Here is a 57,671-nt window from a genome sequence, read left to right as displayed (position 1 = left end):
ACCGAGGACACGCTCACCCGCAGACGGGCCGCGGCCTCGTCGCGGGTCACCGGACGGTGCGGACCGACCGCCGCCAGCGAGTCGAGTTCGGACAGCGCGAACCGGGCCTGACCGGCCAGTCGTCCGTCGGCGTCGCCGGACTCCGCCGCCAGCAGGGTGGCGATCACGTGGTCGTGCACCAGCGCGTCGAACCGGGCCCGCTCGACGTCACGCGCGGTGGCGGCGGCGGTCGCCGAGGTGACCCGCAGTGCGGTGGCGCGGGTCTGGTCGAGGGTTTGGCCGGTGCGCCGGATCATGGCGGCGGCGAACAGGAAGATCGAACTGTAGGCGACACCCCAGATGACCTCGGTGATCGTCGAGGCGCCCAACGCACCATGACGGCCGAGATTGGTGACGATCGTCGAGGCACAGATGCAGATCACCAGATGGATCACGCCGACCCACAGCGGGCGGACGAGCACGATGGCCAGACTGGGCAGTCCGCCGAAACTCATCAGCCAGGTCACCCGGTCCGCGCCGCTGGCCACCCCGTTCCAGGCGATCAACCACAGCGCGCAGGCACCGACGTAGCCCACCGAGGTGAGCACCGAGAGTGCGACGAGGACTCGTGGCCTGACCTCGGAAACGAAGCTGTAGGCGAAGATCGTGATGCCGGGGAGAAACGCGGCGACGGCGGCCACCGGGGTGAACCAGGCCGCGACGAACGTCGACGTCGGCGCGAACTCGACGGCGGAGACCAGCAGGTAGGCGAGGAATCCGCCGCCCACGAACCGGGCCATGAGTCGTTGAATGCGGGCTTCCCGGGGCCCCATCGCGGTCATGGGTCGGGCGGGTCGTCGCCGCGGCGCGGCATCGGCAGCCACCCGTCCTCGATGGCCCGTTTGTACAGGTCGATCTTGGTGCGGGTGGGGCGACCGGCGTCGGCATATTTCTGCCGGATCCGCTTGAGGTACTCGTTGACGGTCTCCGCGCTCACCCCGAGCGCGGCACCGACGCCGGCCGAGGTCTCACCCGAGGCGTACAACGCCAGCACCCGCTGCAGTTGCGGGCTGAGGTCGACCGCGGCGAGTTCGGGGTCGCCGTCGATCGCGGCGGCCCACTCGGTGGTGAGCACGGCCCGGCCCTGCCCGGCCGCACGCAGCGCCTCCCGGATCTCGTCCTCGGACGCCGATTTCAGGACCACGCCCAGGGCGCCGGCCCGGGCGGCCGACCGGAGCAACGCCGGATGCTCACCGGAGGTGTAGACCACCGCACCGATGCCCGCGTCGCGCAGCCGGTTGACGTTCTCCCGCGGGGTGGTGCCGTCGTCGAGACGCAGATCGAGCAGCACCAGATCGAGTTCGACGTCGGCGGCCAGCAGTTCGTCGACGGTGGCGGCGGCCCGCACGAGTTCGATGTCGGGTTCGGGCTCGAGGACACGTTCGATCCCCCAGATCGGGGATCGGTGATCGTCGACCATGCCGACCCGAAGAGTTCCGCCGGGCATTGTGACCCCCTTCCCGATCCCTGCGCTGCGTGACGTGTCGTATCACGAGAATCGGACATCGGCCCTCAGGCGTGGGTGTCCACCGCGGGTTTTTCATCCGAACGGGCGTACGCCGGGACGCCGAAAAAGGGGACACCGGGGCGGTCCGTCCGGCAAAATAGAACACGTTCTAGAAACCATACGGCGGGAGTTCGCATGTCCACCCCTACCCGGCATCAGGTCCTCGGCGAGACGGTCACGATGCCCGTCGAGATCCGGACCGCACGCTGTTTCGTCGGCGGATTCTCCGCCGACGTCACCGCCATGCAGCGGGCCATCGACGGTTCGGGCCCCGGAGATCGCCGACTCACCCCGCTGCGGATCCGCCGCGATCGCGGGATGTGCATGCTGGTGTTCGTCGAATACATCGACGGCGACCTCGGACCGTACAACGAGTTCGGGGTGTGTTTCCTGGTGAGCGATCCCGCCGCGCCCGCCCCGTCGCCCGTCGCCGCGCTGCGCTCGCTGTTCGCCGGGGACGCCCGGGCCCTCATCCATCACCTCCCCGTCGACGGCGACTTCACCCTGGCCGCCGGACGCGGCATCTGGGGTTTCCCCAAGACCCTCGCGGACTTCGACGTCGACCACGACTCGGCGACCCGCCACGGCCGCGTCAGCGCCGACGGGGCCCTGATCGCCGACCTCACCGTCAAACCGGGCCTGCCGATGCCGGGCTCGTCGGTGGAGGCGACCCTGCACGCCTACTCCCAGCTCGACGGCGTGCTGCGCAGCACGCCGTGGCGGCTGCGGTCGATCACCGGAACCCGCACCCGGGTCGGCGGCGCGCTCCTCGAGCTCGGCGATCATCCGATCGCCGACGAGCTGCGCACACTGAAGCTGTCCCGGCACGCACTGATGTCGACCTCGGTCCGCAGCCTCGCGATGACCTTCGACGACGCCGAGACCGTGTGACCCGACGGCGCTGTCCGGTGAGTACGTAGACTGGCTCGCAGTCCACCAGCCCCAGTCCAAGGCGGTAGCCCGTGAGCAACATGGAAACCCAGCCGGCGGAAGTCGAATGCCGGACCATCGGTGACGACGCCCGATCCCCGTCCGGTGCGCTGCGGGTGGAGGTGCTCACCGCCCGCGACGTCCCGCTCGGCGGCCCACGGGCGATGACCGTGCATCGCACCCTGCCCCAGCGTGACCGATCACTGATCGGCGCCTGGTGTTTCGCCGATCATTACGGGCCCGACGATGTCTCGAGCACCGGCGGGATGAACGTCCCACCGCACCCGCACACCGGATTGCAAACCGCGAGTTGGCTTTTCACCGGGGAGATCGAGCATCGCGACACCATGGGCAATCATGCGATGGTGCGGCCGGGCGAGCTGAACCTGATGACCGCCGGTCACGGGATCGCACACACCGAGGTCAGCACCCCCGACACCACGGTGCTGCACGGCGTGCAGTTGTGGATCGCGCTACCGGACGAGGCCCGGGACACCACAAGGGATTTCGCGCACTACGAACCACCGCTGGTGACCGTCGGCGAGGTCAGCGCGCTGGTCTTCCTGGGCGAGGTGATGGGTAGCAGTTCACCGGTGCGCACCTTCACCCCATTGCTCGGTGCCGAACTGCACATCCCACCGGGGGCACGGATCACCCTCGACGTGCGCCACGACTTCGAGCACGGCGTCCTCGTCGACTCCGGCGTCGTCGAGATCGCCGACTCGACCGCAGAACCGTTGCGGCGCACCGAACTCGGTTACATCGGCCTCGGCGCCGAGGCGATCACACTGGTCAATGTCGGCAATGAGACCGCCCGCATCGTGCTGCTCGGCGGCGAACCGCTCGACGAGGACATCATCATGTGGTGGAACTTCATCGGCCGCACCCACGACGACATCGTGGCGTTCCGCGAGCAGTGGATGGAACACTCCGAACGCTTCGGCCAGGTGCGGGGTTACGTCGGCGACGTCCAACATCTGCCCGCCCCGGCGCTGCCCGGAACACGGTTGCGCGCCCGGGAGAACACTCCCGGGCGCGCACGTGAGTGACCGATCCGCTCAGACCCCGTTGAGAAGTCGCGCGAAGTTCGCGATGCCCGACGCCTCGGCGGTGGTCGCCGCCGGAGATGCCTCGGTGCCGGTGGGCGCCGACCTCGTGGGCCGATCGCCGGTACCCAGCAGTGCCGCGAGTTCGCGGGCCGCACGATCGATCCGGTCGCCCAGTGTCGCGGTGTCACCGGACCCTCCGGCCCAATCCTGCGCTGCCGCATAGACTCCCGTCGGAATGACCACCATCCGCAGGTAACCGAACAGCGGACGCAGGGCGTGGTCGAGCACCATCGAATGCCGCGGACTGCCGCCGGTGGCCGCGATGAGTACCGGTTTTCCGTTCATCGCGTCGACGTCGACGAGGTCGAAGAAGGTCTTGAACAGACCGGAATACGACGCGTTGAACACCGGTGTGGCCACGATCAGGGCGTCGGCGTCCTGAACCGATGCGATGGCGTCGCGCGCGGCGCCGGTGGCGAAGCCTGGGGCCATCGACCGGCCCAGGTCGACCGCGAGATCGCGAAGGTCGATGATCTGCACATCGACCCGATCGTCGCCGAGCACCGCGGTGGTGGCGGCGGCGAGCCGGTCGACGAGCATCCTCGTCGACGACGGCTCGCTCAGGCCGGCGTTCACCGCGACCAGGCGGATCATGCGTTCACCGTCGTATCCTGTTCCGCTGCAACATCAGCGGCGTCTCGCGCGGCCACCAGCGATGCGTGGGTGGGCGCGTCGGGAACCTCGGCCGGCCGCCCCTCGGCGAAGCCCTTGCGCAGTTCCGGCAGCACCGCGCCGAGTTCGTCGAGCTGCTCGAGCACCGTCTTGAGCGGCAGACCGGCGTGGTCGACGAGGAACAGCTGACGCTGATAGTCGCCGAAGGTCTCGCGGAAGGACAGTGTGCGATCCACGAATTCGGCCGGGCTGCCCACGGTGAGCGGGGTTTCGCGGCTGAAATCCTCCAGCGACGGGCCGTGTCCGTAGACCGGCGCGTTGTCGAAGTAGGGCCGGAACTCGTTGATCGCGTCCTGAGAGTTCTTGCGGATGAAGAACTGTCCGCCGAGACCGACGATCGCCTGGTCGGCCTTGCCGTGTCCGTAGTGCTCGTAGCGCTCGCGGTAGAAGTTGATCAATCGCTGGAAGTGGTCCTTGGGCCAGAAGATGTTGTTGGCGAAGAAACCGTCACCGTAATAGGCGGCCTGCTCGGCGATCTCCGGGCTGCGGATCGATCCGTGCCACACGAAGGGCGCGACGTCGTCGAGGGGACGCGGCGTCGAGGTGAACGATTGCAGCGGCGTGCGGAACTTGCCCTCCCAGTCGACGACGTCCTCGGTCCAGAGCCGATGCAGCAGGTGATAGTTCTCGATCGCGAGGGGAATGCCCTGACGGATGTCCTGGCCGAACCACGGGTACACCGGGCCGGTGTTGCCGCGGCCGAGCATCAGGTCGACGCGGCCGTCGGCGAGATGTTGGAGCATCGCGAAGTCCTCGGCGATCTTCACCGGATCGTTCGTGGTGATCAGGGTCGTCGCGGTCGACAGTTGCAGGCGCTCGGTCTGCGCGGCGATGTAGGCCAGGGTGGTCGTGGGCGACGAGGAGAAGAACGGTCGGTTGTGGTGCTCACCGAGCGCGAAGACATCGAGACCGATGTCCTCGGCCTTGCGGGCGATCGCGACGATCGCCTTTATGCGCTCGTATTCGGTCGGTTCGACACCGGTCGTCGGATCGACGGTGATGTCGCTGACGCTGAAGAGTCCGAACTGCATGTCACGCCTCCTGGCTCTGAGATGTCCGGGTTGCCGGAGTGGTCACCCAGTCTAACCGGACCACGGTCCGATTAATTCCGAGTGTGGTTCTCCCGGCGAAAGGCGTGGGTTAGTGTGGGCTTACCCAAGAGGAGGAATCGATATGAAAGTTCGGAAGTCCCTGGCCGCAGCGCTGCTGGCCACCGCGACTCTGCTCGTCGCCGCAGGCTGTTCCGATGACACGTCGGACACCGTGAGCAGTGCCGCCAGCGACGCGTCGGCAGCGGTCGCATCGGCAGCGAGCGACGCCAAGCAGGCCGTCGTCGGGCTCAGCTCCGACGACGCACAGGTCATCCTGCGCAAGGCGGTCGACCCCGCGACGTCGTCGGAGGAGATCGAGGCCGTCGTCGACACCACCAACCCGGTGACCAAGGGCGCGCTGATCGCCTACGCCAAGGGCTCGAACATGGCCGGCTACACCCCCGAGGTCTACGCCGTCAAAGAGGTGAAGGCCGAGGGCGACAACAAGGCTGTCGCGACCGTCGCGGTGAAGAGTCCGCACGCTCCGCAGCCGATCGACATCACCTTGGCCTACACCAAGGTCGACGGCGACTGGAAGCTCAGCGGTGACGCCGTCACCCAGCTGACCTCCATGGGCGGCCAGCACGGCGGCTGATCGCCGACGATCCACGCACACGGAACTCGCCATTCCCGGGCATCCCGGATGGCGAGTTCCGTCGTTTTGCACGATGTCCGACGCGAGCGTTACGCGTCCGTGACGTTCGTCGGCTGCAGTGGAGTACGACAGAATGGACGTCGCGCCCCCTCCCTCTCGGCCCCGAGCCGCGAGGATGGAGAGCCGAGTCGTCGGGCACCAGGAGGATTCCCATGCGGGTGAGCGACCATCCCACACAGCCGATCGTGCCGTCGGTCACCGAGGAGATCCGGCGTTGGCCCGCGGGCGACCCCGGGACGCCGATCGTCGAGTACCAGGCGCCGGAGGTGTCATCCGGGGGCATCGCGCCGGAAGCGGCGGCCATGTCGCACGCGTCGGGACGGTTCTCCACCCCGCCGATGGTCCATCCCGCGATCACGCGGCGCGACGTCGAGGATCGTCCGATCCCGGCCGCCGTCCCCGAGATCTGGGAGTACGCGACCCCGTTGACGTCTCCGCGCCTGCCGGTCACGGCTTCGGTCATCGCGGGACCCATCACGACCCTGTCGTCACGACCACGCGAGAGCAGCGGCATGGCCACGGCCGCGCTGGTCACCGGCATCGTCTCGCTGCCCCTCGCACTGGTCGGAGTGGGAGCGATACTGGGGTTCATCGCCATGGTCCTGGGCACGACCGCCCTCGTCCGGATCGGCACCAGTCGCAACGCCGTCGCGGGGTCGACCCGCCACCGCGGCACAGGACGTGCGATCACCTCGCTGGTGCTCGGCACCGGCAGCATCGTCGTCGGCGCACCCATCCTGCTCGTCATCCTGGCGATCGCCGCCATCCTCTGATCGAGCCGGCCCGACAGGCCATGAACACGAACAGGCCCCACCGGGTGATCACACCCGGTGGGGCCTGTCGTTTGTCCGTGTCAGCTGACGGCGCGCAGGCGACCGCCACCGTTGCCGAGGTCGCGGCCCAACCAGCCCACGATCTCCGACATCACGCGGTTGCGTTCGGCGTGACCGTCGATGCGGGTCAACGAGGGCATGCAGTGCAGGAGGCTGGCGTGGAACGCGGCCTCTCGGGACAAGCCGTGACGTTCCGTCACCGACTCGTAGGAGGCGATGCTCTCGTCGAGCGCTCCGTACGTCACGGCGTCCTCGCCGAAACGCACTGCGGTCAGTCGGGGCGTGATCTCCGCCCGGCGCTGGATGTCTTCTACAAGTTCCATAATCATCGTCGCTCCCCCGAGCTCGATCCTTCGACCCTGGCCACTCTGCCTCCCAGTTGAACTGGCACCGGGTCCTTTTACATAGCTTGCCTTGCTAACGGACTTTTGGAAACCGGTGACGCTGATTCTGTGCCGAATACACAGAAAATTTCTGATCCTCGCCGTGCCTCCGATGTTACGTGCGTGACTCGTGTTAGAGGAGTGGCGTATGAGCTTGATGTGGAAGCGTTATCGCGGTGACATGTCCCCGCGACGTCATCCCTCGATCTCACCGCCACTCCCGGACTCATCCCGCCGACGACCCGCCCTCGGCGGATCCACCTGGTGCCGCGGCGTCAGCCGCCATCGCGTCGATCAGGCTCTTCGGACGCAGATCCGTCCAGTTCTTCTCCACATACTCCAGACACGCAGCCCGAGAATCCTCACCGAAGACCTTCGTCCATCCCGCCGGGATGTCAGCAAAAGTCGGCCACAGCGAATGCTGATTCTCATCGTTCACCAGGACGTAGAAACGTCCGTTCTCGTCGTCAAAGGGGTTGGTCATCCCTTCACTCCTCTCTCATCGTGAGTTCTCGTCATGCTGACCGGCCGGTCGCGAACGCAGCCGTCGGTCCAACTCCGGACCGATGATCTGCAGCGCCTCGGCATTGGCGAGGCCGAGGTGGTCGGCGTCCACGTCGACGTTCGTGACGGTGCCACCGACGTGGGGCTCCCACCCGCGGGCGACCGCGCTCGGGTCCTCCTTGTCCCTCGTGGCGGTGAACACCAGCAGCGAGCCGTCGTAGGGGGCGGGCCGGAACTGCTCGACGAGGGATTCGCCGATCGCAAAGCTGTCCATCACCCCCTGGACCTGCTCGGTGTCGAGCAGCTCCATCGAGGCGATCTGCTGCCGGATGATCTCCGCGACCTCTTCGGCGCTGTCCGCGTGGACACTGTCGTCGAGGTCGAACAGGTCGCGCCATCCGCCGAGGAAGTCCCCGACGTACTCCCCGCCCAGCTGCACGCCGACCGGTTCGTCGGCGCCGGTCTCGGCGGTCTGCGCCGGCACCGGCGACGAGTCCATCACCCCGAGGAACGCCACCTCCTCGCCGTCGGCGCGCAGCGCGGTCGCGATCGCATAGGCGACATAGCCTCCCAGCGACCACCCGAGCAGGTGATAGGGCCCATGGGGTGAGACCCGTCGGATCTCCTCCAGGTAGCGGGTGGCCATCTCCTCGACGCTGCGGGCACTCGGCTCGCCGGCGACGACGTGCGGGTCCTGCAGGCCGTACACGGGCCGGTCGGCGAGGTACGGCACGAAGCCGCCGTAGAACCACGCCAGACCGCCGGCCGGGTGGACACAGAACAGCGGTGGCTGTGAGCCCTGCGCGTTGAGCGTGATCAGCACCTCGCCGGAACCGCTGCCACCCCCTTCGATCCGGGCGGCCAGACCGCGGGGCGTGGGGTCGTTGAACAGCCAGGCCAACTCGAGGTCGTGGCCGCGCTCGCGCAATCCGGCCAGCACCCGCGTCGCCGACAGCGAGTTGCCGCCGAGATCGAAGAAGCTCTGTGTCACGCCGACCTGCTCGGCCTCCAGCACGTCGGCGAACACCGCGGCGACGGCCGCCTCGACCTCGGACGCCGGGGCGACATACTCGTCGACACCGGCGTCGATGATCGCCTCCGGCAACGCCCGCTTGTCGAGCTTGCCGACCGGCGTCAGCGGGAGCGAGTCCAGGACCATGATGCTCGACGGCACCATGTGCGCCGGCAGGCGCTGCCCGACGAAGTCGCGCAGCGCGCCGACGTCGAGGGTCTCCTCGGCGACCACGTACCCGGCCAGGGCCGTCGCCACCGATCCCCCGACCCCGATCACGACTGCCGACTCGACGGACGGATGGTCGGCCAGGACCGCCTCGATCTCCCCGAGCTCGATCCGCAGACCACGCAGTTTCACCTGATCGTCGGATCGGCCCGCATACTCCAGCACGAGTTCACCGTCGCGGTCCCGACGCCACCGCACCACGTCACCGGTCCGGTACATCCGCTCCCCGGCCGCCCCGAACGGGTTGACGACGAATCGTTCGGCGGTCAGGCCCGGACGATCGAGGTAGCCGCGCGACAACGCGCCGCCCACGGCGTACAGCTCGCCCGGCACACCCACCGGCACGGGTCGCAACCGTCCGTCGAGGACGAGGAGTTCGACGCCGGCCAACGGTCGGCCGAGACGGACCGGCTCACCCGCACGCATGGGGGCGCTGAGCGTGATGCCGATCGTCGTCTCGGTGGGGCCGTACAGGTTGTGGATCGGCACGTGCGGCGACCACGCGTCCACCAGGGACGGGGGCACCGCTTCGCCGCCGGCCATCAGGGCGGCCAGATCCGGCAAGGCGGCCGGATCGAGGGTCGACAGCACCGTCGGCGTGAGGAACGTGTGTGTGACCCGATGCTCCTGCATGAACTGTTGCAGCGCATGGCCTCCGACCGCATCGCTCGGACGGTAGGCGAGAGTGCCGCCGTTGACCGTCGCCAGCAGATACTCCAGGACCGACGCGTCGAAGCTCGGTGAGGCGAAGCCGAGGACGACCGGTGCGTCGGCCACCGAGAGGCGGGCCGTCTCCTGAGCTGCGAAGTTCGCCAGACCGGAGTGGGTCACCGAGACGCCCTTGGGCCGACCGGTCGATCCCGACGTGTAGATCACGTATGCCACGTTCTCCGGGCGGACCGTCCCCGCGGTCTCGCCGTCCGCGATGGGGCCGCCGGGCAGGCCGTCCACGGTCGCACCGATCTCGTCGTCGTCGAGGTGGATCCAGTCGAAGTCGCGGCCCGGCAGGTCCGACGTACGAACCGTCAGCCCCAGGATCGCCCCGGAGTCCTCGACCATGTTCGCGACGCGTTCGGCCGGATAGTCGGGGTCGATCGGCACGTATCCCGCGCCGGTCTTGGTGACGGCCCAGATCGCGGTGAGCAGGTCGACCGACCGGCCGATGGCCAGGGCGACCAGCGATTCGACGCCGATCCCTCGTCCGATCAGCCAGCGCGCCAGACGATTCGAGCGCTCGTCGAGGTCCCGATAGGTCAGCGAGGCGTCGTGGCCGTCAACGACGGCGACGCGATCCGGGTGGCGTGCCACCGCCGCACCGAACATGTCGGTGAGCAGCATCGGCCCGGTCCCCGGTCCGCCCGAGACCGACGTCAGACTCTCGACCTGTTCCCCACCGATCAACGGGATGTCGACGGTGAGTGTGTCCGGCGCGTCCGCGACGGTCCGCAGGATCTGCACCAGCGCGTCGATGAACACCTGGACCTGCGCGGCGTCGAATGCGTTCGGCAGATACTTCACCGTCAACGAGAGTCGTTCTCCCGCAATCGGTGACGTCGACATGTTCAGCGGATAGTGGGTGGCGTCGGAGCCCTCGAAATCGAGGATCTCCAGTCCACCCGTGAGTGACGCATCCGTGGTCGACAACGAATCGGTGTCCACCGGATACGACTCGTGCACGGTGAGGGTGTCGAACAGCGGCCCGACGATCCCGGAACCACCGGCGAGTCCGGACAGTTCGGCCAGCGAGAGGTGCTGATGATCGAGCACCGACACCTTCGTCTCCTGGACGCGTGCGAGCACCGTGGAGATCGGCGCCTCCGGGTCGACGTCGATCACCGCGGGCAGCGTGTTGATGAACAGACCCACCATCGATTCGACACCGTCGAGATCGGCCGGTCGACCGGACACGGTCTCGGCGAACGAGACGACTCGGTTGCCGGTGAGCCGCGACAACAACACGGCCCACGCGAACTGCAACACCGTCGCCACCGTCGCACCCTCGGCACGGGCCACGGCCTCGATGCGCGCCGTCAGATCGGCATCGAGGACGACCGAGAGATCCTGCGGCAGTGCGTCCGCCGTCGCCTCGGCACCCGGCGCGACGAGAGTCGGCGCCTCGATCGGCGCCAGGACCGCGCGCCACGCCTCGCGTCCGGCCGTGTCGTCGGCGGCCGCGAGATGTCGCAGGTAGTCCTCGAAATCACCGTCGCCGGAACCGATCTGGCCGGTGTAGGTGAGACCGGTCGCGTACAGCGCGAGCAGATCGGCGAGCACCAGCGGTCCGGACCATCCGTCGATGAGGATGTGGTGGTTGGTCACCACGAGATGCGCGGTGTCGCCGTGCCGTACGACGGCGAAGCGCATGAGCGGCGGACGTTCGAGGTCGAACGGCGTGCGCCGCTGCATGTCCGCGATCTCCTGCACCCGCGCCGCGATCGCCTCGTCGGTGCCGTCGGCGTCGAGCACCTCCCACGGGACCTGGACCGACGGCGGTACCACCGCCACCACCGCACCGGAAGCGGTCCGGACGAAGCCGGAGCGCAACGCGCGGTGATGCGCGAACAACGCCTGCGCCGCACCGTGCAGCCGATCGAGGTCGACGGTGCCCCCGAGTTCCAGGATCGACTGGACCACATAGACATCCACCGATGCGTCGGTGACGGTCGACGCCAGCTCCGATTCGAAGTGCAGACCCCTCTGCAACGGCGACAGCGGCCAGATGTCCGAGTTCCCGAAGCGTTCGGCGAGTGCGTCGAGGTCGGCCTGGGTGACCCCGGTTCCCGGGACATCCGATGGCGAGAGCCCGGGATCGCCGACGGTCGACAGGTGATCGACGATCGCCGCCAGCTCGCCGCGCCAGCGCGACGCGATGTCGGCGGCGTCGTCGTCGGAGAGCACCGACCGGACGAACAGGAAGTCCGCCGACAATTCGCGACTGTGCTGATCGGCCAGCGTTCCGACGTTCACGGTGAGTGTGTTCATCGCTGTCATCGCACCCGAGACCGTGGCCGGCAGAACGGGAGCCGACGGATCGGCCATGAACGGCACGACGATCTCCTCGCCGGACGAGCGGGTGCCGGCGCCGAAGAAGTTGAACCCGATCGACGGCAACGACGTACCGGCGAGTCGGGCATCGCCGCCGAAGCGCAGGAGCCCGAATCCGACGCCACGGTCCGGCTGACCCAGCCGCTCCTCCTTCGCGGCCTTCACCGCGCGCACCACGTCATCGGCCGGATCGAGGGCCGTCGGTGCGATGGTCGTGAACCAGCCCGCCGTCCGCGACAGGTCCGCGGAGTGCGGATCGTCGCCGCGCGCCACCACCTCCTCGTAGCGCCCGTGGCCCTCCATCAGGACCGTGACCGGCGCGTCGTCGGCGATGGCCCGATCACGCTGCCAGGACCGCACCGCTCGTGCGAGAGCCGCAACCAGCGCGTCGTTGACGTGGCCCGCGTAGGCGTCCGGCACCGTCGTCAGCAACGCCTCGGTGACGTCGGCGTCGATGCGCACCCGTACGGAACCGACCGTCGCGAACGTATCCCGTCGCGGATCGAACGGCACACCGAAATCGGTGGGCGCCCGGTTCACCCGGGTCTGCCACCAGGCCACCTCGTCGTCGCGTTCCGTCGCCTGCTGACCCAGCGCCGCATGCCACGCCCGCGCCGACGTCACCTCGCGCCGGACGGCCGGCTCCTGACCCGACGTCACCGCGCCCCACGCGGTGATGACGTCCTCGATCAGGATCGGCCACGACACCGCGTCGACGCCGAGGTGGTGGACGGCGAGCACCACACGTGCACCGTCACCGCCGACGACCAGCGCCGCGGAGACGATCACGCCGGTGGCCGGGTCCAGCCGGCCGAGCGCATCGGCATGGGCGGTGCGCAGGGTCTCGTCGAAGTCGGGGCTCCCGACGTCGGCGCCGGTGGTCACCTCGCCGACGACGCACCCCGCCCCGTCGCCGAGCGTGTACGCCCAGCCATCCGGCGTCGCGGTCAGCCGCGCGGAGAGGATCGGGTGCGCCCCGACGACGGCGCCGAGCACCGTCGTCAGTGTCGCCAGATCGAGCGCAGGCGGCGCCATCAACACCATCGACTGAGAGAAGTCCGCGAAATCCTCTGGCGCCGAGGACAGTTCGAGCATCCACGCGGCCACCGGCGGAATGGTCACGTCGTCGCCGGCCGGCTCAGGCAGCAGCGGCAGCCGGTCGGTTCCGGCCGACACCGCGATCGCCATCGCGCGAACTGTCTTGTGTTCGAAGATGTCTCGTGGCGACACCGCGAATCCGGCGGCCCGCGCCGCCGACGACAACTGGATCGCGAGGATCGAGTCGCCGCCGAGCGCGAAGAACGACTCGGTCACACTGACCCGGTCAAGGCCGAGGACTCCGGCGACGACCCGGGCGAGGGTCTCCTCGGTGGAGGTCTCGGGCGCGACATAGTCGTCACCACCGCCGTCGAGGTCGGGCAGCGGAAGTGCCCGACGGTCGAGCTTGCCGTTGGCCGTCAGCGGCAGGTGGTCGACCGACACGATCAGGCCGGGCACCATGTATCCGGGCACGGCACGGGCGGTCGCGTCCCGAACGACCTGGGCATCGATCTCGGCGCCGGCCTCGGCGACGACATAGCCGATGAGCTGCTCACCGCGGCCGGGCAGTTCGACCACGTTCGCCGCGGCGGCGGTGACACCGTTCACGCCGAGGAGCGCGGCCTCGATCTCGCCGTACTCGATCCGGAAGCCGCGCAACTGGACCTGGGAGTCGCCGCGGCCCAGGTACTCGATGTCGTCGCCGACACGGCGGGCGAGGTCACCCGTGCGGTACATCCGTGCACCGTTCGGGTCGAACGGATTCGCGACGAATCGGGTCGACGAGAGTCCGGCACGTCCCAGGTAGCCCTGCGCGAGCTGTCCACCCGTCACATACATCTCGCCGACAACGCCCGGCGGCACCGGATGCAGGCGGTCGTCGAGGATGTGGATCGCCAGCGAGTGCAGCGGACGGCCGATCAGGGAGGCCTCGCCGCCCGCGACGAGTGCGCGGTCGAGGGGGCGGTAGCTGACGTGCACGGTCGTCTCGGTGATCCCGTACATGTTGACCAGCTGCGCCGTGTCGTCGGGATGGTCGTCGAACCACCGACGTACCTGCTCGAAGCCCAGCGCCTCACCGCCGAACACGATGTAGCGCAACGGCAGTTCGACGGTCGAGCGTCGACGCGCGTCGATCAGCTGATAGAAGGCGGACGGTGTCTGGTTCAGGACCGTCACACCCTCGGCCGCCAACAGCTCCACGAAGGCGTCGGGATCGCGGGCGAGACCGCGATCGACGATGACCAGCCGGGCACCCGACAGGAACGGTCCCCACAGCTCCCACACCGAGAAGTCGAAGGCGTAGGAGTGGAACATCGTCCACACGTCGGTCTCGAGGAAGTCGAAATCCCCTGCCGCGGTGTCCATCAGTGTGATCACATCCCGATGGGTGATCTCCACACCCTTCGGCAGCCCGGTCGACCCGGACGTGTAGATCACATAGGCCCGTGACGACGGGCGCACTCCCGGTGTGGGCACTGCGGAACTCGCACCGGTCGTCGCCAGGTCGTCGACGTCGACGGCGACAACGGTCTCCGGCAACGAGCCGAAGAGTTCGTGACCCGCCGTCGCGGCATCGGTGATCACGACCCCGGCCGACGCGTCCGACACGATGAACGCCAGCCGATCCGCCGGATTCGTGGTGTCCAGAGGGAGGTAGCCCGCGCCGGCCTTGAGGACGGCGAGGATCGACACCGCGAGGTCCACCGACCGCGCGGTCGCGATGCCCACCAGGTCACCCGTACGGACGCCGTGCGCATACAGGGCCGCGGCCACCGCATCCGAGCGTACGTCGACGTCGCGGTAGGTCAGCGACGTCCCCTCGGCCGTGACCGCGGTGCGGTCGCCATGACGTGCGACGGTCGCGGAGAACAGATCGACCAGTGTGCGGTCGGTGTGCGCGGTCGCCGTCACCGGCGCGGGCAGCGCCGCCAGGTCGCTCGACTCCGTCGTGGAGAGCAACTCGACGTCGCCGACCGGTGTCGTCGGATCGGCCACGAGCGCGGCCAGTACCCGGACGAACCGCTGGGCCATCGCCGTGACCGTCGCCCCGTCGAACAGATCGGTGGCATAGACGATCTGGGCCGGCCATGCCTGCCCGTCGGTCCCGCCGGCGACGGCGAAGGTGAGGTCCACCTTCGCCGGAGTCTCGGGTGCCTCGACCGGCGTGATCGACAGCCCTCCGATGGTGGTCGTCGCACCCGACGCCGACTCCCCCAGCGCGGTCGAGAACTCGGGCAGCGTCGACTGATGGAACGTCAGCAGGATCTGGGTCAGCGGCGCGAACGCCTCCGAGCGCACCGGATCCAGATGTTCCACCAACGTCTCGAACGGGACATCGGCGTGGGCGAACGCGTCCAGATCGGTCACCCGCACCTGATCGAGCAACTCCGCGAACGACATTCCCAAGTCGACACCGGCGCGAAGCACCAGCGTGTTGACGAACATGCCCACGAGGGCATCCAGTTCGCGCCGTCCGCGACCCGCGATCGGTGTGCCGATCGCTATGTCGTCGGTGGCCGACAGTCGGGCGAGCAGCACCGACAGACCGGCGTGCACCACCATGAACGGGGTGACCCCGCGCGCGGCGGCGATGGCGGCGATCCCGTCGACGACGTCGGTGGGGATCTCGAACGCCACCTGATCGCCGCGCTGTGATGCGACGACCGGTCGCGGTCGATCGCTCGGCAGATCCAGCACATCCGGCAGGCCGCGCAGCGCCGACGACCAGTACGAGAGTTGCTGTCCCACTATCGAATCGGCGTCTGCCGCCGAACCCAGCACCCGGTGTTGCCAGAGCGCGAAGTCGGCGAACTGGACTTCGAGCGGCGTGAACGCCGGCTCGCTGCCGGCCGACCGCGAGGCGTAGGCGGTCATGAGGTCGGCGACGAGCGGGGCCATGGACTCGCCGTCCGCGGCGATGTGATGCGCGACGATCGCGACGACGAACTCACCGTCGGCGACCCGCCACAGGCGGGCGCGCACCGGCCACTGGTCGGTCACGTCGAATCCTGCGGTCACGGCCTCCTCGAGGCCGGCCGACGACTCGACCTCGGCCCAGTCCAGGGTCTCCGCGACCGCGGCGGCGGGGGCGATCACCTGGACCGGGACCCCGTCGACCGCCGGGAAGGTGGTGCGCAGGACCTCGTGGCGCACCACGACGTCGACGAGAGCGGCGCGCAGCGCGGCCACATCGAGGTCTCCGTCGAGACGCAGGAGCACCGGGACGTTGTAGGTGGAGGCCGACGGGTCGAACTGGTTGATGAACCACATCCGCAACTGCGCGAACGAGACCGGCGTCCGGTCCGGTCGCGGCACGACCGCCGTCACCGGTTCCAGGCCGGCTCCGCGGCCCGCCACCGCCGCTGCGAGAGCCCGCACCGACGGTGCCTCGAACACGTCGCGAACCGACACGTCCACACCGAACACGTCTCCCACGCGGGCGGCGACACGCGTCGCGGACAACGAGTTGCCGCCGACCTCGAAGAAGCTGTCGACGACACTGACCTGCTCCACGCCGAGGACCTCGCCGAACACCCGGGCGACAGACTCCTCGGCCTCGGTGTCCGGGGCCACGAACTCGGCGGCGATGTCGACGACCGGTTCCGGGAGCGCCTGCTTGTCCAGTTTGCCGACCGGGGTCAACGGAAGTGACTCCAGCACGGCGATACTCGCCGGCACCATGTGCGACGGCAACCGCTGCCCCACGAACGTCCGCAGGGTGCCGGGCTCGACGTCGTCCCGCAGGACGACGTAGCCGGCCAGCGCGGTGGCGACCGACCCGCCGACACCGACGACGACCGCCGACTCCACCGACGGATGCGAGGCCAGCACCGCCTCGATCTCACCCAGCTCGATGCGCAGACCGCGCAGCTTCACCTGATCGTCGCTGCGCCCCACGTACTCCAGGGACAGTTCACCGGTCGCGCCGCGACGCCACCGGACGACATCGCCCGTCCGGTACAGACGGGCACCGTTGTCGCCGAACGGATCCGCGACGAATCGCTCCGCCGTCAGGCCCGCGCGACGGACATAGCCGCGCGCGAGGGCGTCGCCGGTCACGTACAGTTCGCCGGCCACCCCGACCGGTACCACCTGAAGCCGTGAATCCAGGACCAACAGACCGACTCCCGGGATCGGCGCACCCAGCGTCGGCGGTGTGCCCGGACGCAGCGCTCCACTCATGGCGACGACGATGGACGTCTCGGTCGGGCCGTACATGTCGTGGAAGGCCACCCGCGCGCCCCACCGGTCGACCATCGACGGGGGGACGGCCTCACCGCCGGACGCGAGCACCTCGAGGGCGGGCAGTGATTCCGGTTCGAGGGTCGCCAGCACGGTGGGTGTGAGGAATGCGTGGGTGATGCGGGATTCGCGCAGGAACGCCGACAGCGGCTCGCCCCCGAGGGCGTCCTGCGGACGGTAGACCAGGGTGGCCCCGGCCCGCACCGCCATCAGCCATTCCAGCAGCGACGCATCGAAACTCGGTGATGCGAATCCGAGCACCCGCGACTCCTGCGAGACCGCGAACCGCTCGACCTCCGTCACGGCGAAGTTCTCCAGGCCGCGCCCGGTGACCTGGACACCCTTCGGTGTACCGGTCGACCCGGACGTGTAGATCACGTAGGCGACCGCATCGGGATACGGAACGCCGATCAGCTCGTCATCGAGGACGGGCGAGGCGTCGACACCGCTGAGATGCGACGTGAACCCGGCGGAGTCGACGACGGTCCAGTCCACCTCCGCACCGAACTCACGCCGGTGGGCCTGCGTCGTGAGGCCCACCCGGACACCCGAATCGGTGAGCATGTGCGCGATTCGCTCCGCCGGGTAGGCCGGATCGACGGGCAGATACCCGGCGCCCGTCTTCGCGACCGCCCAGATGGCGGTCAACAGCTCGGCGGACCGGCCGATGGCCAGCGCCACCAGCGATTCTGCCCCGACACCCTGCGAGATCAGCCACCGGGCGAGGCGGTTCGACCGCGCGTCGAGCTCGGCGTAGGTGAGAGCGACGCCGGACGCGTCGACGACGGCCGTCGCCTCGGCGTGACGATCCACGACCGCAGCGAACATGTCACGCAGCACACTCGGCGGTCGGCCGGGAACTCCACGGACAGGCGCGAGTTCGGCCGTGTCCTCCGACGTCAGCAGGTCGATGTCGCCGACCGCCACCGACGGGTCGGCCACCATCGACTCGACGACGCGCAGCCACGCCCGGACGAAGCCCTCCACGGTTGTCTCGTCGAACAGCGAACGGGCATAGACGAAGTCGACGGTCATCGGTCCGGCCTCGCTGCGGTCGGTCACCGCCACGGACAGTTCGAATTTGGCGACCTGGTCGGGTAGATCCAGCGGCTGCGCGACGAGGCCGGCGGCCTCGAGCTCCGCGGTCCCCGGATCGCCGTCCACATGGGTGAAGGCGATCTGCGCGAGCGGCGGGAACGCCGTCGACCGCGTGGGTGAGAGTTCGTCGATCAGCTCCTCGAACTGCACATCGGCATGAGCGAACGCCTCGAGATCCTCGCTGCGGACCCGGGCGAGGAGATCGGTCACCGACATCGACGGTTCCACCTGCGTACGCAGCACGAGGGTGTTGACGAACATACCGACCAGATCACCCAGCGCGGCATCGGTCCGACCGGCGATCGGGGTGCCGATGACGACATCCGTCGTCGATGCGAGTCGCGCGACCAGGATGGCCAGGGCGGCATGGGACGCCATGAACGGGGTGACGCCCTGCGTGCGGGCGAAGTCCTCCAGACGGCGGGCCACCGAGTCGTCGACCGGCGTCGACACCACCCCCGCGGGCGTCTCCATGACCGCCGGGCGCGGACGGTCCATCGGCAGGTCGGTCACCGACGGCAGCGACCGCAGGTGCTCCCGCCAGTATCCGAGCTGCGCCGCCATGCGGCTGGACGGATCGTCGGCCGAACCCAGCGTCGCCTGCTGCCAGAGTGCGTAGTCGGCGTACTGCACGCCGAGAGACGGGGCGGACGGCGCCGCCGCGTCGACACGGGTCATGTACGCGCTCAACAAGTCCCGAACGAACACGGCCGTCGATGATCCGTCGAACGCGATGTGATGCGCCGTCAGCACGACGTCAAAGACGTCGGCACCCGAACGACGGACCCGCCCGCGCAGCGGCAGGTCGACGGTCACGTCGAACCCACGGGACGCCGACGCAGCGAGTTCGGCCTCGTCGTCGACCACCTGCCAGTCCAGAACGCGACGGGCCTCGGCGACATCGAGGATGCGCTGGCTCGGTCCGTCGGCATCGAGCGGATAGACGGTGCGCAGCACCTCGTGACGGGCGACGACGTCACCCACCGCGCCGGCCAGGGCGTCGAGATCGAGGGAACCGGTCAGCTGCAACGCCATCGGGATGTTGTAGGCGGGTGAGGCCGGATCGAAGCGGTTGATGAACCACATCCGCGCCTGCGCCATCGACAGCGGCAGCCGGTCGGGCCGTTGCCCGGCGACCAGCGGCGCCACCGTCTGCCCACGGCCGGCCACCGCCGCGACGAGCTCTCGCACCGAGGGCGATTCGAACAGATCGCGCACCGACACGTCGACGCCGAGGGCCTCGGCGACCCGTGCCGCGACCCGCATCGCCGACAGCGAGTTGCCACCGATGTCGAAGAACGACTCGATGACGCTGACCTGCCCGAGCCCCAACACGTCGGCGATCACCGCCGCGACCGCGGACTCGTCGTCCGACGACGGCGCCACGTAATCGCCGATCTCGAACACCGGGGCCGGCAAAGCCTTCCGGTTGAGCTTGCCGGAGCTGTTCAGCTCGATGTCGTCGAGCAGCATCCACACCGACGGACGCATGTACTCCGGCAACGCGTCGGCGACGACCGCCTTGACGACGCCCTCATCGATCGACGCGGGAGCGACATACGCGACGAGATGCTGACCGCCGGTCGGCGAGTCGGCGACCGTGCAGGCCACGTGCACGACACCGGGGGCGGAGGCGATGACCGCCTCGATCTCGCCGAGTTCGATGCGCTGACCACGGAGTTTCACCTGGAAGTCCGTGCGGCCCAGGTAGTCGATCTCACCCCGGTGGTCCCACCGCACCAGGTCTCCGGTCCGATACAGGCGGTCGCCGTCGTCTCCGAACGGGTCCGCGACGAATCGTTCGGCCGTGAGGCCGGGGCGCGAGGCGTAGCCGCGGGCCAACTGCACGCCACCGAGGTAGAGCTCGCCGGGAACTCCCGGCGGCACCGGCCGCAAGCGAGCGTCCAGCACGTAGGTCGTGGTGTTCCACTCGGGTGTGCCGATGGTGACCTTGTCGGTACCTGTCACGTTGACGGAGGTCACATCGACCGTCGCCTCGGTCGGTCCGTACAGGTTGATGATCTGGGTGTGCGGCAACAGCTCGTGCGTACGCGCCGCCACCGGGGTCGGCAAGGCCTCGCCCGAGGTCAGCAGCCACCGCAACCGGTCGAGATGCGCCAGCTTCTCGGCCGGGACGACGTCGAGGAACACCGACAGCATCGACGGCACGAAGTGCACCGACGTCGCCCCCTCGGACGCCAGCAGGTCGGCGATGTAGTCGGGCTCCATGTGACCGCCGGCGCGGGCGATCACCATGGCCGCACCCGACATCAGCGGACCGAACAGTTCGGGCACCGACACATCGAAGGTGACCGGGGTCTTCAGCACCACGCGCTCGCCGACGCCCCACTCGAATTCGATGACGCACCAGCGCATCCGGTTGAGCAGCGACCGGTGCGTCACGGTGACGCCCTTCGGCCGTCCCGTCGATCCCGACGTGAACAGGGTGTAGGCGGCATCGTCGAGCCGCAGCGGCGTCCGGCGCGTCGCATCGGTCACCGGCGGCACCGACAGATCGGCGGTGGCGGTGGCATCGACCTCGATCACCGTGACGCCGTCAACGCCGGCGGCCACCGCGGCTCGGCCTGCGCCGATGAGCACCACGTCGACATCGGCGGTCTCGAGCATGTACTCGACGCGGTCGAGCGGGGTGTCCGGATCGATCGGGACGTACTGCGCACCGGCGGCGAGGACGGCATTGACCGCGAGGACCATCTCCACCGAGCGGTCCAGCGAGACAGCCACGGCCACACCGGGTCCCACACCAGCGGCGATCAGCTCGGTCGCCAGCGCGGACATGCGTGCGGCGAACTCGGCGTAGGACACCGCGCGGCCCTCGTACACGAGCGCGGCCTCGTCCGGCGTCCGGGCCGCCTGCGCGATGATCGCATCCGGGACCAGGTCATCCGGCACTTCGACGACGGCGCCGGTCGACCACCCGTCGACGACCCCCCGTTCGGCGTCGGAGATGAGGACGGCGTCCCCGACCGGATCGGCCGGGTTCGTCACCAGGTCGGACATGAGCGCGACGAAGCGCTCGGAGAGCGTCTCCACCGTGGACTCGTCGAACAGATCGGTGGCGTACACGATCGAGCACGCCCAGTCCTGGCCGGCGGGCGCGGAGCTGACCGTCACCGACAGATCGAGTTGCGCAGGGACCCACGACGGTTCGATCGACCGGACGGACAGGCCGGCGACCGCGATGTCGGCGTCCTCCGCGGATGCCGCCGGATCGAACGACAGCATGACCTGCGCCAGCGGTGCGAAACCCTCCGAACGGGTCGGATTGACCGCCTCGACCACCGTCTCGAACGGGACGTCCGCGTGCGCGAACGCATCGAGATCGGTCACCCGGACGCCGTCGAGCAGCTCGGCGAAACTGGTCGACGGCGCCACGCCCGTCCGCAGCACGAGGGTGTTGACGAACATGCCGACGAGCGGATCGAGCGCGGCGGATCCGCGCCCCGCGATCGGGGTGGCGATGGTGATGTCGTCGGTGGCCGAGAGACGTGCGAGGAGCACCGACAGTCCGGCGTGGACCACCATGAACGGGGTGACCCCGAACTGCTGTGCCACCGCGCCCACGCGCTCGCCCAGCTCCGCCGGCAGGGCGAACCGGACACGGGCACCCTGGTGCGACGCGACCGCCGGACGCTCCCGGTCGGCGGGGAGCTCGAGCACGTCCGGGACACCGGCGAGCTGTTGCCGCCAGTAGGACACCTGCCGGCCGAGCACGGACTCCGGCGCATCCGGCGAGCCGAGCGCGGTGTGCTGCCACAGGGCGTAGTCGGCGAATTGCACTGTCAGCGGCGCGAACTGCGGCTCATCGCCCGCCACGCGCGCCTGGTAGGCGGCCACCATGTCCGTGACGAGCGGCAACATGGACTCGCCGTCGGAGGCGATGTGATGCGCCACCACCGCGAGCAGGTGCTCACCCTCGGACTCGCCCAGCAGACGCACCCGCAGTGGCCACTGCGCCGTGACGTCGAATCCGGTCGTCAACGCCGATTCCAGATCGCCCGGCTCGGCGACGACCGCCCAGTCGATCCGGTCGGCGACCTCGTCGGCCGGGCTGATCACCTGCACCGGCACGCCGTTGACGGCGGGGAAGGTCGTGCGCAGCACCTCGTGCCGCACGACCGTGTCCACGACCGCCCGCCGCAGCGCGTCGACATCGAGCGGGCCGCTCAGTCGCAGCACGACGGGGATGTTGTAGGTCGCCGTCCCTGGCTCGAACCGGTTGATGAACCACATGCGGGTCTGCGCGAACGACAACGGGATCGGTGCCGGTCGCGGTGAGATCGCCACCAACGGTGGCAGTCCCGCCTCCCGTCCGACGACGATTTCCGCGAGCTCGCGGACGGTGGGAGCCCCGAAGATGTCCCGCACCGACACGTCGGCGCCGAACTCCTCGCCGACCCGCGCGGCCACGCGCATCGCCGACAGCGAGTTCCCGCCGATGTCGAAGAACGATTCCGTCACGCTGACACGTTCGACACCGAGCACGTCGGCGATCACCGTCGACACCCGCACCTGCGCGTCGGTCGACGGCGCGACGTACTCCGCTGTCTCGAACACCGGGGCGGGCAGCGCCCGCCGATCGAGCTTGCCGGCACTGTTGAGGGCGATGTCGTCGAGCAGCATCCACACCGACGGACGCATGTACTCCGGCAACGCCTCCGCGACGGCGACGCGCACGGCCTGCTCGTCGACCGTGGACGGCGACACGTACGCGACCAGATGCTGTCCCCCACCGGGGGTCTCGATCACGGTGCAGGCGGCATGCACGACACCGGGCGCCGAGGCGACGACCGACTCGATCTCACCCAGCTCGATCCGCTGACCGCGCAGCTTGACCTGGAAGTCGGTCCGCCCGAGGTACTCGATCCACCCGGAGGTGTCCCAGCGGACGAGGTCACCGGTCCGGTAGAGCCGCGACCCGTCGGGACCGTAGGGATCCGCGACGAACCGTTCGGCGGTCAGTCCAGGCCGCGAGGCGTAGCCGCGTGCCACCTGCACGCCACCCAGATAGAGCTCACCCGGCACTCCCGGCGGCACCAGCCGCAATCGGGCGTCGAGCACGAAGGTCGACGTGTTCCACACCGGGACACCGATCGGTACCACGTCGGTCGCCTCGGTCACATCGACGTAGGCCACCTCGACCGCGGCCTCTGTCGGCCCGAACAGGTTGACGATGGACGCTTGCGGCAACAGGTCGTGGGCGTGCGCGACCACCGACGGAGGCAACGCCTCACCGGAACAGAACAGCCAGCGCACCGAGTCCAGCGCCGAGATCTTCCCCGCCGGGACGACATCCAGGAACACCGAGAGCATCGACGGAACGAAATGCACCGACGTCGCACGTTCGGACGCCACGAGGTCGGCGATGTACATCGGGTCGGCGTGTCCGCCTGCGCGTGCGACGACGATCGTCGCACCGGCCATCACCGGCGCGAACAGCTCCGGCACCGAGACGTCGAAGGTGAACGGGGTCTTGAGCACCACCCGATCGCCCGACGACCACGGGTACTGATCGAGGCCCCACCACAGCCGGTTCGCCACCGACGAGTGCGACACCGTCACACCCTTCGGCCTCCCTGTCGAGCCGGACGTGAACAGGGTGTAGACGGCATCCTGCGGACGCAGCGGCGCGAGACGTTCCGCATCGGTCACCGGGCCGACCGACTCATCCACGTCACCCGAGGTGTCCACCTCGACGATCCGGACGGCCGTACCGAGATTCGCGACCGACGACGGCACGACATCCGAACGGACCAGCACAACACCGACATCCGCGGTCTCGACCATGTACTGCACTCGATCGGCCGGTACGGTCGGATCGATCGGCACGTACTGGCCGCCGGCGGCGACGACGGCGTGGATCGCGACGACCAGCTCGACCGAGCGATCCATCGCCACGCCCACGGCGACCCCCGGCGCGACCCCGGCCGCGATGAGTTCCCGTGCCACGGTGGCGATCCGCGCGCCGAACTCCCGGTAGGTCAGGGTGCGGCCCTCGAACCGCACCGCGGCATCGTCCGGTGTGCGGAGGACCTGTGCGGCAACGGCGTCCGGCACGGAACCGACGGGTACGGCGACCTCGTCGCCGACCGAGCGGTCGGCGATCACCGCACCGGCGGCGGCGGTGAGCAGCGGCACGTCGGCGACGAGGGTCTCCGGCGCCGATGCGGCGGCACGCAGGATCTCGACGACCGCGTCCGCGAAGACCCGGATCTGCTCGTCGGCGAACGCCTCCGGCAGGTATTTCAGCGTGATCGAGAGTTCGTCGCCCATCGGCGACGTGATCATGTTCAGCGGGTAGTGCGTCGAGTCGCTGACGATCGCCTCGGCGATGTCGAGACCACCGGTGAGCGCGGCGTCCGTCGTGGCGAGCGAGTCGGTGTCGACCGGATAGGACTCGTGCACGGTGAGCGTGTCGAAGAGACTCGGGACGTTCGTCAGCGCGATCAGGTCGGGCAGGCCCAGGTGCTGATGATCGAGGACCGACACCTTCGCCGCCTGGAGGGTACGTAGCACCTCCGCGACCGAGGACTTTGGGTCGACGTCCACCACGGCGGGCAGCGTGTTGATGAACAGGCCCACCATCGACTCGACACCCTCGAGGTCCGCCGGTCGCCCGGACACCGTCTCGCCGAAGGTGACGACACGATTGCCCGTCAGCCGCGACACCAGCACCGCCCACGCGAACTGCAGGACGGTCGCGACGGTCGCGCCCTCCGCACGGGCGAGCGAGTCGATCGCCGCGGTCAGCTCCGCGTCGACGACGACGGCATGGTTGCGCGGCAACGCATCCAACGTCGCCTCGACTCCCGGTGCCACCAGCGTCGGACCCTCCACGGGGGCGAGTACCTCACGCCACGCGGCGAGTCCGGCCGCGTCGTCGGCGGTCGCGATGTGCTGCAGGTAGTCCTCGAAATCGCCGCTTCCGGTGGCGATCTGAGCGGTGTAGGTGGCCCCGGACGCGTACAGCGCGAGCAGGTCGGCCAGGACGAGCGGGCCGGACCACCCGTCGAAGAGGATGTGGTGGTTGGTGATCACGACGCTCACACCGGCGTCGTCGCGCACCACGACCACGCGCAGCAGAGGGGGTGCGGCCAGGTCGAACGGCTCGACACGCTGTGCCGCGGTGATCTCCTCGACCCGCGTACGGCGCTCGTCGTCGGACACCGATCCCAGATCGACCGTGTGCCAGGGCACGTCGACGTCATCGCGGACCACGGCGACCACTGCACCGCTCTCGGTTTGCACGAAGCCCGACCGCAGCACCCGATGGTGTGCGACGAGCGCATCGACCGCCGACCTCAGGCGCGTCTCGTCGACGTCACCGCGCAGGCGCAGCACCGCCTGGCTCACGTAGACGTCGACGGCATCGGTGCCGGCGAGTGCGGACTGCAGGTACAGGCCGTTCTGCAGCGGGGACAGCGGCCAGATCGCCGCGCCCGGCGCCTCCTCGGCAATCCGGTCCAGATCCGCCTGTGTCACACCGGTTCCCGGGACATCGGACGGGGACGGTCCGACGACACCGTGCGCGACGACGTCGACGATCGCGGCCAGCTCGGCCGACCACCGGTCCGCGATGCCCTCGACGTCCTCGGCGGTGAGGATGCCCTCGGCGAAGAGGAAGTCCGCGGACAGTTCGCGGCCCGCGGCGCTCGGTCGGGTACCGACGTTGACGGTGAGGACGTTCATCGCCGCCATCGCGCCCGAGACGGTCGCCGGGAGGGCAGGGGCGTCCGGATCGACCATGAACGGCACGACGAGATCGTCGTCGGAGACCGCACGACCACCGGCGCCGAAGAAGTTGAATCCGATCGACGGCAGCGGCCGTCCGGACAACCGCTCGTCGCCGCCGAAGCGTAGCAGGCCGAAGCCGGCACCACGGTCCGGGCGGCCGAGCCGCTCCTCCTTCGCCGCCTTCACGGCGTGGACGGCGTCGTCGGACGGATCGAGGTTCATCGGTGCGATCGTGGTGAACCACCCGACGGTGCGCGACAGGTCCGCGCGGCGCGGATCCAGGCCGGACGCGACGAGTTCCTCGTATCGGCCGTGTCCCTCGAGGAGCACGCCGACCGGGGACTCGTCGGCGATCCCGTTCGCCCGTTGCCACGATCGCACGGCACGCGCCAGAGCGGCGAGCAACGCGTCGTCGACATGCCCGCCGAATGCCTCGGGGACGACGGTCACCAGGGCCTCGGTGATGTCGGCCCTGACCCGGTGCCGGACCGAGCCGAGTGTCGAGAAACGGTCGCGGACGCGGTCGAACGGTGTTCCGAAGCCGGTCGGCTCCGGCAGGCGCGCATCCCAGTAGGCGACCTCGCCGTCGCGATGTGTCGTCTGGTCGGCGATCGCGCCGTGCCATGCCTGCGCAGAGGTGACCTCCGGGCGCACCCGGGGTTCCTGCCCCGACTGCACCTGGCCCCACACCGTGATGACGTCCTCGATCAAGATCGGCCACGAGACGGCGTCCACGCCGAGGTGATGAACGGCGAGCACGACGCGTCCGGCATCGGTGCCACGGACGATCACCGCGGACACGAGCACACCGGCGGACGGATCGAGACGGGCCAGCGCATCCGCGTGCGCCGAGGCGACGGCCTCGGTGAACGCGACGGTCCCCGAGGTCGCGTCCGTCGAGACCTCACGGACCACCGGGCGCGATCCCACGCCGGCGGTCAGCACCCAGTGTCCGTCGACGTCGGCGATCCGGGCCGACAGCATCGGGTGGGCATCGACGACGACGCCGAGCACCGCGGCGAGGTCGTCCGTGGTCAGGCCGTCCGGCGCGATCAGCGCCACCGCCTGGGAGAAGTCGGCGAAATCGGCTGCCGTATGCGAGGATTCGAGCATCCACGACACCACCGGCGAGATCGCGACCTCGCCGGTACCGCCCGACGGGTCGTCGAGCAGCGGGAGCCGCTCGCCACCGGAGGAGACGGCCTGGGCCATGGCGCGCACGGTCTTGTGCTCGAAGATGTCGCGTGGTGTCAGCGACAATCCGACGGCGCGTGCGGCCGACGAGAGCTGGATCGAGCTGATCGAGTCCCCGCCGAGGGCGAAGAACGACTCGGTCACGCTGACCCGATCGACGCCGAGGACGCCCGCGACGATCTGGGCGAGGGTCAGCTCCGTCGACGACGTCGGATTGACGTGATCGGCTGTCTCCGTCTCGATCACCGGTGCGGGCAGCGCGCGGCGATCCAATTTGCCGGCCGGAGTCAACGGCAGGACGTCGAGGACCTGCAGACTGGCCGGGACCATGTGCGACGGCAGTCGCTCGGCGACGAAGTCGCGCAGCGCGGTGACGTCGGTCGAGGCGTCGGCCACCACATATCCGGCGAGCGCGGTGGCCACCGAGCCACCCACACCGATCACCACGGCCGACGACACCGCAGAATGCGATTCCAGTACAGCCTCGATCTCGCCGAGTTCGATGCGCAGTCCGCGCAGCTTGACCTGATCGTCGCTGCGCCCCACATACTCGAGGACGAGATCGCCGGATTCGGCGCGGCGCCAGCGCACGACGTCCCCGGTGCGATACATCCGGGCGCCCGGCTCGCCGTACGGGTCGGCGACGAACCGTTCCGACGTCAGACCGCGACGATCGAGATAGCCACGGGCCAGGGCGACCCCGGCCGCGTAGAGGTCTCCGGGCACGCCGACCGGGACCGGGTGCAGGCGCGCGTCGAGGACGAGCAGCCCCACTCCGTCGACCGGACCGCCGATGTGGACCCCGGTGCCGGGTGTCAGCGCGTGGCTCATCGCGACCGCCACCGAGGCCTCGGTGGGACCGTAGGCGTTGAAGAACCGCAGCGCGGGCGCCCACCGGTCGACGAGCGTCTGGGAGACGGCCTCGCCGCCCGAGATCAGCACGCGCACATCGGGAATCGACGACGGCTCCAGGGTGGCCAGCACTGTCGGGGTGAGGAAGACGTGGGTCAGTTCCTGTTCGCACACGAAGTCCGCGAGCATGTCCCCACCGAGCACGCCCTCCGGGCGGTAGACCAAGGCGGCGCCGCTGCCCGACGCCAGGAGCCACTCCAGGATCGAGGCGTCGAAACTCGGGGACGCGAAGCCCAGCACGCGCGCGTTCTCGTCGACGCCGAAGCGGTCGATCTCCGCGGCGGCGAAGTTGTGGATGCCGCGATAGGTCACCGACACGCCCTTGGGGGTGCCGGTCGACCCGGATGTGTAGATCACGTATGCGGTGGCGTCGAGATGCCGCGGGACGCGCAGGTCGTCCTCGCGCACTGCCGCGCCGTCGAAGCCCGCGAGGACGTCAGGCGAGGCCACGTCCTCCACCGCGCTCCAGGCCACCCCGGTCGGCAGCGCCGACACCCGTGACCGCGTGGTGAGGCCCACGCGCACACCGGAATCGGTGACCATGTGCTCGATGCGCTCGGATGGGTAGTCGGGATCGATCGGCAGATAGCCGGCGCCGGCCTTGGCGACCGCCCACATGGCGACGAGCAGGTCGACCGACCGTCCGATGGCCAGCGCGACCAGCGACTCGGTCCCGATGCCCTGCGAGATCAGCCATCGCGCAAGCTGATTGGACCGCACGTCCAGGTCGGCGTAGGACAGAACCGCTCCGGAGCCGTCCGAGACGGCGACGTGATCCGGATGGGCCGCGGCGACATCGGTGAACACATCGGCGAGCAGACGCGCAGCGGCGCCGGGCCGGCCCGACACCGGCAACAGGGCGGCCGCGTCCTCGTCGTCGAGGAGGTGCGCATCGCCGATCGGCCGGGCCGGCTCGGCCGTCAACTGGTCGAGCAACCGGACCAGCTGGGCCGCCATTTGCTCGGCGGTCGCCGCATCGAAGATGTCGGTGGCGAAGATGAGCGAACCCGACCAGCGGTCGCCCGCATCCGTGATACCGACCGTCAGGTCGACTTTCGCCGGGATCTCCTCGACGGCAACGGAACTCACATGGACACCGGCGACGTCCTCGGCCAGCACCCCGCCTCCGGAGAACTCGGCGAGCACCGACTGGTCGAAGGACAGCAACACCTGGGTGAGCGGCGCGAACGCCTCGGACCGCACGGGATCGAGATGCTCGACGACCGTCTCGAACGGCACGTCGGCGTGCGCGAAGGCCTCGAGGTCGGTGACACGCACCTGGTCCAGCAGGTCGTCGAACGTCATGTCCGGATCGACCCCGGTCCGCAGGACCAGGGTGTTGACGAACATGCCGACCAGCGGATCCAGCACGCGCTGACCTCGACCCGCGATAGGCGTGCCCACGGAGATGTCGTCGGTCGCCGACAGACGGGAGAGCAGGACGGACAGGCCGGCGTGCACCACCATGAACGGGGTGACGCCGCGCTCACGGGAGACCACGCCGATCCGGTCGACGACCCACGCCGGGATCTCGAAGGTGACCTCCGCACCGCGCTGGGAGGCGACTGCCGGCCGTGCACGGTCGGTGGGGAGTTCCAGGACGTCAGGGAGTCCGGCCAACTGCTTCGACCAGTACGCGAGCTGCCGGCCGACGATCGAGCCGGGCTCATCGGCGGATCCGAGCACCTGGTGCTGCCAGATGGCGAAGTCGGCGAACTGCACGTCCAGGGGCGCGAACTCGGGTTCGGCCCCGGCGACCCGTGCCGCGTAGGCCGTGACGATGTCGGCCACCAGCGGCGTCATCGACTCACCGTCGGCGGCGATGTGGTGGGCGACGAGACCGAACACGTACTCATCGGCACCGACCTGCCACAGGCGGGCGCGGACCGGCCACTCGACGGTGACGTCGAACCCGGCGGTGACGGCGGTGGCGAAATCGGACTCCGACGCGACTGTGTCCCAATCCAGTTGTTCAGCAACATCTTCCGTGGGAGACACGACCTGCACCGGGGAGCCGTCGACCGACGGGAACACTGTCCGCAGGACCTCATGCCGGACGACGACGTCGGCCAGCGCCGACCGCAGCGCCGCGACATCCACCGGACCGGCGAGGCGCAGCAGGACCGGGATGTTGTAGGTCGACGCGGCCGTGTCGAACTGATTGATGAACCACATGCGCATCTGCGCGAAGGACAGCGGAATCCGATCCGGACGGATCGGTACCGCGACGACCGGTGCGACACCGACACCGCGGCCACCGATGACCCCGGCCAGTCCGCGCACCGTCGGCGCGTCGAACACGTCGCGCACGGAGAGGTCGACGTTGAAGGTCTCCCCTGCGCGGCCGACGATCCGGGCCGCCGCCAGTGAGTTGCCACCGAGGTCGAAGACCGACTCGGCCACGCTGATCCGTTCGATCCCCAGGACGTCCGCGACGATCTCGGCGAGGATCTTCTCGGTCTCCGTGCTCGGGGCCACATACTCTGCGGCGCCGACGATCTCGGGGTCGGGCAGTCCGCGGCGGTCGAGTTTGCCGTTGACCGTCAACGGCAGTGCGTCGATCAGCATGACCACGTCGGGAACCATGTAGCCGGGCAGTGCGCCTGCCGCAGCGATGCGGACATCCGACGGACTGACGTCGGCGCCGTCGGCGAGGACGACGTAGCCCACGAGCAGTTCGTCGCCGCCGTCGCGCTGTTTCACCGCGGTGGCCGCGGCATCGACCCCGGGGGTGGCGAGCAGAGCGGTCTCGACCTCGCCGAGTTCGATGCGGAAGCCGCGCAATTTGACCTGCGCGTCGCCGCGGCCGAGGTATTCCAGACTTCCCTCGCGCGCGATCGCGAGATCGCCGCTGCGATACATCCGGCGGCCGTCACCGGCGAACGGATCCGCGACGAACCGGCCCGACGACAGCCCCGGGCGGCCCAGATACCCACGGGTGACCTGGGTTCCGCTCACGTAGATCTCACCCGGTACGCTATCCGGGACGGGGCGCAGGCGGTCGTCGAGAAGGTGGATCGTCAGGTCGGGCAGGCCGTGGCCGACGTCGGATCCCTTGGCGGAGGCCACGAAGTCGGGATCGAGGGCACGGAAGGTGGAGTGCACGGTGGTCTCGGTGATGCCGTACATGTTCACCAGCACCGGCCCGACCACGCCTTCGGCTTCGAGACGGTCCTCGTACCACCTCCGCACCTGGGCGAAGTCGAGTGCCTCACCGGCGAAGACCATGTAGCGGACGCTGCCCGCCAGTCGGTTCCGGGTGGCCGGACGGACCGCGGCGGCCAGCTGGTAGTAGGCCGACGGGGTCTGGGAGACGACGGTGGCCTGCTCCGCCGTGAGCAGTTCGGCGAACTCGTCGGGGCTGCGGGTCGTCAGGAAGTCGACGACGACGAGGCGGCCACCGAACAGCAGCGGTCCCCACATCTCGAACACCGACACGTCGAACGCATAGGAGTGGAACATCGTCCACACGTCATGCTCGGTGAACGCATAGTGCTGCTGGGCCGCCGCCATCAGTGCCACGACGCTACGATGCTCCACGACAACGCCTTTGGGACGTCCGGTGGACCCTGAGGTGAAGATCATGTAGGCGGCGCCGCGCGCGTCGATCGCGCTCGGCAGCGACACGGTGGCCCCGTCGGCGTCGGCGAGGAGTTCGGAGACCGTACGACGTTCGACATCGAGGAAGCCGAGCGCCTCGCGCCCGTCGTGGTCGGTGATGACAAGCACCGGATCGGCGTCGGAGACGACGAAGGAGAGGCGATCGGCGGGATGCGAGGTATCCAGCGGAAGGTAGGTGGCGCCGGCCTTGAGGATGCCGAGGATCGCGACCATCACGTCGACGGTGCGCGGGGTCGCCAGACCGACCACGCTGCCCGTGGTGACACCGGAGGCGAGGAGCCCGGAGGCCACGGCATCCGAGCGGTCGTCGAGCTCACGATAGGTCAGCGCACCGCCTGACAGGTCGGTGATCGCGACGCGATCGCCGAAGCGATGCACCGCCGACCGGAAGATGCCGGGCAGGGAACCCCAGTCGCTGGTGCCGGCGACGGCGTAGGCGCGTTCGCGGATGTCGTCGATCGCGGTCTGGATCGCCGCGGCGATACCTGCCGGATCGAGTCCGTCCTTGGGGATCAACGCGGTGACGATCGCGCTGACCGCCGCCTCGGTGTCCAGGCCGCGCGAGGCGAACACCGATGCGGTGGGCGCGACCCGACCGTTGAGTTCGGCGAACGTCACCGGCGAGGCGGTCCCGGTCAGCGCGACAGTCCCCGGTTCGAGCTGGGCCGCAATGGTGATCAGGTCTCGCGTCGGCGGACGCCGCCCCCATCCCATAGAAATGTCTACTGCGTCCAAGCCGATCTCCGTCACGTTCGCTCGCTGCCTTCCGACTCAACCGAATCCGTCGAATGTTCGTTCTGTGTCACCACGCTTCGGGCCCGATCCCGTAGCTCGCTGAGGAGACCGTCGAAGCCTTCCGGCCCGGCCTCGGCCAGACCCGGCACCAAAGTCATCAGCGCCATCGTCAGCGCCGAATCCGCGTCTGGTGCAGTGGGTCCCATTGCCTGCGCCATGATGTTGACGTCACCGAAGGTCAACGTCGCGGCGCCGCTGACCGCCATCGCGGTCGGGTCGGCCGCCGCCGCCTCCGACACGAGGTCGGCCAAGCTGACCTCGACCGCGTCGGATTCCGGCGCCGCGGACATGATCTCATCGGACAGCCGAATGCTGACATCGCCGACGACATGCTCGGGATCGGCGGCGACCGTCTCGAGCACCTGCAGATAGCGTGACGCCAGCCGCTCGATCGTGGTTCGCTCGAAAAGGTCTGTGGCGAAAAGGAACTGAGCTCGCATCGCTCCCCCACGCTCGTCCCGGTCGGGATCGTTGGGGAACAACGTGAGCTGCAGATCGACCTTCGCCGACGTCAGTTCCTCGTGCACCGGAGCCACGGTCAGCCGATCGAACTGCAGAGTCGGGAAGTCGACGTCCTGGAACGCCAGCATCACCTGGTAGATCGGGTTGTACGAGGTCGGTGGCTTCGGCAACGTGCGCGACACGATGTTGTCGAACGCCACGTCGGTGTGCGACATGTCGGCGAGATCGTCGTTGCGCACGCGTTCGAGCAGGTCGACGAACTGCTCACCCGGATTGACCCGGGTCCGCAGTGCCAGCGTATTAACGAACATGCCGACGACGTCGTCGAGGCTCTGCTCGCCGCGGCCCGCGAACGGCGTACCGATCACGAGGTCGTCGCGACCCGACATGCGGTTGAGCAGAACCGCGAATGCGGCGTGCACGACCATGAACAGTGTCGTGTGGTGTTGCCGGGCGACATTCTCGAGCAGCCCGACGAGTGCCGCGGGGATCTCGAAGTTCACCGCATCACCAGCGAAGCTCGGCGACTTCGGCCGCTGGTGATCCAACGGCAGTTCCAGTCGTTCCGGCACGCCCGCCAGCCGTTCGTCCCAGTAGGCGAGCTGACGCTCCCCCTCGGTGACGCCGTCGGCGTCGAGCACGGCCAGCCGCTCGGAGACCCAGAGGCTGAAGTCCGCGTACTGCACCGGCAGCGGTTTCCACGCGGGCTCGGCACCGTTGCTCCGCGCTGCGTACGCGGTCATCAGATCGCGCGCGAGCGGCGACATCGACGCCCCGTCGGCGCTGATGTGGTGCACCACGAAGACCAGGACGTGCTCGTCGGAGGCGATTCGTAACAGCACCGCCCGCACCGGAGGGCGGGTGGCGATGTCGAATCCGGCACCGGTGACCTCCGCGATCGCGGCCTCGAGAGAGGTTGTGACCTCGCGCAACTCGACGGTGAGATCGCTCTCGACGACGTCCGCGGGCATGATCACCTGGATCGGCTCGCCGTTGATCATCGGGTAGGTGGTGCGCAGGGACTCGTGCCGCCGGACGATGTCGGCGGTGGCCAGCTGCAGTGCGGCCACGTCGAGATCTCCGGTGAGACGCAACGCCATCGCCACGTTGTAGGCGGCCGAATCGGGGTCGGCGCGGTTGACCAGCCACAGCCCGCGCTGCATCTCCGAGACGTGCACCAGTTCGGCACGGCTGCGGGCCAGCAGCGGCGGCGCACTCTGACCCGTCGGGCCGCCGGCCAGCGCCTGCGCCAGGGTGGCCACGGTCGGCCGCTCGAACAGGAGCTTGACCGGGACCTGACGATCCAGCAGCGCCGACAGCCGCGACGTCACCTTGGTGGCCGACAGGGAGCTGCCGCCGAGGTCGAAGAAGTCGGCATCGGCGCTGACCCGGTCCTGCCCGAGCACCTGACCGAAGATCCCGGCGACGACCGCCTCCATCTGCGAACTCGGCGCCCGATAGGGCAGCGATGCGGTGAAGTCCACCGGCGGAAGGGATTTCCGGTCGATCTTGCCGGACGTGGTGAGGCGGAATTCCTTCACGACGACCAGCGCGTGGGGAACCATGTAGCCCGGCAGATGCGTGGCGGCCTGCTCGAGGATGCGCTTGGGCTCGGCCGGGGCGCCGTCGACGAGTTTCGCGTAGGCGACGAGCACGTCCTCGCCGCCCGGGCCGGGAACGCCGAGGCTCACGACCTCGGTGACCAGCGGGTGATGCAGGATCGCGGCGTCGACCTCTCCCGGCTCGATCCGCAGTCCGCGGATCTTCAACTGGAAGTCGGTTCGGCCGACGTACCGCAGATTGCCGGTGGCCGTGCGCACCACGCGATCTCCGGTCCGGTACATCCGCTCACCGGCGCCGAACGGGTTGGCCACGAAACGTGTTGCGGTCAGATCGCTTCGGCGGTGATAGGCACGTGCGAGCTGGATGCCCGACAGGTACAGCTCACCCGGGACGCCCTCGGGGACCGGGCGCAGCGTCTGGTCGAGGACGAGCGCGCCGACTCCCGGGACGGCGCGGCCGACGGTGACCTCGTCGCCCTCGTGCATGGGTCCAGCAGCGGTGGCCCAGATCGTGACCTCGGTGGGTCCGTACAGGTTGAAGAACGCGCGCCCCGCACGTGCCCAGCGTCGCATCAGGTCCGGCGGGCAGGCCTCGCCGACGCTGATGACGCGTCCCAGGCTGGGGACCGCGGCGGGCTCGAGGGTGCCCAGCGCCGACGGCGTCATGACCGCGTGGGTCACCCGGTGCCGGTCGATGAGCGACGCGAGTTCGTCGCCGCCGTACACACCGGCCGGGCTGATGACGAGTTCGCCGCCGGTGCCCAACGCCATGAGGATCTCGAAGATGGACGCGTCGAAACTCGGTGAGGCCACGTGCAATACGCGCGAGCGCTGGTCGAGACGCAGGATCTTCTTCTGGTTGGCGACCACGTTGGCCAGACCGACGTGGCTGACGGCGGCGGCCTTGGGTCGGCCCGTGGAGCCGGAGGTGTAGATGAGATAGGCGAGATCGTCGACACGCGGGACGCGACGGAGTTCGTCACTGTGCAGCCGAGCACCGCTGTGGCCGGCGAGCTGCAGTTCGACCGTCTCGTCGTCGACGGCCAGCCACTCCACGCCGGCCGGGGCCTGCGCGCGGACGGCCACCGACGTCAGACCCATCGACGCCCCGCTGTCCGCGAGGATCTCGGCCAGGCGCGCCGGCGGGTGACCGGGGTCGATGCTGACGAACGCGGCACCCGATTTCGCCACCGCGATCATCGACGTCACCGACAGGTGCGACCGCGGGATGCAGATGGCCACCACGTCGCCGGCACCGAGACCGCGCGACACCAGTTCTCGCGCAAGCTGATTCGAGTTGGCCTCCAGCGTGGACCAGGTGATCGTGGACGTGCCGCTGATCGCCACCGCCGCCGGGTTCGACTGCACCAGACCGTTGAACAGCAGATCGCGCAGGGTCTCCGGGATGACCCGGGACTCGGCCGGTGCGGTCAGCTCGGCGACGTCTCCGGTGCCGAGCAGGTCGATAGTGCCGACCGGTCGGTGAGGCGCGTCGATCATCGACTGCAACACGGTGATCAGCTGCGCGCCGACCCGCTCGATGGTGCGGTGATCGAACAGATCGGACGCGTAGGCGAGTTCGACCTCGTAGCCGGACGCCCCGACCTGATCGGTCACCGTGACCGACAGGTCGAACTTGGCTGCGGGCACACGGGTGTCGAGAAGCTCGGCCGAATCGACCCACTCGTCGAGGGCGGCCGCCTGACCCGGATGCATCGTCAGCGACACCTGGAACAGCGGGGTGTGCGCGGCCGAGCGTTCCGGGGAGACGGCCTCGACGACCCGCTCGAACGGGATCGATGCGTGCCGCATCGCGCGGGTCCGGGTGGTGTGGGCGCGGTCGAGCAGCTGTGCGGTCGTGTCGTCGGGGCGCAGCGCGGTCCGCAGCACCACCGTGTTGACGAACATGCCGACCAGGTCGACGGTCTCGGGCTCGTCGCGGCCCGCGACGGCGGTGCCGATCGCGACCTCGTCGACCTCGGCCCATCGGGTCAGCAGCACCGCGAACGCGGCGTGCAGCACGGAGAACGGTGTGACGTTGTGATCACGCGCCAGGGTGCGGATGGCCGCGGCCAGCTCGGCGTCGATGACGGTGTCGACATAGCCACCGGCACCGGTCGCCACGTGCGGGCGCGGCCGGTCGGTCGGCAGCGGCAGGAACCCGGGCAGGTCGGCGAGTTCGTCCTGCCAGAACGACAGGCCCTCGGCCGCCACCCCGGTCGGGTTGTCGGCGTCGCCGAGGAGTTGCTGCTGCCACATCGCGAAGTCCGCGTACTGCACGTCGAGCGGCGCGAGTCCGGCTTGCGCACCCTCGCGCCGCGCGGAGTACGCGGCGAACAGATCACGGATCAGCGGCATGAGTGAGAATCCGTCACCGGCGATGTGGTGGAGCACCACCATCACGACGACGCCGTCCCGGTCGGACAGGATGCGTGCGCGGAACGGGATGTCGTGGGCGAGATCGAATCCGCGGGCGGCCTCACCGGTGAGGACCTCGTCGAGACGATCGTCGACGGCGGCCACCTCGATGTCGAGGAATCGCAGTGCCTCGTCGGTCGTGAGAATCTCCTGGACCGGCTCACCCCCCTGCGACCCGAACCGGGTGCGCAGGCTCTCGTGCCGCTCCACCAGGTCCACCAGGGCTTGCTGCAGCGCGGTGACATCGACATCGCGACCGAGGCGCACCGCGCCCGGCATGTTGTAGGTCGCGGCACCGGGATCCATGCGATTCACGAACCAGAGTCGGGTCTGCGCGTGCGACAGCGGGATCGTCTCCGGGCGCGGGTGCACACGGGTCAGTGCGGGCCGGCCGTCGGTGCCGCCGGAGCGCGATCGTTCGGCGATCTCACCGACGTCGACCGAGGTGAACACGTCGGTCAGGTCCACCCGCACGTCGTGCTCCACCCGCGCACGCGAGACCAGGCGCGCCGCCATCAGCGAGTCGCCGCCGAGCTTGAAGATGTTGTCGCGCAGGCCGACCTGATCAACGCCGAGCATCTCACCGACCAGCATCGCGAGCGCCTGCTCGACCGGCGTGCGAGGAGCCTCATAACCGACCACCGGCCGCAACTCCGGTGCCGGCAGCTGCTTGCGATCCAGCTTGCCGGTCGCGTTGATCGGGAACTGCTCCAGCAGAACGGCGGCCGACGGAACCATGTGCGACGGAAGGTGCCGTCGGCACCAGGCCAGGGCGGCGGCCTCGCTGACGGAGTCGTCGTCGGAGCGCAGATAGGCGACCAGGACGGGACCCGGGCCGAGGTCGGTGCGGGCGACCACGGCGGTCGCGTCGACACCGGGCATGCCGTCGAGGACGGCCTCGATCTCGCCCGGCTCGATGCGTTGGCCGCGGATCTTCACCTGGAAGTCGGTGCGGCCGAGGTACTGGATCTGTCCGTCGGCGGCCCAGCGCACGAGGTCACCGGTGCGGTACATCCGGGCGCCCGGCCCGCCCGCCGGATTCGCGACGAACCGGTCCGAGCTCAGATCGGCACGGCCCACGTAGCCGTCGGCGAGCTGACAACCGGCGAGGTAGAGCTCACCGGCGACGCCGACAGGTACCGGCTGCAGCCGCGGGTCGAGGATGAGGACGTCGGTGTTCGCGACGGGACGACCGATCGGGACGGGACCGTCGCCCGGGACGACCCGGTATTCGGTCACGTCGATGGCGGCCTCGGTCGGCCCGTAGAGGTTGACCAGCTCCGCGGAGGACCCGCCGAGCACGCGGTCGGCCAGGAGCCGCGGCAGCGCCTCACCGGAGGTGAAGACGCGACGCACGGATGGCGGCAGCAGGGTCTGGTGGCCGTCGTTGATCAGTACCTCGGTGTACACGTCGAGCATCGACGGCACGAAGTGCGCGACGTTGACCTCCCATGAGGTGATCAGGTCGAGCAGGTACTCGGGATCGCGGTGACCGTCTGGCCGGGCGATCACCATCGCGGCGCCACGGGCCAACGGCCACAACAGTTCCCAGACGGAGACGTCGAAGGTGAACGGGGTCTTGTAGAGCACCCGGTCCCCCGCGGTCAGCGGATAGTTCTCCTGCATCCAGGCGAGACGGTTGAGCACCGCGCCGTGTGCGACCTGGACACCCTTGGGCGTACCGGTGGAGCCGGAGGTGAACAGGACGTAGGCCGCTTCCGGACCACCGCCGACGACGTCGTGCTCGCCGGGTTCGGCGTCGCCGCCGCGGACATCGAATCCGATGGACGCCAGCCGCGCCGCGTCGAGGACGGTCCGAGCCGACACGGTGTCGACGATCAGCGCGCGCCGCTCGTCGGGCTGCGCCGGGTCGACGGGGACATACGCCGCCCCGACGGTCAGGACGGCATAGATGGCCGCCAGTTGCGCCACACCGCGGTCGAGCGCGACCACCACGTGGTCGCCGCGGCCTGCCCCGGCGTCCACGAGGTGATCGGCCAGCGTGCGACGCAGCCGATCGAACTGCGCATACGTCCAGATCTGGTCCTCGAACACGACCGCCGTCGCGTCCGGGTGATCGCGCACCGTGCGCTCGAACGCCGCGAGCAGGTGGGTGTCGGTGACGGGCTCGGTCAGTGCCGGTCCCTCACCGAGGCGGACCAGGGCAGCGCTCTCGTCGGTACGCAGCAGGTCGACGGCGCCGACGAGCGCATCGAGGTCGGCGAACAGACGGTCGAGGAAGATCAGGAACCGCTCGAGATGGCCGCGGAGTTCGTCCTCGGAATAGAGATTCGGGTTGCCGTGGAAGTCGACGACAAGTCGCGCCCCGGGACTCGCCTGATAGACGTTGAGGCGCAGATCCTCGAGGATGCCGGACGTCAGGATCTGGTAATCGACACTCGCGCCGGACATCTCGATGGGCTTGTCGAAGAACATGAGGTTGACGATCGGACCGAATGACGCGGTGTTGGCGTCGTTCAGTCCGGCGTCGATGCGGATGTCCTCGAAGCGGTACCGCTGGTGTCGTAGCGCCCCGGTCAGCTCCAGGGTGACCTGATCGATGAGCGTGCGCATCGACAGATGCGAGATGTCGCGCGCGCGCACCGGCAGCATGTTGGCGAGCATGCCGCTCGCCCGCTTGATCTTGGCGGTTGCCCGGCCGGTGACGGGAAGGCTCAGGACCACGTCGTCGGTGCCGGCCATCCGGGCGAGGTAGGCGGAGAACCCCGCGGTGAGGAGAACAGCGGCCGAGGTGTTGAGGTCGGCGGCGACACGATCGAGTTCGCCCTGCTGCGCAGCGGTCAGCTCGGAGCCGGCGACGATGTTGCGCGGGGACAGCTCGGCGGCGACGGAGCTCTCGGCCAGGGTGACCCGCTCCGGCAGGTCACGGACCCGGTCGACCCAGTAGTCGCGGTCCGACACGCGGCGGGTGCCCTCGATGTATTTCTTGTCGTCCTCGACGAGTTCTGCCAACGACGCGCCCGGTTTTGCCGAATATTCTGTTCCGGCGACCGCGGCATTATATCGATTCACGACATCTTGAACCGCCATCAATCCCGCATATCCGTCGAGCGCAATATGATGCGCGCGCACATACCAGAAATGACGATCATCGGAAATCTGGAGAAGTGTGGAAACGACGAGTTTGTCGGTGCGCAGATCCATTTGCCGCTGATAATCGTCATTCATCCACTGCATCGCGGCGGCCGCCGGATCGGAATGACCACGGAAATCACGGTATTCGAGATCATTGTCGAGAGATTGGTCGACGACCTGCATCGGGATGCCGTTGACCTCGACGATCCTGGTGAACGCCGACTCCTGCGCACGCCCGTTGTCGACGACAGCGCGCCGGAACAGCTCGCGATCCAGTCGTCGATCCTGATCCCGGATATCGAGATATTGCGCAACGGTGACGGAATAGTCTGCCGACAGATTTTCCGCGAACCACATACCTCGCTGCGCAGCGGTGAGCTCCAGAGGTACGAGCTCGGACTCAGTGCCGTCGTGGAAGTTGTCGACTGACCCCATTGCCTCTCTCTTCCAGGTCATCGGCCAGCCCGATCAGGCATCGGCCGGTTCGACCGACACCGGAACCGTGTTGGGCTGTCTGTTCCGGGGGAAGGCTGTTCCCTCGCAACAGTGTGCGTCATTATCCACCTTTCACAACGAACTTCACCATGATTCGATTGAATGGCACAGCGTCCCCGTGACCTCACAAATCGCTGATCACGGACTGGCTCACGATAGGATTTCGATCTGGCCACCCGGTTCGTTACCGATCGGTCGGCCGAGTCCACCAAACGTATGAACATTGTGATCGCAGTCGTAATGATTTCGTGTCCTCCGACGACAGTCCTGCGAGGACATCGGCGATGATTTCGGTACCCTGGCCCACACGGACGCTCTCCCCCAGTCCGAGGTGTGACGCCAGTACGTCGCCGGTGCCCAGGTGCGCGTGTCTTGTTCGTCCGGCCGTGTGCTCCGGCAACCGAGGTGGCCCGAGAGGAGTAGTTGATGGCCGAGCAGTCCCGTGAGACGACCGCTGCACGCGATACGACTGCACCCGAGTCGGCTGCATACACGCCATCGTCGTCGGCCGCCTTCCACCCGGTGTCCACCACCGACCATCGTGCCGACACGCGGCCGTCACGACGACCTGCCCACGGTGAACCGGCCGACAGCATGCTGTCCGCCAGCGTTCCGGATGTGCTCACCTCCGGCGACCTTCCTGTCGATCCCTCGCGCTTTTCCGCCCGTCACTCCGAGGCCGCACCCGACCCCGCTCCTGACCGGATCGGCCCCGACGATGCCGGTGCCCGCGACCACAACAGAGATTCCACCGAGAAAGTGGGCGCCGACCGACCGGCGCGACCCCGCCATGCGGCCGTGCCGGGTGACGATGCACCCACAATTCCTCTGCCGACCGTACCCGAAGGGGCCCCGGCGTCGCCGACCAGCGTGGCCACCGGATGGCAGATCGTGTCCCCGGAGAACGGCAACGACGCAGGTCCGGACCCGCAGACCCTGATTCCGGACTCGAGGACACGCGCGGTGGGTGCGACGGCCCGCACGGACGCCGAGTCCGGTGCGAGGGCCGACTCGGACACCGTCGTCGACGACCGGTCCCCGGCCACCGGTGACGCGACCTCCACCGCGACCACCGACGACGCCACCGACGACGCGGCGCTCCCCGATCGCGCCGAGGATGTGCCCGCCGACATGCCCGGCCCCGACGGATCCGGCCCCGAGTACGCGATCCAGGCCGTCGACCTGCAGAAACGGTTCGGTGAGCACGTCGCGGTCCACAGCGTGAGCTTCTCGGTCGAGAAGGGATCGATCCTGGCGCTGCTCGGCCCCAACGGCGCCGGCAAGACGACGACGGTCAACATGCTCTGTACGCTGCTCAAACCCGACGGCGGGACCGCGCTCGTCGCGGGTCACGACGTCGCCTCCGATGCAGCGGGGGTGCGTCGGTCCATCATGCTGACCGGGCAGTTCGCGGCACTGGACGAGGCGCTCAGCGGTCGGGACAATCTTATTCTGTTCGGACGGCTCATGGGGCTGTCGAAGTCATCGGCCCGGGCGCGTGCCGACGAGCTGCTGACGTCGTTCGACCTCACGGCTGCCGGGAAACGCAAGGTCGGCGAGTACTCCGGCGGCATGCGGAGGCGGATCGACATCGCATGCGGTCTGGTCACCCAGCCCGAGGTCGTGTTCCTCGACGAACCCACCACCGGCCTCGACCCGCGCAGCCGCCAGGACGTGTGGAACCTCGTCGAATCACTGCGCGATCAGGGCGTGACCACCCTGCTCACCACCCAGTACCTCGAAGAGGCCGACACGCTCTCCGACCACATCGTCGTGATCGATCGTGGCCGCGTGATCGCCTCCGGGACCGCCGACGAACTGAAGGCCGCGACCGGCGCCTCGCATTATGAGGTGACTCCGGCCGACCCGCACGACCTGCCACGTCTGACGACCTGCCTGGACGACCTGATCACCGACGGCCCCGCCGAGCACGCGGATACCGACGCCGCGACATCGGTGGCCGTGCCCGCCCCCGACGGTGCGGACACCCTCGTGGAGATCGTGCAGCGCACCACGACCGCGGGCATCCGCCTGTCGGACGTCGCGCTCCGGCGGCCCAGCCTCGACGAGGTCTTCCTCGCCCTGACCGATCCGTCCAAGGCCGACGCGTCGCGCACTGATAACACCACCGCCGCCGCGACCACAGCTGCCACCGGCGGGCCGGAATCCTCGACGTGACAACGCAATCCGTCTCCGTCGAACGTCCACGGACGCGCGCGTCGGTGCAGTGGTGGACCCTCACGAGCCGAGGCCTCGCCGCGATGATCCGCAACGGCGAGATCATCTTCGCGTTCGTCGCGCCGATCCTGCTCGCGATCTGTTTCTATCTCCCGTTGCGGGCGATCATGGACTCCGATCCGTCGATGGACTACGCGGCCTTCCTGATGCCGATCATCTCGTTGCAGTCGGTCAGCTTCGTCGCGTCGTCGGCGGCGATGCGCGCCGCCGTCGACACCACGAAGGGAATCAACACCCGCTTCCGCACCATGCCGATGCCCGCCGCGATACCCACACTCGCGCGACTCGGCACCAACGCGGTGCTTCTGGCGATCTCGGTCGTCTGCGCGGCGGCCACGTCGTTGGTGATGGGATGGCGCCCGGAGGGCAGCGTGCTCGACACTGTCGGGTTGTTCGCGGTCGTGATGGCCGTCGGCATTCTGATCGCCGTCCTCGCGGACGCGATCGGACTGCTGTCGAACAGCCCTGAGGCGACCAGCCAGGCACTGTCGCTGCCGATCCTGATCCTGGGCATGCTGTCGACCGGATTCGTGCCCGAGAGCCAGTTCCCCGACTGGATCCAACCGTTCGTCCGCAATCAGCCGATCTCACAGTTCGCGACGTCGATGCGGGCGCTCAGCGACGGCACCGCCACCCTCGAGGTGCTGACCCCGACCCTCTGGTGGTGTGTCGGTCTGGCAGTCGCCGGCGTCGTCCTCACCGGTATCGGCGTGCGGAGGATGATCCGATGACCAGCCTCACCGTGACCGGCACCGACCCGGCATCCGGCCCCGCCGAGGGGTCGGTGCGCGCCTGGGCGGCCCAGAGCGGGGTGCTCGCGTGGCGGCAGATCTCGGTGATGGTGCGCGACAAGGGCACCTTCATCCAGCTCATCATCGTGCCGATCCTGACCCTGATCATGTTCAAGGTCGTCCTCGGTGATGCCATCGGCAGCGCCACCGGCGAGGACAGCACGTATGGCACGGTTCCCCTGGTCATCCTCGTCAGCGCCATGTTCGGATCGGTGGCGGCCGGTATCCGGCTCAATCAGGAACGCAGCACCGGTCTCCTCGCGCGGCTCTACGTCCTGCCGATCAATCGGGCCGCCGACCTCACCTCGCGTCTGCTGAGCGAGGTCTTCCGGATCGTGGTGGTCACCGCATTGCTCATCGCGGTGGGGACGACGATCGGTTTCGACATCACCGGTGGTGTCGGTGCGGTCGCCGGGATCTTCGGCGTCTCGCTCATGTTCGGCGTCGCGTACGCGACCCTGGTCCTGGCGTTGGCGGTCAGCGCGCAGCCGTCGGCGCCCCTGGTCCCGCTGCTGTCACTCGTCTCGAGCGTGCTGATGTTCTTCAATTCCGGTTTCTCGCCGATCGACGCCTATCCGGAGTGGCTGCAACCGGTGGTGGAGAACCAGCCGATGACGCCGACCATCGAGGCGATGCGCGCCCTTGCGACCGGGGAACCCGCCGGTCACGACGTCATCAAGGTGGCGATCTGGACGATCGTGATCATCGGGGTGTGCATCTACCCGGCCCTGCGCGGCTACCGGAAGGCCGCGACCGCCCGCTGAGGCGCGTGACGCCTCTGGCGGACGCTCTCAGCCGACGATGCCGATCTGTTCGTAGCCGTCGTCGATGTCCCGGGCCAGCCATTCGACCACCTGTCCGGTGGCGCCGGCGACGGCGCCGGGCTCACCGAGCGTCCCGATGCGGGGCAGACAGTGCAGGATCGAGGCGACGACCGACGACCCGACCCCCAGTCCGTTGCGCTCGGCGACCGTGTCGTAACCGGTGAACGCCTCGGCGAGATCGCCGTAGGTGGCCGACTCCCCACCGAACCGGACCGCGGTGAGTCCGGGGGTGATCTCGGCACGACGCCGGACCTCCCGTTGGGTCGCGAGCAACCGCCCGCTCCCCCACGGCTCGCTTCTCCATAGCCCGTTGTCACCGACCATGTCAGTCCCGCTCTCGGCAGATCCATGGGAGCGGCGAGGCGCCTACCGGCGACGACCGAGGAAGAACCCTGCTGACTCCCTTTGCAGAAATCGTCCCAGATGTCGGGGCTGCTGTCACGGCAACGGGCCAGCAGAGATCAGGAATTCCTGATCTCTGCCGGCCCGTGCGGTCGTGATGTACCTCAGGCGTCGCCGGAGGCGGCCTTGTCGGCCTCCATGGCGTCGATCAGGCTCTTCGGACGCAGATCCGTCCAGTTCTTCTCCACATACTCCAGACACGCAGCCCGAGAATCCTCACCGAAGACCTTCGTCCATCCCGCCGGGATGTCAGCAAAAGTCGGCCACAGCGAATGCTGATTCTCGTCGTTCACCAGGACGTAGAAACGTCCGTTCTCGTCATCGAACGGGTTGGTCATGTGCTCGGTCGTTCCTCTCGCTCTTATCTCTGGTGGTGACGGTCGTGTGCCGCCACCGGCGTGGCCATGCCGGTCGTCGACCGGCCCATCCTCATCGGTCCCCCAACTGCCTGTCGAGCCACGGTCCGACGGTCTCCAGGACTACCGCGTCGGCCAGTCCCAGGTGGTGGGCGGCGACATCGATATTGGTGATCGTACCGGTCACGTGTCGACGCCAGGACGCGCGGACGCCCGCGGGGTCGGTCTTGTCCGCCGTGGCGGTCACCACCGACAGTGGGCCGTCGAACACATCGGGGCGGTAACCGGCCCCGATCCTGCCCGCCGCGTCGAAGCTGTCCATCACCCATTGGACCTGATCCTCGCGCAGCAGTCCCATCGCGGCGATCTGCTCCCGCACGATCGCCGCCACGTCCTCGGGGGTCGCCGCAGCGACGTCGTCGGAGAGGTCGAACAGGTCGCGCCACCCGCCGAGCAGGTCGTTGGCGAGGGCACCCGCCTGCTCTCCGGTCGCCTCGACGGATTCGACACCGCCCGCATCGTCGAGGGCAGGCGGCACACCGTCCGTCGACGCGGACGCGGCCGGCGCCACGGCGTCCATGATGCCGAGGAACGCGACCTCGTCGCCGTCGTGCTGGAGCATGACCGCCATGGCGTGGGCGATCTGGCCGCCGAGCGACCACCCGAGCAGGTGGTACGGCCCGTCGGGCTGGATCTGCCGGATCTCCTTGACGTAGCGCAGCGCGAGTTCCTCGATCGACTCGGCGGCGGGCTCCCCGGTGACCACGTGGGGATCCTGTACGCCGTAGATCGGCCGGTCCACGAGGTGCGGTGCGAGTCCGCCGTAGAACCAGGCCAGGCCACCGGCCGGATGTACGCAGAACAGCGGTGCGCGCGCGCCGTCGCGGCGCAGCGGCAGCACCACCTCCCCGACGACCGCACCCGCGTCGTCGCCGTCGATGCGGGCCGCGACCCCGCGGACCGTGGGATCGCTGAACAGCCAGGCGAGTTCGATCTCGACGGCCCGCTCGCGCAGCCGTGCCAGCACCCGGGTCGCCGACAGCGAGTTGCCGCCGACGTCGAAGAAGCTGTCCGTCGCGCCGACCCGCTCGAGTCCGAGGACCTCGGCGAAGGTGTCGGCGACGAGCCGTTCGGAGTTGCTCGGCGGCGAACCGCTAGACGAGGACATCATCATGTGGTGGAACTTCATCGGCCGCACCCACGACGACATCGTGGCGTTCCGCGAGCAGTGGATGGAACACTCTGAACGCTTCGGCCAGGTGCAGGGTTACGTCGGTGATGTGCAACATCTGCCCGCCCCGAGGCTGCCCGGAACACGGCTACGCGCCCGGGAGAACACTCCCGGGCGCGCACGTGGGTGACCGATCTGCTCAGGCCCCGTTGAGAAGTCGCGCGAAGTTTGCGATTCCCGACGCCTCGGCGGCGGTCGCCGCCGGTGACGCCTCGGTGTCGGTGGGCGCCGACCTCGCGGGCCGATCGCCGGTAGCCAGCAGCGCCGCGAGTTCGCGTGCCGCACGATCGATCCGATCGCCCAGTGTCGCGGTGTCACCGGAACCGCCGGCCCAATCCTCTTCTGCCGCATACACTCCCGTCGGAACGACCACCATCCGCAGGTAACCGAACAGCGGACGCATCGCGTGGTCGAGCACCATCGAATGCCGCGGGCTGCCGCCGGTCGCCGCGATCAGCACCGGTTTCCCGGTCATCGCGTCGACGTCGACGAGGTCGAAGAAGGTCTTGAACAGCCCCGAGTACGACGCGTTGAACACCGGTGTCGCCACGATCAGGGCGTCGGCGTCCTGAACCGATGCGATCGCGTCGCGCGCGGCGCCGGTAGCGAAGCCCGCGGCCATCGAGCGGCCCAGGTCCACCGCGAGATCACGAAGGTCGATGATCTTGACGTCGATCCGGCCCGCGCCGAGCACGGCGGTGGTGGCCGCGGTGAGCCGGTCGACGAGCATCCTCGTCGACGACGGCTCGCTCAGGCCGGCGTTCACCGCGACCAGGCGGATCATGCGTTCACCGTCGCATTCTGTTGCGCTGCAACATCAGCGGCGTCTCGCGCGGCCACCAGCGATGCATGGGTGGGTGCGTCGGGAACCTCGGCGGGCCGGCCCGCGGCGAAGCCCTCGCGCAGTTCCGGCAGCACCGCACCGAGTTCGTCGAGCTGCTCGAGCACGGTCTTGAGCGGCAGCCCGGCGTGGTCGACGAGGAACAGCTGACGCTGGTAGTCGCCGAAGCTCTCGCGGAAAGACAGTGTGCGATCCACGAATTCGGCCGGGCTACCCACGGTGAGCGGGGTTTCGCGGCTGAAATCCTCCAGCGACGGGCCGTGTCCGTACACCGGCGCGTTGTCAAAGTAGGGCCGGAACTCGTTGATCGCGTCCTGAGAGTTCTTGCGGATGAAGAACTGTCCGCCGAGACCAACAATCGCCTGGTTGGCCTTGCCGTGCCCGTAGTGCTCGTAGCGCTCGCGGTAGAAGTTGATCAATCGCTGGAAGTGGTCCTTGGGCCAGAAGATGTTGTTGGCGAAGAAACCGTCACCGTAGTAGGCGGCCTGCTCGGCGATCTCCGGGCTGCGGATCGATCCGTGCCAGACGAACGGCGCGACGTCGTCGAGCGGACGCGGCGTCGAGGTGAACGATTGCAGCGGCGTCCGGAACTTGCCCTCCCAGTCGACGACGTCCTCGGTCCAGAGCCGGTGTAGCAGGTGATAGTTCTCGATCGCGAGGGGAATGCCCTGACGGATGTCCTGGCCGAACCACGGGTACACCGGGCCGGTGTTACCGCGGCCGAGCATCAGGTCGACGCGGCCGTCGGCAAGATGCTGGAGCATCGCGAAGTCCTCGGCGATCTTCACCGGATCGTTCGTGGTGATCAGCGTGGTCGCCGTCGACAGGTTCAATGTCGAGGTCTGCGCGGCGATGTAGGCCAGCGTGGTGGTCGGCGAGGACGAGAAGAACGGTGGGTTGTGGTGCTCGCCGAGCGCGAACACGTCGAGGCCGATGTCCTCGGCCTTCTTGGCGATCTCGACGATGGCCTTGATGCGCTCGTGTTCGGTGGGCGCGACACCGGTGGTGGGGTCGACGGTGATGTCGCTGACGCTGAAGAGTCCGAACTGCATGTCCTACCTCCTGGAATGGTGGCGAATCGAGCTTCACCCAGACTAACCGGACTGCGGTCCGGATAATTCCGCGGACTTTCACCTCGGAGCGCCGAAGGTCCATAGGCGCCTCCACCTCGGTGGGTTAGTGTGTGCTTACCCGATCCTCGAATGGGAGTTACTCACATGAACCTTCGGAAGTCCGTCGCCGCGGCCGTGCTGGCCGGCGCCGCCGTCTTCACCGTCGCCGCATGCTCGAGCGACGACAGTTCATCATCCGCGACGTCGACGGCTGCGAGCAGCGTCGCGGAGAGCACCAGCGAATCCGCCGCACCCGCGCCGGCCGATCTCGACGCCGCACAGGCCCAGGTGATCCTGCGCAAGGCGCTCGATCCCAACACCTCCAGCGACGACCTCGACGCCGTGGTGGACGTGTCGAGCCCGGTGACCAAGCCCGCCCTGCAGGCCTACACCAAGGGCGCTTCCGCGGCCGGCTACGGACCCGAGGTCTACACCGTGAAGTCGGTGTCGGCCGACGGCACCGACAAGGCCGCGGCCACCGTCTCGGTCGCCAGCCCGCACGCCCCGCAGCCGGTCGACATCACCCTGGCGTTCGTCAAGGTCGACGGCACCTGGAAGCTGGCCGGATCCGCGGTCACCCAGCTCACCTCGATGATGGGCCAGCACGGCGGCTGATCGCCGGCGCACCTCGGCAACACCTGCGCCGCACCGGAGACCTTCCGGCGCGGCGCAGGTGTTTTTTCGTCGGTAGCATGGCCGCCATCAAACCCAGCAGTCCAGCAACACCGACAGGAGCGGCCGTGCGCACCGATCAGCCCACGCATCCGATCGCGCCGACCGCGACGGATCGGCACGTCCGGTGGCCGCAGCACAATGACGATGTCGCACCGATCGTGGAAGCCGCACCGATTGTGGAGGCCGCACCGGTACCAGTGATCGAGCCCGTCGCGCCGATCACCCGATTTCCGCTGCGCAGTCCGCGCGACGAGGGACCGCTACCGGCCGTGGGGGAGTATTGGACAGCCGAGTACTGGACGGCCGACGACTGGGCATCCACCCACATCCGGGGCGGCCATGAAGAGGTGCGCTATCCGCACACATCGGGGTGGGCCAATGCCGCACTGATCGGCGGCCTGGTGTCGGTACCGCTCGTGCTACTGCTGGGCATCGGCGGCGTCCTCGGTGTGCTCGCCGTCATCCTCGGGGTCGTCGGGGTGCGACAGGTCCGACGAGAACCCCTGGCGCGCGGCAACGGACGTGCAATCACCGGGATCGTGCTAGGTACCGGCAGCGCGGTGATCGGGATACCGATCCTGGCACTGGTCCTGACAATCGGTTCCCTGCTCTGAGGGACGGCCCGGATCAACCGACCGCGCGCAGATCCTGACCGGTCGCGGCGATATGACGGCTGAGCCACTGGACCACCTGATCGAGCGCACGCCCTTGGGCATCGGCATCGGTGATCTCGGCGAGCGCCGGAATGGAATGCAGGATCGCGGCGTAGAAGGCCGACTCCATCGACATGCCATGCCGGCGCATCACCTCGGCGTAGGTGTCGATCGCGCGGTCGAGGGCACCGTAGGTGACCATCTGGCCGGCGTATCGCACCGCCGGTAGTGACGGCGTCAGCTGGGCGCGCGACCGCACATCGTTCATCACGTCATACATGCGCTGCTCCCCCGCAGTTCTTCAGTTCCATGTCGACCAACCTCCCCGTCAATCGACGGCCAACCTGTCAGCCAAGGATCCACCGGCTCACAACCATTTGATAACCGGACGGGCCACATTGTGAGGAAGTACACACCCAATCGTGGCGATCCGTCCAGTAACCACGGTATAGCCGATACCCCTGTAATCCAATGAGACCACTGGGGCTGATGTGAAATGGTGACCGGGGCGTGACCCGATCAGCTGCCGTCGCGGGCAGCCTGGTCGGCCTCCATCGCGTCGATCAGACTCTGCGGGCGCAGATCCGTCCAGTTCTGCTCGACGTACTCCAGGCACGCCGCCCGGCTGTCCTCACCGAACACCTTGGTCCAGCCGGCCGGGATGTCGGCGAACGTGGGCCACAGCGAATGCTGGTTCTCGTCGTTCACCAGCACGAAGAAACGGCCGTTCTCGTCGTCAAAAGGATTGGTCATCGCCGGATGCCCTCTCTAGTTTTCTGTCGAATCGGCGGTCGCCGAATCGGTGATTCGCCAGTTGTGTCGTGTCGTGAAGTCGCGATCATTACAGGCTAGTGGGCCGGTGTCGCCGCGATCCACACCTGCCCCGCCGAACGGGCTACATGTTGCCCTCGGCGGCATCGAGGGCCGACGACAGGCGCGGACCGATCACCGCCAGTGCCGAGGAGCCGGCCATGCCCAGGTGAGGGGTGTCGATGTCGACGTTGTCGACGTTTGCCGCCAGTGGTCGCCAACTGTCGGAGATCATCGCCGGTTCCGCCTTGTCGGCAGTCGCGGTGAAGACCGTGAGGTCACCACCGAAGACTCGCGGTCGATGCTCGGCCATCATGGCCTCCGACAGGCGGAAACTGTCCATGATCCGGTCGATCTGATCGTCGCCGACCAGACCCGACGCACCCAGTTGCTCACGTATCAGCGCGGTGATGTCATCGGAGCGCACTTCACGGTCCCCGGATGATCCCTCGGTCGGCTCGGGGTCGAGATCGAACAGCACCCGCCAGGCGCCGAGGAGATCGGCCGCATCCGGGGCGTCCGACGCCATGTCGTCGGTGATCTGCGAACTGACCATCGCATCCATCAGCGCCACCACACCGACCTCGGCCCCCTCGGCTTCCAGGATGACCGCCATCTCGTGTGCGATCACCCCACCGAAGGACCACCCCAGGAGGTGATAAGGACCCTCGCCGCGAATCGACCGGATCTCCTCGACGTATCGTCGCGCCATCTCGGTGATCGACGATGCCGCGGTCTCGCCGGCCACGACATGCGGGTCCTGCACCCCATAGATGGGACGTCCGGGCAGATGGGTCGCGAGTCCGCCGTAGAGCCACGCCAATCCGCCCGCCGGGTGAATACAGAACAGCGGTGCGCCCCGCCCCTCGGCGCGCAACCCGATGACGATGTCGGCCGATGCCGATTCCATCTGCGGGCCTGCGGCCAGTCGTCGGGCCAGACCCCGCACGGTGGGATCGGCGAACAACCACGCCAGTTCGACCTCACGGCCGGTCACTTCCCGAAGGGCCGCGATCACGCGGACCGCCGACAGCGAATTGCCACCCAGGTCGAAGAACGATTCCGTCGCGCCGACCCGATCCGTGCCGAGTACCGCCGCGACGGCCTCGGCCACCAGCGTCTCCGTCTCACCCGACGGCGCCACGTACTCGGCCGCCTCGAACACCGGCGACGGTAGTCGGCTGCGATCGATCTTGCCCGCGGTGCTGAGCGGCATCGTGTCGACCACCATCCACGTCGACGGACACATGTACATCGGCAATCGCTGTGCCACAAAGTCTTTGACGGCATCCAGATCGACCGATGCGATACCGGCCCGGTGATCACCACCACTGACGTAGCCGACGAGGCGCTGATCGCCCCGGAGGTCGACGACCGACGCCGCGGCGTGCACGACCCCCGGCGCGGCGGCCAGCGCGGCCTCGATCTCCCCGAGCTCGATCCGCTGTCCGCGCAGCTTCACCTGGAAGTCGCCCCGACCGAGGTACTCCAGCGCCCCGTCACGGTTCCAGCGAACCAGGTCACCGGTGCGGTAAAGGCGTTCGCCGGGGTTGCCGAACGGGTGTGCGCTGAACGGGTTTGCGACAAATCGGTCGGCGGTCAGATCCGCGCGCGCGGCGTATCCGCGGGCGATCTGCACGCCACCCAGATAGAGTTCCCCGACCACTCCGACGGGCACCGGACGCAGGCGCCGGTCGAGCACGTAGGTGGTGGTGTTCCAGATCGGTACACCGATCGGGACCACCTCGTCGCTCGCGCGCACCTCGTGGTGGGTCACATCGACCGCTGCCTCCGTCGGCCCGTAGAGATTGTGCACGGCGGCATTCGGCAGCGTGCTCAGCGCCGACCGGGACACCGACGATCCCAACGCCTCACCGGAGGTGAATACCTGCCGTAGCGACGTCAACCCGGCCATCGCCTCGGCCCCGACGACATCGACGAACGCCGAGAGCATCGACGGAACGAAGTGCACCGTGGACACCGCGTGTTCGGACATCACATCGGCCAGATACCGCGGATCCCGGTGGCCGTCGGGACGGGCGATGACCAAACGGGCACCGACCATCAACGGCCAGAACAACTCCCACACCGAGACGTCGAAGGTCACCGGCGTCTTCTGCAGCACCACGTCGTCACCGGTCAACGGGAACCTCGACTGCATCCATTCGAGTCGATTGACGATCGCGTGATGCGAGACCGTCACCCCCTTGGGGCGTCCGGTGGACCCCGACGTGAACAAGGTGTAGGCCGCCGAGTCCGGGCGCAGGGGCTGCGGCCGGCCGGCCGCGGAGATCGGCGATGCCGCGGCCTGCGGAACGGGGCTCGTGCACTCGATCGGATACACCTCGACGCCCGCGGTCGAGACAGAGTCTGCGCAGGTCCCGGCCGCCACGATCGCCAGGGCGACGTCGGCGGTCTCGAGCATGTAGCGGACGCGTTCGACGGGCGCGTCGGTGTCGACCGGCACGTAGTGACCACCGGCGGCGACCACCGCATGCACCGCCACCAGAAGCTCGACAGAACGCGGAATGGCCACGCCGACAGCCGTTTCGGCGCCCACTCCCCTATCGATCAGTGAGCGTGCCAGCGCGGCCACCCGGGCACCGAACTCCCCGTAGGTCATCTCGGTGTCGCCGAACACCAGCGCCACCGCATCGGGCGTGGCCGCGATCTGCCGGTCGACACGATCGGTCAGTGTCACCGGCTCGACCTCGACCCGTGCGCCCACCGACGCCGCCACGACCTGGTCGATCTCGCCGTCGACGGCGATCGGTGCGTCACCGATCACCGACTCCGGATCGCGGGTCAGGGTGTCGATCATCGCGACCAGGCGCCGGCCGAAGGTCACCACGGTCGATTCGTCGAACAGGTCGGTGGCGTAGATGAGGGAACCTCGCCACGGCGAATCCGGCTCGGCCACACTCACTCCGACCGTCAGATCCAGCTTGGCCGGATAGTCGGTCGGCGGTACCGGTGCCACCCGGAGATCGGCGACCGCACCGGCGGGCAGGTCGCCGCCCGCGAGTTCGGCCATGGTCGCCTGTTCGAAGGTCAACATGATCTGCGTCAGCGGCGCAAACGCCTGCGAGCGAGTGGGATTGAGCTCGTCGACGATCGACTCGAACGGGACGTCGGAATGCGAGAACGCGTCCAGGTCAACAGCTCTCACCTGTGTGACGAGGTCGGCGAACGACACCTGAGTGTCGACCCGGGTACGGAGCACCAACGTGTTGACGAACATGCCGACGAGGTCGTCGAACTCCGGTCGACCCCGCCCGGCAACCGGTGTGCCGATCGCGATGTCGTCGGTGTCCGACAGTCGCGCCACGAGGGCCGCCAACCCTGCATGCACGACCATGAACGGTGTGACCGCGAATGTCCGCGCCACCTCGGTGATCCGTCGAGCGGTGCCGGCGGGGATCTCGAAGTCGACGTTGCCGCCGATGTGGGAGGCCACCGCGGGCCGGACGCGGTCGGCGGGCAGTGCCACCACGTCGGGGAGGCCGGCGAGCCGATCCGCCCAGTACCGGAGTTGGTGGTGTAGTACCGACGTGGGATCGTCTGCCGCGCCGAACATCTCACGCTGCCACACGGCGACGTCGGCGAACTGCAGCGGCAGCGGTTGCCAGTGCGGCCGATGTCCCGCGTGTCGTGCGTCGTAGGCGACGATCAGATCGCGCACCAGCGGCGCCATCGACTCGCCGTCGGCGGCGATGTGATGCACGACCACCGACAGGAGATGACGTGGCTCGTCGCCGGATGGCGACTCGTCGAGCAGCCGCACCCGCACCGGCAGATCGGTGGTCACATCGAACCCGGCGGCGGCCGCCGCGACCACGGAATCGAGATCGGCGACCACCGCCCAGTCGAGATCGTCGACGGCGGCCTGCGCATCGACGACCTGCTGCGCCGGATCACCGGACACCGCCGGATAGATGGTTCGCAGGACCTCGTGCCGGGTGATCACGTCGTCGAGCGCCGCGCGCAGGGCCTCGACGTCCAGCTCACCCGTCAGTCGCAGGACCGTCGGGATGTTGTATGCCGACGAGGTGGGATCGAGTTGGTTGATGAACCACATCCGCTGCTGCGCCAGGGACAAGGGCACCCGATCGGGCCGTCGTCCGACGACGATCGGCGCCGACGGACGTAGCGGGAGTTGATCGGGATTGCGGGCGTGATCGAGGTGGCCGGCCAGTGACTCCACCGTCGGATGGTCGAAGAGCGCCCGCACACCGACGCGGTCACCGACGAGGTCGCCGAGCCGACCGACCACCCGCGTCGCCGACAACGAGTTGCCACCCATGTCGAAGAAGGACTCGATCACCGACACCTCGGCGATTCCGAGGACGTCGCCGAAGACCGCGGCGATCGCCGATTCGGTCGGTGTTCGCGGTGCGACGGTCTCGGTCGCGGTGAACTCGGGCTCGGGCAGGGCCCGACGATCGAGCTTGCCGATGGGACTGCGCGGCATCTGGTCCAGGAACGTCAGACTCGCCGGCACCATGTAGGCGGGTAGCCGCCGGCCGAGATCGGCCAGGATCGTCCGCCGGTCGGGCCGGACCCCGTCGGCGAGGACAACATAGGCGGCCAGCGCCGTTCCGGCCGGGCGTTCGACGGCGATGACCACGGCCGCGGCCACCCCGTCGACGCGCCGGAGTGCCGATTCGATCTCGCCCATCTCGATCCGTAGTCCGCGCACCTTCACCTGGAAGTCCGAGCGGCCGAGGTACTCGATGGTGTCATCGGAGCGCCAGCGCACCAGATCACCGGTGCGGTACATCCGCGACCCGGGCACGTCGTAGGGATCGGCGACGAACCGCTCGGCGGTCAGCCCACCTTGGTGTGCGTAGCCCCGGGCCAGTGCCGGACCGGCGAGATACAGTTCACCGGCAACTCCGGTGGGCACCGGATGCAACCACTGGTCGAGGATGAGAGTGTGCACGCCGGGCAGCGCGTCGCCGATGGTGACCGGTTGACCGCGCATCGCAGCGGAGGTCACCGCGATGATCGTGGTCTCGGTCGGACCGTAGACGTTGTAGAGGGCTCGTGAGGAGTCCGCGGCCGTCCATCGTGCGATCTCGCTCGCCGGGACGGCTTCACCACCGAGGAGCAGGTCGGCCAGCGCTCCGGCACCGAAGGTCGGCATCGACGCGGCGACACTGGGTACCAGGAAGGCGTGTGTCACACCGTGTTCGCCGATCAACTGGGCCAGTTCCGGTCCACCGTAGGTGTCGGCCGGCGCCACGACCATCGTGCCGCCCTCGACATAGGCACCGAGGACCTCCATCATCGAGGCGTCGAACGCCGGGGAACTGACCCCCAGCCATCGGCTCGACGAGCTCGTCCGATGCTCCTCACGCAGCCCGGTGGCGACGTTGCGCAGACCGGTGTGGGTGACCATCACGCCCTTGGGCCGTCCGGTCGACCCGGAGGTGAAGATCATGTACGCCGCATTCCCCGGCCGGATCACCCCACCGCGGTCGTGATCGGAGATCGGTGCAGTGGACCATTGCACGACAACGGATTCGAGGAACGAACGATCGACACTCAGCCATTCCGGGCCGTCGGGCATCAGGGACCGGGCGGAGGCGTCGACCAGTCCGATACGCGCGCCGCTGTCCTCGACCACCATGCGCACACGATCGCTGGGGTATTTGGGGTCGACGGGGGTGAAGACGGCTCCGGTCTTGACCACGGCCCAGAGCACCACCTGCAGCAGATCGGAGCGCGGAAATGCCGCCAGCACAGCGTCTTCCGGCCCGACGCCATGCGAGAGCAACAGCCGGGCCAGCGCATTGCTCTGCTCGTCGAGATCCCGGTACCGCAGGGTGCGATCTCCCCAGATCACCGCGGTGGATTCCGGATGTGCCGCCGCCGAGCGTTGCAGCATCTCGGGCAGGGTGAGGGCGTCGCCGGCCTGGGGGCCGCGTTGGGTGAGCCGACTTGCCGACGCCCGCGCATCGAGCAGACCCACGGTGCGCAGCAGGCGGCCGGGGTCTGCGGCCATCGTCTCGAGCAGATGCACCAAAGCCGAGGAGAACGCCGACACCGTCGCCTCGTCGAAGACATCCGGCAGGTACTTCAGTGACAGCGTGAGCCCGCCCGGCGTCGGGGAGGTGGCCAGACTCAGTGGGTAATGCGTGGCATCACGGCCGGATGCCGCACTCACCGCGAGCCCACCGTCGGCGGTCACCTCGGCCGCCGCGGAGGTGTCCACCGGGTAGGACTCGTAGACGGACCCTCCACCGCATTTCTTGATCAAACGATCGACAAAGCAATAGCGGATTCCATTCCCTGATCGATTGATCAGTTTCATATGCTAAAGATCAATTTCTATTTAAGAAATTGGTCGATCGATCCGCCCCGCCCATCACAACAACTGTCATTGTTGGATCAAGTGATCAAAAATGGACCGCCGCGTCGCGGAATCAACGGACAAAACCAGATGACGCCGATCGCCTACCCTCGAGCACATGCCCCTCGACAAAACCGGCGCCGACGCCACCGTCACCCACGTCCCCGACCACGACCGTTACCAGATCGCCGTCGACGGACAGGTCGCAGGCTTCACGGTGTATCGCGAACGCGAGCACGACGGCGCCCTCGAGCGCATTCTCTTCCACACCGAGGTCGCCGAGGAGTTCGGTGGCCGAGGCCTGGCGACCATCCTGATCACCGCGGCGCTGGCCGATACCCGGGCGCAGGACAAGGTCATCGTGGGTGTCTGCCCCCTGGTCGCCGCCTTCTTGAAGAAGAATCACGAGTTCGATGACGTCACGCGCCCGGTCACCCCGGACACCCTGGCCTGGCTCCAGACTCAGATCAACTGATCAAATCGGGTCCAAAGTCCCTGTCGTCGGACTCACCGGTGACTTACAGTGGGTCTGTGGGCGGGGGTGGACGACCGCTCACCGCGACGGTTGGGAAGACCCGCCGGCCACCTCTCCGGGCGTGGCACCGCAACCGATCACCGGCCCGTCCGACGCTCGCGTCGGGCGGGCCCAGGCGCGGTTAGGGCCAGATCCGGAGAGCGTCGGGG

The 57,671-nt window shown here is 68.5% G+C and carries 26 protein-coding genes and 2 pseudogenes (1 of these 28 running past the window's edge); 11 read left to right on the top strand and 17 right to left on the bottom strand.

Features of this window, described 5'->3' with window-relative positions; translation table 11 throughout:
• Together ACWDPV_RS18575 and ACWDPV_RS18570 are read right to left on the bottom strand one after the other, a co-directional pair.
• Positions 1–779, bottom strand: the 5' portion of a protein-coding gene (locus ACWDPV_RS18575) for a sensor histidine kinase (protein WP_449744151.1). The gene continues 367 nt to the left of window position 1, outside the view; the window shows 779 of its 1,146 coding nt (coding positions 1–779); it begins with the start codon at positions 777–779; its stop codon lies beyond the left edge, outside the window.
• A gap of 38 nt (positions 780–817) precedes the next feature.
• Positions 818–1,486 carry a response regulator transcription factor gene (locus tag ACWDPV_RS18570; protein WP_348805534.1) on the bottom strand — a complete coding sequence of 223 codons (669 nt, stop codon included), beginning with the start codon at positions 1,484–1,486 and terminating at the stop codon, positions 818–820.
• Positions 1,487–1,681: 195 nt separating this feature from the next.
• Between ACWDPV_RS18570 and ACWDPV_RS18565 the strand changes: the two genes are divergently transcribed.
• Together ACWDPV_RS18565 and ACWDPV_RS18560 are read left to right on the top strand one after the other, a co-directional pair.
• Positions 1,682–2,437 (top strand): acetoacetate decarboxylase family protein, encoded by a 756-nt coding sequence (locus tag ACWDPV_RS18565; RefSeq protein WP_348805535.1) that lies wholly within the window; start codon positions 1,682–1,684, stop codon positions 2,435–2,437.
• Between the two features lie 71 nt (positions 2,438–2,508).
• Positions 2,509–3,525: a pirin family protein gene (locus tag ACWDPV_RS18560; RefSeq protein ID WP_348805536.1), complete on the top strand. Its 1,017-nt coding sequence runs from the start codon at positions 2,509–2,511 to the stop codon at positions 3,523–3,525.
• Positions 3,526–3,534: 9 nt separating this feature from the next.
• Here ACWDPV_RS18560 and ACWDPV_RS18555 read toward each other — a convergent pair whose 3' ends face one another.
• Together ACWDPV_RS18555 and ACWDPV_RS18550 are read right to left on the bottom strand one after the other, a co-directional pair.
• Positions 3,535–4,179, bottom strand: a complete 645-nt coding sequence (locus ACWDPV_RS18555) for a CE1759 family FMN reductase (RefSeq protein ID WP_449744150.1) — start codon at positions 4,177–4,179, stop codon at positions 3,535–3,537.
• On the bottom strand, positions 4,176–5,288 hold the full coding sequence (locus ACWDPV_RS18550; protein WP_449744149.1) for an LLM class flavin-dependent oxidoreductase: 1,113 nt from the start codon (positions 5,286–5,288) through the stop codon (positions 4,176–4,178). Before ACWDPV_RS18550 ends, ACWDPV_RS18555 begins: the two co-directional genes overlap by 4 nt.
• Positions 5,289–5,430: 142 nt before the next feature.
• On the opposite strand from ACWDPV_RS18550, the gene ACWDPV_RS18545 reads away from it, so the two are divergent.
• Together ACWDPV_RS18545 and ACWDPV_RS18540 are read left to right on the top strand one after the other, a co-directional pair.
• On the top strand, positions 5,431–5,943 hold the full coding sequence (locus tag ACWDPV_RS18545) for a DUF4878 domain-containing protein (RefSeq protein ID WP_449744148.1): 513 nt from the start codon (positions 5,431–5,433) through the stop codon (positions 5,941–5,943).
• Positions 5,944–6,161: 218 nt separating this feature from the next.
• Entirely contained in the window at positions 6,162–6,776 is a 615-nt protein-coding gene (locus tag ACWDPV_RS18540) for a DUF4190 domain-containing protein (RefSeq protein ID WP_449744147.1), read from the top strand.
• Between the two features lie 80 nt (positions 6,777–6,856).
• Here ACWDPV_RS18540 and ACWDPV_RS18535 read toward each other — a convergent pair whose 3' ends face one another.
• From ACWDPV_RS18535 to ACWDPV_RS18520, 4 genes are all read right to left on the bottom strand, one after another.
• The gene (locus tag ACWDPV_RS18535; protein ID WP_449744146.1) at positions 6,857–7,159 is read right to left on the bottom strand and encodes a hypothetical protein; all 303 of its coding nucleotides are present in this window, start codon (positions 7,157–7,159) and stop codon (positions 6,857–6,859) included.
• A 286-nt stretch (positions 7,160–7,445) separates the two neighbouring features.
• Positions 7,446–7,703, bottom strand: a complete 258-nt coding sequence (locus ACWDPV_RS18530; RefSeq protein WP_449744145.1) for an MbtH family protein — start codon at positions 7,701–7,703, stop codon at positions 7,446–7,448.
• A gap of 15 nt (positions 7,704–7,718) precedes the next feature.
• Positions 7,719–32,606, bottom strand: coding sequence for a non-ribosomal peptide synthase/polyketide synthase (locus tag ACWDPV_RS18525; protein ID WP_449744144.1), 24,888 nt, complete (start codon positions 32,604–32,606; stop codon positions 7,719–7,721).
• Positions 32,607–32,617: 11 nt separating this feature from the next.
• Positions 32,618–40,639 (bottom strand): amino acid adenylation domain-containing protein, encoded by an 8,022-nt coding sequence (locus tag ACWDPV_RS18520; protein WP_449744143.1) that lies wholly within the window; start codon positions 40,637–40,639, stop codon positions 32,618–32,620.
• A gap of 486 nt (positions 40,640–41,125) precedes the next feature.
• Between ACWDPV_RS18520 and ACWDPV_RS18515 the strand changes: the two genes are divergently transcribed.
• Genes ACWDPV_RS18515 through ACWDPV_RS18505 form a run of 3 tightly spaced genes read left to right on the top strand, consistent with a single transcriptional unit; the run spans position 41,126 to position 44,492 of the window.
• Complete coding sequence (locus ACWDPV_RS18515) at positions 41,126–42,877, top strand: ATP-binding cassette domain-containing protein (protein ID WP_449744142.1); 1,752 nt, start codon at positions 41,126–41,128, stop codon at positions 42,875–42,877.
• Positions 42,874–43,668: an ABC transporter permease gene (locus ACWDPV_RS18510; protein WP_449744141.1), complete on the top strand. Its 795-nt coding sequence runs from the start codon at positions 42,874–42,876 to the stop codon at positions 43,666–43,668. The genes ACWDPV_RS18515 and ACWDPV_RS18510 overlap by 4 nt, the downstream gene beginning before the upstream one ends.
• Positions 43,665–44,492 carry an ABC transporter permease gene (locus tag ACWDPV_RS18505; protein WP_449744140.1) on the top strand — a complete coding sequence of 276 codons (828 nt, stop codon included), beginning with the start codon at positions 43,665–43,667 and terminating at the stop codon, positions 44,490–44,492. Before ACWDPV_RS18510 ends, ACWDPV_RS18505 begins: the two co-directional genes overlap by 4 nt.
• A gap of 27 nt (positions 44,493–44,519) precedes the next feature.
• On the opposite strand, the gene ACWDPV_RS18500 is transcribed toward ACWDPV_RS18505, so the two are convergent.
• The 4 genes and pseudogenes from ACWDPV_RS18500 to ACWDPV_RS18485 form a co-directional block, all read right to left on the bottom strand.
• Positions 44,520–44,825: a hypothetical protein gene (locus tag ACWDPV_RS18500; RefSeq protein WP_449744139.1), complete on the bottom strand. Its 306-nt coding sequence runs from the start codon at positions 44,823–44,825 to the stop codon at positions 44,520–44,522.
• A 93-nt stretch (positions 44,826–44,918) separates the two neighbouring features.
• Positions 44,919–44,981, bottom strand: a pseudogene (locus ACWDPV_RS18495) (superoxide reductase domain-containing protein); the annotation flags it as partial.
• Positions 44,982–45,058: 77 nt separating this feature from the next.
• The gene (locus ACWDPV_RS18490; protein WP_187587478.1) at positions 45,059–45,292 is read right to left on the bottom strand and encodes an MbtH family protein; all 234 of its coding nucleotides are present in this window, start codon (positions 45,290–45,292) and stop codon (positions 45,059–45,061) included.
• Positions 45,293–45,383: 91 nt separating this feature from the next.
• Complete coding sequence (locus tag ACWDPV_RS18485) at positions 45,384–46,478, bottom strand: thioesterase domain-containing protein (RefSeq protein ID WP_449744138.1); 1,095 nt, start codon at positions 46,476–46,478, stop codon at positions 45,384–45,386.
• Here ACWDPV_RS18485 and ACWDPV_RS18480 point away from each other — a divergent pair.
• Positions 46,438–46,671, top strand: a pseudogene (locus tag ACWDPV_RS18480) (pirin-like C-terminal cupin domain-containing protein); the annotation flags it as partial. The gene ACWDPV_RS18485 and the pseudogene ACWDPV_RS18480 overlap by 41 nt on opposite strands.
• Positions 46,672–46,680: 9 nt before the next feature.
• On the opposite strand, the gene ACWDPV_RS18475 reads toward ACWDPV_RS18480, so the two are convergent.
• Together ACWDPV_RS18475 and ACWDPV_RS18470 are read right to left on the bottom strand one after the other, a co-directional pair.
• Positions 46,681–47,325 carry a CE1759 family FMN reductase gene (locus ACWDPV_RS18475; RefSeq protein WP_449744137.1) on the bottom strand — a complete coding sequence of 215 codons (645 nt, stop codon included), beginning with the start codon at positions 47,323–47,325 and terminating at the stop codon, positions 46,681–46,683.
• Positions 47,322–48,434, bottom strand: a complete 1,113-nt coding sequence (locus ACWDPV_RS18470; protein ID WP_449744136.1) for an LLM class flavin-dependent oxidoreductase — start codon at positions 48,432–48,434, stop codon at positions 47,322–47,324. The genes ACWDPV_RS18475 and ACWDPV_RS18470 overlap by 4 nt, the downstream gene beginning before the upstream one ends.
• Positions 48,435–48,599: 165 nt before the next feature.
• Between ACWDPV_RS18470 and ACWDPV_RS18465 the strand changes: the two genes are divergently transcribed.
• Positions 48,600–49,109 carry a DUF4878 domain-containing protein gene (locus ACWDPV_RS18465; RefSeq protein ID WP_348809165.1) on the top strand — a complete coding sequence of 170 codons (510 nt, stop codon included), beginning with the start codon at positions 48,600–48,602 and terminating at the stop codon, positions 49,107–49,109.
• Between the two features lie 125 nt (positions 49,110–49,234).
• Positions 49,235–49,783 (top strand): DUF4190 domain-containing protein, encoded by a 549-nt coding sequence (locus tag ACWDPV_RS18460; RefSeq protein WP_449744135.1) that lies wholly within the window; start codon positions 49,235–49,237, stop codon positions 49,781–49,783.
• A gap of 13 nt (positions 49,784–49,796) precedes the next feature.
• Here the strand turns inward: ACWDPV_RS18460 and ACWDPV_RS18455 are convergent, their stop codons facing one another.
• The 3 genes from ACWDPV_RS18455 to ACWDPV_RS18445 form a co-directional block, all read right to left on the bottom strand.
• Complete coding sequence (locus tag ACWDPV_RS18455; RefSeq protein WP_449744134.1) at positions 49,797–50,102, bottom strand: hypothetical protein; 306 nt, start codon at positions 50,100–50,102, stop codon at positions 49,797–49,799.
• Between the two features lie 239 nt (positions 50,103–50,341).
• Positions 50,342–50,575, bottom strand: a complete 234-nt coding sequence (locus ACWDPV_RS18450) for an MbtH family protein (protein ID WP_348805542.1) — start codon at positions 50,573–50,575, stop codon at positions 50,342–50,344.
• A gap of 142 nt (positions 50,576–50,717) precedes the next feature.
• Positions 50,718–56,948 carry an amino acid adenylation domain-containing protein gene (locus ACWDPV_RS18445; RefSeq protein WP_449744133.1) on the bottom strand — a complete coding sequence of 2,077 codons (6,231 nt, stop codon included), beginning with the start codon at positions 56,946–56,948 and terminating at the stop codon, positions 50,718–50,720.
• A 157-nt stretch (positions 56,949–57,105) separates the two neighbouring features.
• On the opposite strand from ACWDPV_RS18445, the gene ACWDPV_RS18440 reads away from it, so the two are divergent.
• On the top strand, positions 57,106–57,462 hold the full coding sequence (locus ACWDPV_RS18440; RefSeq protein ID WP_449744132.1) for a GNAT family N-acetyltransferase: 357 nt from the start codon (positions 57,106–57,108) through the stop codon (positions 57,460–57,462).
• Positions 57,463–57,671 lie beyond the last annotated feature (209 nt).

The organism is Gordonia sp. NPDC003504, from assembly GCF_053587995.1.
This window is presented reverse-complemented; position numbering and strand designations above follow the sequence as displayed.

What these genes read in the sequence shown, in the direction of transcription:
- ACWDPV_RS18555 (WP_449744150.1), bottom strand. Translation starts at nt 4,179, where the DNA reads ATGATCCGCCTGGTCGCGGTGAACGCCGGCCTGAGCGAGCCGTCGTCG.
- ACWDPV_RS18515 (WP_449744142.1), top strand. Translation starts at nt 41,126, where the DNA reads ATGGCCGAGCAGTCCCGTGAGACGACCGCTGCACGCGATACGACTGCA.
- ACWDPV_RS18520 (WP_449744143.1), bottom strand. Translation starts at nt 40,639, where the DNA reads ATGGGGTCAGTCGACAACTTCCACGACGGCACTGAGTCCGAGCTCGTA.
- ACWDPV_RS18465 (WP_348809165.1), top strand. Translation starts at nt 48,600, where the DNA reads ATGAACCTTCGGAAGTCCGTCGCCGCGGCCGTGCTGGCCGGCGCCGCC.
- ACWDPV_RS18440 (WP_449744132.1), top strand. Translation starts at nt 57,106, where the DNA reads ATGCCCCTCGACAAAACCGGCGCCGACGCCACCGTCACCCACGTCCCC.
- ACWDPV_RS18570 (WP_348805534.1), bottom strand. Translation starts at nt 1,486, where the DNA reads ATGCCCGGCGGAACTCTTCGGGTCGGCATGGTCGACGATCACCGATCC.
- ACWDPV_RS18565 (WP_348805535.1), top strand. Translation starts at nt 1,682, where the DNA reads ATGTCCACCCCTACCCGGCATCAGGTCCTCGGCGAGACGGTCACGATG.
- ACWDPV_RS18505 (WP_449744140.1), top strand. Translation starts at nt 43,665, where the DNA reads ATGACCAGCCTCACCGTGACCGGCACCGACCCGGCATCCGGCCCCGCC.
- ACWDPV_RS18535 (WP_449744146.1), bottom strand. Translation starts at nt 7,159, where the DNA reads ATGGAACTTGTAGAAGACATCCAGCGCCGGGCGGAGATCACGCCCCGA.
- ACWDPV_RS18470 (WP_449744136.1), bottom strand. Translation starts at nt 48,434, where the DNA reads ATGCAGTTCGGACTCTTCAGCGTCAGCGACATCACCGTCGACCCCACC.
- ACWDPV_RS18445 (WP_449744133.1), bottom strand. Translation starts at nt 56,948, where the DNA reads ATGAAACTGATCAATCGATCAGGGAATGGAATCCGCTATTGCTTTGTC.
- ACWDPV_RS18545 (WP_449744148.1), top strand. Translation starts at nt 5,431, where the DNA reads ATGAAAGTTCGGAAGTCCCTGGCCGCAGCGCTGCTGGCCACCGCGACT.
- ACWDPV_RS18530 (WP_449744145.1), bottom strand. Translation starts at nt 7,703, where the DNA reads ATGACCAACCCCTTTGACGACGAGAACGGACGTTTCTACGTCCTGGTG.
- ACWDPV_RS18475 (WP_449744137.1), bottom strand. Translation starts at nt 47,325, where the DNA reads ATGATCCGCCTGGTCGCGGTGAACGCCGGCCTGAGCGAGCCGTCGTCG.
- ACWDPV_RS18550 (WP_449744149.1), bottom strand. Translation starts at nt 5,288, where the DNA reads ATGCAGTTCGGACTCTTCAGCGTCAGCGACATCACCGTCGATCCGACG.
- ACWDPV_RS18490 (WP_187587478.1), bottom strand. Translation starts at nt 45,292, where the DNA reads ATGACCAACCCGTTCGATGACGAGAACGGACGTTTCTACGTCCTGGTG.
- ACWDPV_RS18450 (WP_348805542.1), bottom strand. Translation starts at nt 50,575, where the DNA reads ATGACCAATCCTTTTGACGACGAGAACGGCCGTTTCTTCGTGCTGGTG.
- ACWDPV_RS18485 (WP_449744138.1), bottom strand. Translation starts at nt 46,478, where the DNA reads ATGTCCTCGTCTAGCGGTTCGCCGCCGAGCAACTCCGAACGGCTCGTC.
- ACWDPV_RS18455 (WP_449744134.1), bottom strand. Translation starts at nt 50,102, where the DNA reads ATGTATGACGTGATGAACGATGTGCGGTCGCGCGCCCAGCTGACGCCG.